At 71.3% G+C, this 57,098-nt stretch carries 47 protein-coding genes, 1 tRNA gene, 1 pseudogene and 1 riboswitch (1 of these 50 running past the window's edge); of the genes and pseudogenes, 32 read left to right on the top strand and 17 right to left on the bottom strand.

Going from position 1 to position 57,098, the window contains the following annotated elements:
* A protein-coding gene (locus tag ABZU52_RS07670; protein ID WP_354970270.1) for an FAD-dependent oxidoreductase crosses the window boundary here: on the top strand, window positions 1-844 show its 3' portion. 314 nt of this gene lie to the left of the window's left edge; the window shows 844 of its 1,158 coding nt (coding positions 315-1,158); its start codon lies beyond the left edge, outside the window; it ends in the stop codon at window positions 842-844.
* On the opposite strand, the gene ABZU52_RS07665 is transcribed toward ABZU52_RS07670, so the two are convergent.
* Complete coding sequence (locus tag ABZU52_RS07665) at window positions 841-2,070, bottom strand: MFS transporter (RefSeq protein WP_354970269.1); 1,230 nt, start codon at window positions 2,068-2,070, stop codon at window positions 841-843. The genes ABZU52_RS07670 and ABZU52_RS07665 overlap by 4 nt on opposite strands.
* A 120-nt stretch (window positions 2,071-2,190) precedes the next feature.
* Between ABZU52_RS07665 and ABZU52_RS07660 the strand changes: the two are divergent.
* The 4 genes and pseudogenes from ABZU52_RS07660 to ABZU52_RS07645 all read left to right on the top strand — a co-directional run bounded on the left by ABZU52_RS07660 (window position 2,191) and on the right by ABZU52_RS07645 (window position 8,973).
* Window positions 2,191-3,973, top strand: a pseudogene (locus tag ABZU52_RS07660) (HSP90 family protein).
* 2 nt (window positions 3,974-3,975) lie between these two features.
* The gene (locus tag ABZU52_RS07655) at window positions 3,976-6,861 is read left to right on the top strand and encodes a hypothetical protein (protein WP_354970268.1); all 2,886 of its coding nucleotides are present in this window, start codon (window positions 3,976-3,978) and stop codon (window positions 6,859-6,861) included.
* Between the two features lie 101 nt (window positions 6,862-6,962).
* Entirely contained in the window at window positions 6,963-7,562 is a 600-nt protein-coding gene (locus ABZU52_RS07650) for a TetR/AcrR family transcriptional regulator (RefSeq protein ID WP_007454080.1), read from the top strand.
* Window positions 7,563-7,635: 73 nt separating this feature from the next.
* Window positions 7,636-8,973 (top strand): biotin carboxylase N-terminal domain-containing protein, encoded by a 1,338-nt coding sequence (locus tag ABZU52_RS07645; protein WP_354970267.1) that lies wholly within the window; start codon window positions 7,636-7,638, stop codon window positions 8,971-8,973.
* An 89-nt stretch (window positions 8,974-9,062) separates the two neighbouring features.
* On the opposite strand, the gene ABZU52_RS07640 is transcribed toward ABZU52_RS07645, so the two are convergent.
* The gene (locus tag ABZU52_RS07640) at window positions 9,063-9,854 is read right to left on the bottom strand and encodes a hypothetical protein (protein WP_354970266.1); all 792 of its coding nucleotides are present in this window, start codon (window positions 9,852-9,854) and stop codon (window positions 9,063-9,065) included.
* Window positions 9,855-10,737: 883 nt separating this feature from the next.
* On the opposite strand from ABZU52_RS07640, the gene ABZU52_RS07635 reads away from it, so the two are divergent.
* Window positions 10,738-11,658, top strand: coding sequence for a hydroxymethylglutaryl-CoA lyase (locus tag ABZU52_RS07635; protein WP_354970265.1), 921 nt, complete (start codon window positions 10,738-10,740; stop codon window positions 11,656-11,658).
* 53 nt (window positions 11,659-11,711) lie between these two features.
* Here ABZU52_RS07635 and ABZU52_RS07630 read toward each other — a convergent pair whose 3' ends face one another.
* Window positions 11,712-12,272: a snapalysin family zinc-dependent metalloprotease gene (locus ABZU52_RS07630; RefSeq protein ID WP_354970264.1), complete on the bottom strand. Its 561-nt coding sequence runs from the start codon at window positions 12,270-12,272 to the stop codon at window positions 11,712-11,714.
* Between the two features lie 161 nt (window positions 12,273-12,433).
* On the opposite strand from ABZU52_RS07630, the gene ABZU52_RS07625 reads away from it, so the two are divergent.
* The 3 genes from ABZU52_RS07625 to ABZU52_RS07615 all read left to right on the top strand — a co-directional run bounded on the left by ABZU52_RS07625 (window position 12,434) and on the right by ABZU52_RS07615 (window position 17,952).
* Window positions 12,434-13,966, top strand: a complete 1,533-nt coding sequence (locus ABZU52_RS07625; RefSeq protein WP_354970263.1) for an acyl-CoA carboxylase subunit beta — start codon at window positions 12,434-12,436, stop codon at window positions 13,964-13,966.
* 64 nt (window positions 13,967-14,030) lie between these two features.
* Window positions 14,031-15,179: an acyl-CoA dehydrogenase family protein gene (locus tag ABZU52_RS07620; protein ID WP_354970262.1), complete on the top strand. Its 1,149-nt coding sequence runs from the start codon at window positions 14,031-14,033 to the stop codon at window positions 15,177-15,179.
* A gap of 133 nt (window positions 15,180-15,312) precedes the next feature.
* Entirely contained in the window at window positions 15,313-17,952 is a 2,640-nt protein-coding gene (locus tag ABZU52_RS07615) for a helix-turn-helix domain-containing protein (RefSeq protein ID WP_354970261.1), read from the top strand.
* Between the two features lie 251 nt (window positions 17,953-18,203).
* Here the strand turns inward: ABZU52_RS07615 and ABZU52_RS07610 are convergent, their stop codons facing one another.
* Entirely contained in the window at window positions 18,204-18,722 is a 519-nt protein-coding gene (locus ABZU52_RS07610) for a MarR family transcriptional regulator (protein WP_354970260.1), read from the bottom strand.
* Between the two features lie 99 nt (window positions 18,723-18,821).
* Here ABZU52_RS07610 and ABZU52_RS07605 point away from each other — a divergent pair, with 99 nt between their 5' ends.
* Both ABZU52_RS07605 and ABZU52_RS07600 read left to right on the top strand, forming a co-directional pair.
* Window positions 18,822-19,403 (top strand): YceI family protein, encoded by a 582-nt coding sequence (locus ABZU52_RS07605; protein WP_354970259.1) that lies wholly within the window; start codon window positions 18,822-18,824, stop codon window positions 19,401-19,403.
* A gap of 313 nt (window positions 19,404-19,716) precedes the next feature.
* Window positions 19,717-21,195 carry a glutamate--cysteine ligase gene (locus tag ABZU52_RS07600; RefSeq protein ID WP_354970258.1) on the top strand — a complete coding sequence of 493 codons (1,479 nt, stop codon included), beginning with the start codon at window positions 19,717-19,719 and terminating at the stop codon, window positions 21,193-21,195.
* A gap of 147 nt (window positions 21,196-21,342) precedes the next feature.
* Here ABZU52_RS07600 and ABZU52_RS07595 read toward each other — a convergent pair whose 3' ends face one another.
* The gene (locus ABZU52_RS07595) at window positions 21,343-22,740 is read right to left on the bottom strand and encodes a hypothetical protein (protein ID WP_354970257.1); all 1,398 of its coding nucleotides are present in this window, start codon (window positions 22,738-22,740) and stop codon (window positions 21,343-21,345) included.
* A 122-nt stretch (window positions 22,741-22,862) separates the two neighbouring features.
* Here ABZU52_RS07595 and ABZU52_RS07590 point away from each other — a divergent pair, with 122 nt between their 5' ends.
* Window positions 22,863-23,531 (top strand): PASTA domain-containing protein, encoded by a 669-nt coding sequence (locus ABZU52_RS07590; RefSeq protein WP_354970256.1) that lies wholly within the window; start codon window positions 22,863-22,865, stop codon window positions 23,529-23,531.
* An 80-nt stretch (window positions 23,532-23,611) separates the two neighbouring features.
* Window positions 23,612-24,613, top strand: a complete 1,002-nt coding sequence (locus ABZU52_RS07585) for a PASTA domain-containing protein (protein WP_354970255.1) — start codon at window positions 23,612-23,614, stop codon at window positions 24,611-24,613.
* A 7-nt stretch (window positions 24,614-24,620) separates the two neighbouring features.
* Here the strand turns inward: ABZU52_RS07585 and ABZU52_RS07580 are convergent, their stop codons facing one another.
* On the bottom strand, window positions 24,621-25,079 hold the full coding sequence (locus tag ABZU52_RS07580; protein ID WP_354970254.1) for a hypothetical protein: 459 nt from the start codon (window positions 25,077-25,079) through the stop codon (window positions 24,621-24,623).
* Window positions 25,080-25,184: 105 nt separating this feature from the next.
* On the bottom strand, window positions 25,185-25,469 hold the full coding sequence (locus ABZU52_RS07575) for a hypothetical protein (protein ID WP_354970253.1): 285 nt from the start codon (window positions 25,467-25,469) through the stop codon (window positions 25,185-25,187).
* A gap of 627 nt (window positions 25,470-26,096) precedes the next feature.
* Between ABZU52_RS07575 and ABZU52_RS07570 the strand changes: the two genes are divergently transcribed.
* The 3 genes from ABZU52_RS07570 (at window position 26,097) to ABZU52_RS07560 (ending at window position 27,787) form a co-directional block, all read left to right on the top strand.
* A complete protein-coding gene (locus ABZU52_RS07570) occupies window positions 26,097-26,978 on the top strand; it encodes a helix-turn-helix transcriptional regulator (protein WP_091396372.1) in 882 nt (293 codons plus the stop codon).
* A complete protein-coding gene (locus ABZU52_RS07565; protein WP_354970252.1) occupies window positions 26,948-27,169 on the top strand; it encodes a DUF397 domain-containing protein in 222 nt (73 codons plus the stop codon). The genes ABZU52_RS07570 and ABZU52_RS07565 overlap by 31 nt, the downstream gene beginning before the upstream one ends.
* Window positions 27,170-27,388: 219 nt before the next feature.
* On the top strand, window positions 27,389-27,787 hold the full coding sequence (locus ABZU52_RS07560) for a hypothetical protein (RefSeq protein WP_354970251.1): 399 nt from the start codon (window positions 27,389-27,391) through the stop codon (window positions 27,785-27,787).
* Here the strand turns inward: ABZU52_RS07560 and ABZU52_RS07555 are convergent.
* Window positions 27,755-28,354 (bottom strand): hypothetical protein, encoded by a 600-nt coding sequence (locus tag ABZU52_RS07555; protein WP_354970250.1) that lies wholly within the window; start codon window positions 28,352-28,354, stop codon window positions 27,755-27,757. The two genes, ABZU52_RS07560 and ABZU52_RS07555, sit on opposite strands and share 33 nt — an antisense overlap.
* A 217-nt stretch (window positions 28,355-28,571) precedes the next feature.
* Between ABZU52_RS07555 and ABZU52_RS07550 the strand changes: the two genes are divergently transcribed.
* A complete protein-coding gene (locus ABZU52_RS07550; RefSeq protein WP_354970249.1) occupies window positions 28,572-30,131 on the top strand; it encodes a S8 family serine peptidase in 1,560 nt (519 codons plus the stop codon).
* Between the two features lie 135 nt (window positions 30,132-30,266).
* On the opposite strand, the gene ABZU52_RS07545 is transcribed toward ABZU52_RS07550, so the two are convergent.
* The 3 genes from ABZU52_RS07545 to ABZU52_RS07535 form a co-directional block, all read right to left on the bottom strand.
* Complete coding sequence (locus ABZU52_RS07545) at window positions 30,267-31,073, bottom strand: WecB/TagA/CpsF family glycosyltransferase (RefSeq protein WP_354970248.1); 807 nt, start codon at window positions 31,071-31,073, stop codon at window positions 30,267-30,269.
* A complete protein-coding gene (locus tag ABZU52_RS07540) occupies window positions 31,070-32,185 on the bottom strand; it encodes an NAD-dependent epimerase/dehydratase family protein (RefSeq protein WP_354970247.1) in 1,116 nt (371 codons plus the stop codon). Before ABZU52_RS07540 ends, ABZU52_RS07545 begins: the two co-directional genes overlap by 4 nt.
* 64 nt (window positions 32,186-32,249) lie before the next feature.
* A tRNA-Leu gene (locus ABZU52_RS07535) sits at window positions 32,250-32,335 on the bottom strand.
* 207 nt (window positions 32,336-32,542) lie between these two features.
* Here ABZU52_RS07535 and ABZU52_RS07530 point away from each other — a divergent pair.
* The 8 genes from ABZU52_RS07530 to ABZU52_RS07495 are packed head-to-tail and all read left to right on the top strand — an operon-like array spanning window position 32,543 to window position 42,252.
* Window positions 32,543-33,331 carry a DUF3662 and FHA domain-containing protein gene (locus ABZU52_RS07530; RefSeq protein WP_007454122.1) on the top strand — a complete coding sequence of 263 codons (789 nt, stop codon included), beginning with the start codon at window positions 32,543-32,545 and terminating at the stop codon, window positions 33,329-33,331.
* Between the two features lie 6 nt (window positions 33,332-33,337).
* Window positions 33,338-33,823: an FHA domain-containing protein gene (locus tag ABZU52_RS07525; RefSeq protein WP_030331975.1), complete on the top strand. Its 486-nt coding sequence runs from the start codon at window positions 33,338-33,340 to the stop codon at window positions 33,821-33,823.
* Complete coding sequence (locus ABZU52_RS07520; RefSeq protein ID WP_354970246.1) at window positions 33,820-35,292, top strand: protein phosphatase 2C domain-containing protein; 1,473 nt, start codon at window positions 33,820-33,822, stop codon at window positions 35,290-35,292. Before ABZU52_RS07525 ends, ABZU52_RS07520 begins: the two co-directional genes overlap by 4 nt.
* A 30-nt stretch (window positions 35,293-35,322) precedes the next feature.
* Complete coding sequence (locus ABZU52_RS07515; protein ID WP_354970245.1) at window positions 35,323-36,816, top strand: FtsW/RodA/SpoVE family cell cycle protein; 1,494 nt, start codon at window positions 35,323-35,325, stop codon at window positions 36,814-36,816.
* Window positions 36,813-38,318 carry a penicillin-binding protein 2 gene (locus tag ABZU52_RS07510; RefSeq protein ID WP_354970244.1) on the top strand — a complete coding sequence of 502 codons (1,506 nt, stop codon included), beginning with the start codon at window positions 36,813-36,815 and terminating at the stop codon, window positions 38,316-38,318. The genes ABZU52_RS07515 and ABZU52_RS07510 overlap by 4 nt, the downstream gene beginning before the upstream one ends.
* Window position 38,319: 1 nt before the next feature.
* The gene (locus tag ABZU52_RS07505; RefSeq protein ID WP_354970243.1) at window positions 38,320-39,729 is read left to right on the top strand and encodes a protein kinase; all 1,410 of its coding nucleotides are present in this window, start codon (window positions 38,320-38,322) and stop codon (window positions 39,727-39,729) included.
* A complete protein-coding gene (gene pknB / locus ABZU52_RS07500) occupies window positions 39,726-41,543 on the top strand; it encodes a Stk1 family PASTA domain-containing Ser/Thr kinase (protein WP_354970242.1) in 1,818 nt (605 codons plus the stop codon). Before ABZU52_RS07505 ends, pknB begins: the two co-directional genes overlap by 4 nt.
* Before the next feature lie 19 nt (window positions 41,544-41,562).
* The gene (locus ABZU52_RS07495) at window positions 41,563-42,252 is read left to right on the top strand and encodes an ElyC/SanA/YdcF family protein (protein WP_354970241.1); all 690 of its coding nucleotides are present in this window, start codon (window positions 41,563-41,565) and stop codon (window positions 42,250-42,252) included.
* A 46-nt stretch (window positions 42,253-42,298) separates the two neighbouring features.
* On the opposite strand, the gene ABZU52_RS07490 is transcribed toward ABZU52_RS07495, so the two are convergent.
* From ABZU52_RS07490 to ABZU52_RS07475, 4 genes are read right to left on the bottom strand one after another with little or no spacing between them, the layout of a single operon-like run.
* Window positions 42,299-42,949 carry an aminodeoxychorismate/anthranilate synthase component II gene (locus tag ABZU52_RS07490; protein ID WP_354970240.1) on the bottom strand — a complete coding sequence of 217 codons (651 nt, stop codon included), beginning with the start codon at window positions 42,947-42,949 and terminating at the stop codon, window positions 42,299-42,301.
* Between the two features lie 2 nt (window positions 42,950-42,951).
* The gene (locus tag ABZU52_RS07485; protein ID WP_354970239.1) at window positions 42,952-43,230 is read right to left on the bottom strand and encodes a hypothetical protein; all 279 of its coding nucleotides are present in this window, start codon (window positions 43,228-43,230) and stop codon (window positions 42,952-42,954) included.
* Between the two features lie 4 nt (window positions 43,231-43,234).
* Window positions 43,235-44,959, bottom strand: coding sequence for a class E sortase (locus tag ABZU52_RS07480; RefSeq protein ID WP_354970238.1), 1,725 nt, complete (start codon window positions 44,957-44,959; stop codon window positions 43,235-43,237).
* A complete protein-coding gene (locus ABZU52_RS07475) occupies window positions 44,956-45,756 on the bottom strand; it encodes a DUF881 domain-containing protein (protein ID WP_354970237.1) in 801 nt (266 codons plus the stop codon). The genes ABZU52_RS07480 and ABZU52_RS07475 overlap by 4 nt, the downstream gene beginning before the upstream one ends.
* Window positions 45,757-45,976: 220 nt before the next feature.
* On the opposite strand from ABZU52_RS07475, the gene ABZU52_RS07470 reads away from it, so the two are divergent.
* The 5 genes from ABZU52_RS07470 to ABZU52_RS07450 all read left to right on the top strand — a co-directional run bounded on the left by ABZU52_RS07470 (window position 45,977) and on the right by ABZU52_RS07450 (window position 52,249).
* Entirely contained in the window at window positions 45,977-46,240 is a 264-nt protein-coding gene (locus ABZU52_RS07470; protein ID WP_030331997.1) for a cell division protein CrgA, read from the top strand.
* A 206-nt stretch (window positions 46,241-46,446) separates the two neighbouring features.
* On the top strand, window positions 46,447-48,645 hold the full coding sequence (locus ABZU52_RS07465; protein WP_354970326.1) for a (Fe-S)-binding protein: 2,199 nt from the start codon (window positions 46,447-46,449) through the stop codon (window positions 48,643-48,645).
* A 115-nt stretch (window positions 48,646-48,760) separates the two neighbouring features.
* The gene (locus ABZU52_RS07460) at window positions 48,761-50,074 is read left to right on the top strand and encodes a hemolysin family protein (RefSeq protein WP_354970325.1); all 1,314 of its coding nucleotides are present in this window, start codon (window positions 48,761-48,763) and stop codon (window positions 50,072-50,074) included.
* Entirely contained in the window at window positions 50,067-51,068 is a 1,002-nt protein-coding gene (locus tag ABZU52_RS07455; RefSeq protein WP_354970236.1) for a hemolysin family protein, read from the top strand. The genes ABZU52_RS07460 and ABZU52_RS07455 overlap by 8 nt, the downstream gene beginning before the upstream one ends.
* Window positions 51,069-51,235: 167 nt before the next feature.
* Complete coding sequence (locus ABZU52_RS07450) at window positions 51,236-52,249, top strand: NlpC/P60 family protein (RefSeq protein WP_354970235.1); 1,014 nt, start codon at window positions 51,236-51,238, stop codon at window positions 52,247-52,249.
* A 55-nt stretch (window positions 52,250-52,304) separates the two neighbouring features.
* Here ABZU52_RS07450 and ABZU52_RS07445 read toward each other — a convergent pair whose 3' ends face one another.
* Entirely contained in the window at window positions 52,305-54,287 is a 1,983-nt protein-coding gene (locus tag ABZU52_RS07445; RefSeq protein WP_354970234.1) for a peptidoglycan recognition family protein, read from the bottom strand.
* Window positions 54,288-54,522: 235 nt separating this feature from the next.
* Window positions 54,523-54,658: riboswitch (cyclic di-AMP (ydaO/yuaA leader) on the top strand.
* A 13-nt stretch (window positions 54,659-54,671) separates the two neighbouring features.
* On the opposite strand from ABZU52_RS07445, the gene ABZU52_RS07440 reads away from it, so the two are divergent.
* Window positions 54,672-55,712, top strand: a complete 1,041-nt coding sequence (locus ABZU52_RS07440) for an NlpC/P60 family protein (RefSeq protein ID WP_354970233.1) — start codon at window positions 54,672-54,674, stop codon at window positions 55,710-55,712.
* A gap of 67 nt (window positions 55,713-55,779) precedes the next feature.
* Here the strand turns inward: ABZU52_RS07440 and dcd are convergent, their stop codons facing one another.
* The gene (gene dcd, locus ABZU52_RS07435; RefSeq protein WP_089018323.1) at window positions 55,780-56,358 is read right to left on the bottom strand and encodes a dCTP deaminase; all 579 of its coding nucleotides are present in this window, start codon (window positions 56,356-56,358) and stop codon (window positions 55,780-55,782) included.
* Between the two features lie 99 nt (window positions 56,359-56,457).
* Between dcd and ABZU52_RS07430 the strand changes: the two genes are divergently transcribed.
* On the top strand, window positions 56,458-57,015 hold the full coding sequence (locus ABZU52_RS07430; RefSeq protein WP_354970232.1) for a pyridoxamine 5'-phosphate oxidase family protein: 558 nt from the start codon (window positions 56,458-56,460) through the stop codon (window positions 57,013-57,015).
* Window positions 57,016-57,098: the final 83 nt, after the last annotated feature.

The raw sequence follows: 57,098 nt of genomic DNA, 5'->3' as shown, positions 1-57,098 counted from the left end.
GGCGGTCACCGAGGCCGTGCTCACCGAGAAGTTGACCGAACTCGGTGTCCAGATAAGACGGTCGCGCCAGCTCACCGGGCTGAGCCGCGCCGGAGACGGCCTGCTCGCGCAGGTCGACGGGGAGGCGCTGCGCGCCCGGTTCGTGGTCGGCGCGGACGGCCTGCACAGCACCGTCCGGCAGTTGGCCGGCATCGGCTTCACTGGGAGCACCGACGAGGAGTCCTTCGTCCTCGCCGACGTGCGGGTGCGCAGCGTGCTGCCCCGCGACGAGGCGGCTCTCTTCCTCGCCCGCCCCGGGCCGCTGGTCTGGGCGCCACTCCCCGGCGGGGTGGTCCGGTTGGTCGCTGCCGTGGAGAACGCCCCGGCCGAACCGGACGCGGCCTACCTGCAAGCGCTGCTCGACGAGCGCGGCCCAGCGCGACGACCCGACCGGTTGACCGACGTGGTCTGGGGCTCCCGTTTCCGGGTGCACCACCGGATCGCCGACACCTTCCGAGCCGGGCCGGTGCTGCTGGCCGGCGACGCCGGGCACGTGCACAGCCCGGCCGGTGGGCAGGGCATGAACCTCGGCATCTGCGACGCGGTCGCGCTCGGCACCGCCGTCGCGGACGTGCTCGACGGTGGCCCGGAGACGCTGCTCGACGACTACAACACCCGGCAACGGCCGATGGCCGAGGACGTGATGAGCTTCGCCGCCGGGCTGACCAGGTTGGCCGGCACCTCCCCCGCCGGTCGGCCCGCTCGAGACGTGCTGCTCCGGCTGCTCGGTGCCGTCCCACCGGCCCGTCGGCGGATCGCGCTGCGCCTGTCCGGGCTGTCCCACCGGGAGCGAACGCCCAGCTAGACCGCGCCGCTGCGGCTCAGCACGCCGGGCGCGGCCGGCCGCAGTGCCCGCCATGCCACGAGCGTGACCAACGCGAACGTGCCCGCCGCCGCGCCCGTCACCGGCACCGTGCCGTACGCCGCGGCGGCCAGCCCGGCGAGCGCCGCCCCGAGCGGCGCGGTGAGCAGACCGACCATCCGCTGGGCCGCACCGACCCGGCCGAGCAGCTCGCTCGGCACGTGCCGCTGCCCGTACGACGCGCAGAGGCTGTTCCACACCACGGTGCCGGCGGCGAAGACGGCCAGCGCGATCCCACCCGCCACCGGATGCCGGGCCAGCGCGAAGCCGGTCAGCGCCACGGTCTCCACGGCCAGCACCACCCGTAGCGCCGGCACCGTGCCGAGCCAGGTGGCCAGCCGCCCCGCCCCGAGCGCCCCGGCCACGCCCCCGACGATGGCGGCGGCGGCGAACAGCCCGTACCCGGCCGGCGGCACCCGCAGCACGTCCAGCGCGTAGAGCACCAGCACCGCCATGATTCCGCTGATCGCCAGGTTGCTCGCGGCGGCGAGCACTGTGACCCGCCACAGAGTCCGGTGCGCCCGCAGCCAGCGCAGTCCTTCGACGATCTCGCTCCACACCGAGCCGCGCCGCCGGGCCGCCCCCGGACTGATGGCGGGAGCCGGATTGAGGGCCAGCACCAGCAGGGCGGCCGCCGCGAAGGTGACGGCGTCGAGGGCGAACGGGAGGGCCGGGGCGACAGCGAACAGGACACCGGCGGCGGGCGCCCCGAGGAAGCCACCGGCCACTGCGGACCCCGCCTGGAGCCGGCCGTTCGCCCGGGGCAGCGCGTCCGGCGGCACCAGCGCCGGGAGCAGCGCGAACGAGGCGGAGTCGAAGAGGGTGCCCAACGCGGCGAGCAGAAACGCCGCCACCAGCAACACCACGACGCTGACCCGGTTGAGCGCGACCACCACGGCCAGCGCCGCCACCACGGCCGCGCGTACCCCGTCGACCACTGCCATCGTCCGCCGCCGGTCCCAACGGTCCGCGTACACGCCGCCGAGCAGGCCGAAGAGCAGCGGCGGCAACTGTCCGGCCACTGTGACCGCCGCGATGACCCGAGGATCGCGGGTCACGGTCGCGGCCAGCAGGGCCAGCGCAGGGGTACGCAGCGCGTCCCCGAACCGCGACGAGACGGCGGCGGACCACAGCAGTCGGAAGTCCCGGCCCAGAGCGGAGGAAGTCATGCCGGCGACCGTGCCGGTTCGACCGGGTCGAGGGTCAAGTCGCTGCCAAAAGGGGGACCGCGCCTGTCGGTGATCATGGGTACGGTGGGCGCCGGCATCGGGACCGGGGAGAAATCAGGCGTGGATCACACTTTCCAGGTCGACCTGCGTGGCGTGGTTGATCTGCTCAGTCATCACCTCTACGGCAGCCCGCGGGTCTACGTCCGCGAGCTGCTCCAGAACGCGGTGGACGCGATCACCGCCCGGCGCAGGGTCGAGCCGGACGCGCCGGCGCTGGTCCGCATCGAACCCCCGGACAGCACCGGCGACGGCACGCTACGGGTGCACGACACCGGCATCGGCCTGACCGAGGCGCAGGTGCACGAGCTGTTGGCCACCATCGGTCGCAGCTCGAAGCGCGACGAGCTGGGCTTCTCCCGGCACGAATTCCTCGGTCAGTTCGGCATCGGACTGCTCTCCTGCTTCCTGGTGGCCGACGAGATCCAGGTGCTCACCCGGCACGGCGACAACCCCACGGTGCGCTGGACCGGGTACGCCGACGGCCGTTACGCGGTGACGGTGGCCCCGCCGGAGGCCGCCCGCGCCGAGCCGGGCACCACCGTCACGCTGGTGCCCCGCCGCGACGCGGACCAGTGGTTCACCACCCCGACCGTCACCGACCTGGCCCGGCTCTTCGGTGCGCTGCTGCCGGTCACCGTCCGCGTCGGCGACGTCGTCACCACCACCGGGGAACCGCCCTGGCCGACCACGGCGGGTGCGCCGCTGGACCGCGCGGCGTTGATCCGGTACGCCCGGGAAACCCTCGGCGTGGACCCGTTCGACGTACTGCCGCTGGCCGTGCCGGAGGCCGGGCTGACCGGCGTCGCCGTCATCCTGTCGACCCCGGTGAACCCGGCGGCGCGGGCCGGGCACCGCGTCTACCTCAAGCGGATGCTGCTCACCGAGAACGCCGACGGGCTGCTGCCGGAGTGGGCGTTCTTCGCGCACTGCGTGGTGGACGCGACCGAACTGCGCCCGACCGCCAGCCGGGAGGCCCTCTACGAGGACACCCTGCTGACCGCGACCCGGGAGGCCCTCGGCGACCAGGTACGCGGCTGGCTGGTCCGGCTGGCGCGGCACGACCCGCACCGGCTGGCCGAGTTCCTCCAGGTGCACCACCTCGGCGTGAAGGCACTGGCGCTGCACGACGACGAGATGCTCCGGCTGGTCGACAGGTGGTGGCCGATGGACACCAACGTCGGCACGCTCACCCTCGCCGAGTTCCGCGAACGCTACGGCGTGGTCCGCTACGCGGCGAGCCTCGACGAGTTCCGTCAGCTCGCCGCGGTGGCCGCCGCGCAGGACCTGGCGGTGGTCAACGCCGGCTACACGTACCGAGCTGATCGAGCGGCTGCCGGCGGTGGATCGCTCGGTGCTGATCGAGCGGTTGGAGCCGAGCGACCTCACCACCCGGTTCGACGCGCTCGACCCGCAGGTGGAGTTGGCGCTGCGACCGTTCCTCGCGGCGGCGCAGCGGGCCGTCGAGCGTTCCGGCTGCGAGGTGATCATCCGGGCGTACGACCCGGTGTCGCTGCCCGCGCTCTACCTGGTCAGCCGGTCGGCTGCGTTCAACGACCAGCTCGCGGCCAGCCGGGACCGGGCCGACGAGCTGTGGGGTGGGGTGCTCGACGCGCTCGCCGCCACCGCCCCGCCGGACCGTCCGCAGTTGGTGCTCAACCACCGCAACCCGCTGGTACGACGGGTTTCCCTGCTGAGCGACCCGGAGCTGATCGGTCTCGCCATCGAGGCGCTGTACGGGCAGGCGTTGCTGCTCGGCCACCATCCGATCCGCGCGGCCGACGCCGCGCTGCTGAACGATTCCTTCCTCGGCCTGCTCGGCCGGGCTGTTCCGGGACGGGAGTGAGCATGAGTGACGAGGATCTGTGGCGGGTGCTGCACGGCATCGCCGACATGCCGTACGGGGCGGGGCAGATCGCCGCGCTGGAGCAGCTGCTGCGCCGGGTGGACGCCGCCGACGACAGACACCTCGCGTTCGTCACCCGGATGCAGGCCACCACCGGCTACATCTACGGCGGTGAGCCGGCGAAGTCCTTCGTGACCTTCTCCTGGTGCCTCTCCGAGTTCGACCGGGACCCGCAGCCCTACCATCAGCGCCACCTGCACCAGTTGCTGTGGCACTTCAAGTACATGGTGTCCGGCCTGCTGAAGTTCCCCGAGGTGCCGTTGGACCGCACGTACGCGGTGCTGGACGACATGGAGCGGCGCTACCGGGCCGGCGGGCACAGCCTGCAGACCGTGCACAAGCACCGGTTCCGGGTCGCCGAGCACGTGGGTGACGCCGAGGCCGCCGCGCACTGGTACCGGCTCTGGCAGACCACCCCGCGTGACGAACTCTCCGACTGCGCCGGCTGTGATCCGACGAGCCAGGTGGGCTACCTCGCCGACACCGGGCGGGACGCCGAGGCGGTGGCGCTGGCCGAGCCGGTGCTGGCCGGTCGGCTCACCTGCACCGAACAGCCGCAGGCGATCCTCACCGCGCTGCTGCTGCCGTACCTGCGCACCGGGCGGGGTGACCAGGCGCGGGACGCACACCGGGAGGCGTACCGCCGGCTGCGCGGCAACCTCGCGGACCTGTGGGACATCGGGGACCACATCGAGTTCTGCACGCTCACCGGCAACGAGGCACGGGCGGTCGAGCTGGTCGAGCGGCACCTGGACTGGCTGGACCGGGCGCCGTCGCCGGCCGCCGCGATGCATTTCGCGGCGGCCTCCGCGGCCGCGCTGCGCCAGGTCGGCACGTCGGTCGTCTACCGCCGGGCCGCCGACGGCCGGCCGGCCGCCGAGGTGTCGGCGGCGACGTTGGCGGACGAGCTGGCCGAGACCGCGACCGGTCTGGCCGCCCGCTTCGACGCTCGTAACGGCACCACCCACCAGTCGGAGTGGATCGCCCGTCGGCTGGCCGTGCGGGCCAGCGGTGAGCATGTGCCGCTGTCGGCGAGCGTCCGCCGCCGCCCGAACCGCCCGACCGGGGACGAGCCGATCGTCGGGCCGGGCACACCAGCGTCGTCCGCCGACCGGGCCGAGCGGGTGCGAACGGACAAGACGGAACGGTCTGCGGTGACCCTGCCTGACGACGCCGGCCCGGACGATCTGCTGGACCTCGCCGAGCAGAGCTGGGGCCGGCACGACCGGGCCACCTTCCGGGCGGCGCTGATCGCCTTCGACGACCGGTTCGGCTCCGCCGAGCTGCCCGCGCGCACGTCCGCACACCGGCTGGCGCTGCGCGCGTCGGAGCGCGGCGACGAGGACGACATCGAGGGTGCGATCACGCTGAATCGGGCGGCGTTGGAGCTGTACCGGGAGGCGGGCGACGAGGTGGCCGGCCAGACGGTCGCCGGGCGGCTCGGTGTGCTGTTGACCCGGTCCGACGAGGACGGCGAGGAGGGGCTGCGGCTGGTCAGCGAGGCGGCCGAGGTCCTCGACCGGCTCGGCGACGCCCGGCAGCGGGCGGCCGGACACCACCGGGTGGCGTTGGCGCTGCTGCACCGCGAGCGTTGGGTGGACGCGCTCGCCGCACTCGACGGAATACCGGCCGACGCGGGCGACGACCGGCACCTGGCGGCCCGGATCGCGCTGCACCGGGGGCACCTGCTGGAGCAGTTGGACCGCGTCGACGAGGCCCGCGCCGCCGTCGACGAGGCGCGCCGGATCGGCCGGGAGTTGGGCGTCGGCGAGGTGGTCACGGGTGCCTGCCTGGCGTACGCGCGGCTGGTCGACGATCCGGCGGACGCCGTGGCCGCCTGCGACGAGGCGTTGGAGTCGGCACCGGCGGACGCGGAACTGCCGGTCCGGGTCGCCCGCGCCCGGGCGTTGTTGTCGGCCGGCCGGGCCGTCGACGCGGTGGACGACTTCGTCGAGGCGGTGACGCTGTGCGTGGAGCGGGGCGCCGAGGGGGACGCGTTCCTGCGGTGGGAGCTGGCGAACGCGTACCGGATGGTGGGCCGGCTCGCCGAGGCCGCCGAGGTGGCCGAGGAGGCCGTGCTCGGTCTGGACCGGCTGGGCGCCCAGGCGGAGGCCGACCGCTGCCGGCATCTGCTGGCCGGCGTCTACGCGGGGCTCGGTGAGACCGACCCGGCGTTGGCGTTGCTGGCGCAGTTGGCCAGCAACCTGGATGGACCGGACAACCTTCCGTACCGGGCGCAGGTGCTGGAGGAGGCCGGCGGGGTCCTCTACGACGCCGACCGGGACGCGGCGGCGGGCGAGCGGTTCGCCGCCGCGGCTGAGGCGTACCGGCTCGGTGACCTGCCGCTGGACGAGCTGCGCGCCCGTCGGCGGGAGGCGTACGCCTGGTTCTGGGCCGACGACCGGGATGCGGCGTTGCGCGCCGTCGAGGTGGTGGACGGGTTGGCGGCGAAGCTGGCCGGGCAGGACGAACCGGCGGTGCTGTACGAGCTGGCGATGGCGGCCGAGGCCGGGGCGCGGGTGCTCACCCGGGAGGATCGACTGGACGAGGCGTTGGGCCGGCTTACCGGGGTGCCGGACCGGTTGCGGTCGATCGAGGCGTTCGGTGAGGCCGCCCAGGTGGAGGCCCTCATCGGTGAGCTGCTGCTGCGTCTGGAACGGCCGGCCGAGGCGGAGCCGCTGCTGCGCCGCGTACTCGGTGGGCTGCCGGCCGGATCGCGGCAGGTCCGCCAGACGGCCTGGCTGCTGGCTCGGGTGCTTGATCTGCTCGATCGGCCCACGGAGGCGGCCGCGCTGCGCACGGAGCACGACCTGGACCAGGACGACTGATCCGGGCTGGCCGCCCCTGGCCGGGTCAGGGGCGGCCGGACCCGGAGTGGGCGGAACTGACCGGTAACCATCGCGGGCATCTTGCGGTCTAGGCTTGCCCGGTGACGGTGGAGCAGCAGGCACGGGGTGCGGCGGGTGCGGGCCGGCGCAGGTCCCGCAAGGACGAGATTCTGGAGATCGCGGTAGGTCTGTTCGCGGCGCGTGGCTATCACGGCGTCTCGATGGACGACATCGGCGCGGCCGCCGGGGTCACCGGTCCGGCGCTCTATCACCACTTCGCCGGCAAGGAGGCGATGCTGGCCGCCGCGCTGATCCCGGTCAGCGAGGGGCTGCTGGCCGGCGGGCGGGAACGCGCCGCCGGGCACCCGGACGACCCGCGCGGCGTGCTGGAGTCGCTGATCGACTTTCACGTCGAGTTCGCGCTGGCCAACCCGGCGGTGATCGCGTTGCACCTGCACGAGCTGGACCGCCTGCCGGAGGAGCCGCGCCGGCGGATCCGCCGCCTGCAGCGGATGTACGTCGAGGAGTGGGTGACTGTCCTCACCGCCCTGCACCCGGGGATGCCCGACGGTGAGGCGCGGGTGTTGGCGCACGCCGCGTTCGGCCTGATGAACTCCACCCCGTTCCTCGGTGGCGAGGTGGACCGGCGACGCCGCGCCGAGCTGCTGCGCGGAGCGACCCTGGCCGCGCTGCTCGCCTGAGCCCCGGCTCGTCAGGAGTGGGCCGGTCATGATTCCCTGGCATCGTCCCAACATCCGGACGCCGGGAGGAAACATGATCGAGTCACTGCTGGTCGCCAATCGGGGCGAGATCGCCCGCCGGATCATCCGGACCGCCAAGCGGTTGGGCATCCGCGCGATCGCGGTGTACTCGGAGGCCGACGCCGATCTGCCCTTCGTCGCCGAGGCCGACGAGGCGGTCCTGATCGGCCCACCGAACCCGGCGCAGAGCTACCGCAACGCCGAGGCGATCCTCGCCGCCGCGAAGGCGACCGGCGCCCAGGCCATCCACCCCGGCTACGGGTTCCTGTCGGAGAACGCCGACTTCGCCCGTACCGTCGAGGCCAGCGGACTGATCTGGGTCGGACCCGGCGCGGACGCGATCAGCGCGATGGGCGACAAGATCAATGCTCGGAACCTGATGGCGGCGGCCGGCGTGCCGGTCGCGCCCGGCACCACCGACCCGGCCGCCGACCTGGACGCGGCGGTGACGGCCGCCGCCGAGATCGGTTACCCGGTGATGGTCAAGGCCGCCGCCGGCGGTGGCGGCATGGGCATGGGCGTGGCCGTCGACGAGGCCGCGCTGCGCACCGAGTACGACAAGGTGCGCGCGTTCGCCGAGCGGATGTTCGGCGACGGCTCGGTGTTGATCGAGCGGTACTTTCCCCGGGTACGGCACGTCGAGGTGCAGATCCTCGGGCTGGCCGACGGCCGGGTGGTGGCGCTCGGCGAGCGGGAGTGCTCGGTGCAGCGGCGCAACCAGAAGCTGGTCGAGGAGTCCCCGTCGCCGGCGGTCGCACCGCAGTTGCGGTCCCGTCTCCTGGCAGCGGCGGTACGCGCCGGCGAGGCGGTCGACTACCGCAACGCGGGCACGGTGGAATGTCTGCTCGACCCTACTTCCGGTGACTTCTTCTTCCTGGAGATGAACACGCGCCTTCAGGTGGAGCACCCGGTGACCGAGTACGTCTACGGCGTCGACCTGGTCGAGGAGCAGTTGCGGGTGGCCGCCGGGCTGGCCCCGACGTTCGACCCGGACGCGCTCGCGCCGAGCGGGCACGCCATCGAGATGCGGATCAACGCCGAGGACCCGAAGCGGTTCCTGCCCGGCCCCGGCGTGATCAGGACGTGGGTGGAGCCGACCGGCGAGGGGGTCCGGGTGGACTCCGGCTACACCGGGGGCAACACGGTCACCCCGTTCTACGACAGCCTGCTGGCCAAGCTGATCGTCACCGGCGCGACCCGCGAAGAGGTGCTGGAGCGCGCGCGGAACGCGGTCGCGGCGTTCCAGATCGAGGGCCCGAAGAACAACGTCCCCTTCTTCGCCGAGCTGCTGGAGAACGAGGAGTTCCTGTCCGGCGCCTACGACACAGCGATCGTCACCCGCATGCGCTGACCCCACCGTTCCCGGTGATCAAGAGGTTTGCGTCATCCGTGGCCGGAATTCTGACGCAAACCTCTTGATCAACGTTGGCGCGGGGCCCGTCAGCGGTACCTGGGTAGGTTGTGCGGGTCGTCGACCTTGTGCCAGGGCTGGTCGGTCAGGTGGGGAGGCTCCCCTCGACTCTGCCCGGGTAGGCCGGGGAAGCCGGTGTCCAGCCGCGATGCCCGGTAGTGGCCCGGCGCCGAACCGCCGGCCCGGAAGTGTCGGGCGTTGGGTGCGCCGGTGGACGGATCGCGCTGTCTCGGTACGTTTTCCGACGTCGGGCCGGCGTCCAGGTGCCGAGCCGCGATGGCGGTCCGCAGCTCGCTGACCTCCACCATGCAGGCCACCAGTCGCTCCTTCAACTCGTCGACCTCCTGGCGCAGCGACCGTGCGGTAGCCGGATCGTCGAGCGTCCCGGTGCCATCCTCGGCCTCGGGGCGGTCTCCGGTCGGTGGTTTCTCGCCGCGGGCCAGCTCGTACAGCTCGGCGAAGTACGCCAGCCGCTGCCGTTGGAGCTCCTCCGGTACCGCGTGCTTCACCACCAGCATCACCGTCTGCCAGGGCGGCCCCTTGCTCTCGGCGGTGAAGTGCCGCGACAGCTTCTTGCGCAGCAGGCGGGACTGCTTTCTGGCCCGGCTGGCCCGGTCGGGACCGGAGGTCGGCGGGTGGATCCGGTCCGCCAGCCTCTGCCAGGTGTCGACCTGCCCGATCTCGGCCTCCACGGCTTCGCGGACCGCCAGCGTGTACGTCGCGACGGCGGGGTTGCGATAGCGCTGCGCGTGTTGCGCTTCGAGTTTCGATCGTGAGGCGAGTCGGCGTCTCTGGGTGGGTTCCTCTGCTCCGTTGCTCATGTCTCTCCTTTTTATCCCGGTGGTCATCTCGGTCCCCGCAATGGGCTGGTCATGTGGGTCCTTCCAAGAGCGCACATGACTCGGACCAGTATTTGTACCGCCTCCGATCAACAGAGCGGGTATTGCGGGCTGTGTCGCCAGTCAGATTCTGGCCGGGTTGCTGGCCGGGGCGCAGCCCTTGTGCCGGAAGCGTTCCGGCTCGGTCCTGGTTGGACTTTCGCTGCTCCATCGGTTTGGCCGGGGTGGCCGGTCGAGAACCCGGTCAGAAGATCGTCCGGTCCGCCGGATCGCGTCGTTGTCGTAGTCGATGGGAGACAACATTGTTCGTTGATCGCGGGATCAATCGTGGAAGTTCCACCGAACGACAATCCCACGACAATTGTCAACCGACGCTGGAGAGGAAGGCAGATGAACGGTAATTCGGTGCGACCGCCGAACACGGGACGACGTATTGTCCGAACTCTGCGGAAAATGTCGCTCAGCACCGAGGGTGCTGCCGTGCTGGCCCTGTTCGTGGGTCGGGAGGACGCCGCCGCGTGCGCCGGCGCCCTCTCGACCGCACTCCGATGCGCTGCGGAGCTCTTGGAAGGACCGTCGCAGCGCTGACCACCGGAGGCGTCCGGACGGTGGGGTCGAGCCGATGGCCGACCCCGCCGTCCCGCCGGATCCAACGTAGCCACCCGGCCGCCCGCAGTTCCATGGCGCTGCCGGTGATGGCATCCTTCTGGCCTGATTCATCCGCCGAAGGGTGGTCCGGCGCTGGCTGAAAGGGCCACCCCGACGGGCGGCCATCGCACATCGTGTCCGTACCACCCTCGACGCTGGCGGTTATGCGGGCCGGTGTCGCTACCGTTGCCCACCAGAGCAGACAGTGAGGTGACCCATGGCGGAACTGCCAGACTCCGTGTCGATCCGCGAAGTCGGACCGCGCGACGGGCTCCAGAACGAGGAGCCGATCCCGACCGACGCCAAGGTGCGGCTGCTCGACGCGCTCTCCGGCACCGGCGTACGCCGGATCGAGGCGGTGTCGTTCGTGCACCCGAAGGCGATCCCGCAGATGGCCGACGCCGACGAGGTGTGGCAGCGGGCCACGAAGGTCGACGGGGTGCGCTACTCGGCGCTGGTGCCGAACACTCGCGGCGCACAGCGGGCCCTGGCCGCCGGTTTCGCCGAGATCGAGGTGGTGGTGTCGGCCAGCGACACACACAACCGGCGCAACGTCAACCGCTCCACCGACGAGTCGCTGGACGACATCGCCGAGCTGATCGACCTGCTGCACGGCGCGTCCGCGCAGGTCGAGGTGATCGTGGCGACCAGCTTCGGATGCCCGTACGAGGGGGACGTCGACCCGTTGCGCGTCGCCGGCATCGTGGACCGGGTGGTCCGCGACGGCGCCGACCGGGTGGCGTTCGGCGACACGACCGGCATGGGCACGCCGCGCCGGGTCCGTGAGCTGCTGACCGCGGTACGCGACCGCAACGCGCACGTGCCGGTGCTGCTGCACTTCCACAACACCAGGGGTACGGCGCTGGCCAACCTGCTGACCGCGCTGGAGCTGGGGGTGACCGAGTTCGACGCCAGCGTCGGCGGCCTGGGCGGCTGCCCGTACGCGCCGGGGGCCAGCGGCAACCTGGCCACCGAGGAGGCGGTGCACATGCTGCACGACATGGGCATCGACACCGGCATCGACCTGGCGGCGCTGATCGAGGCGGCCGAGCTGGCCGAGGACCTGCTCGGCAAGACGCTGCCCTCCGGCGTGCTGCGGGCGGGCCCGCGTACGCGACTGACGCCGATGCCGAGCTGAAAACGCGCCGGAGGGGCCGGCGCGACGCCGGCCCCTCCCACGAACCAGTTCGGTCAGCCCACCGTGGTGAGCGCCGCCGGCCAGCTGTCGCGGAAGATGTCCGCGCTGCGGTCGGTGGCGCTGAACGTGCCGGCGAACAGGCTGCTCACCCGGTTCGCCTCGGCGGTGCTCGGGTACGGGTTGGTGCAGCTGGTGCCGGCGCTGCCGCCGGACATCAGGATCGCGCAGTTGCCGTTGTAGTTGTCCGGCAGGCCGAGGATGTGCCCGATCTCGTGGGTCATGATCCGCAGCGGGCTGTACTGCGCCGCCTGCTGGGTGTCGATGTAGACCCGGCCGTTGCCGAGGCTGGTCCGCACGGCGTAGGAGCCGCCGCCGGTGATCTGGTAGATCCGCAGGTTGGAGCCGCAGTTCGCGGTGAGCGTCAGGTTCGTGGTGGCGTTGTTCCAGATCGAGGCGGCCTGGTTGGCGGTGCCGGCGTAGGCGCCTGCCTGGCTGGTGTTGTAGCAGATGGTCATGGCGGCGGACGCGGGCGCGGGGTTGGCGACCGTGACGCCGAGGGTGGCAACTGCCGTCGCGACGAACGCGACAGCGAGCCGACTGAGTCGTGAGGTCATCGCTGACTCCTATCCGAGAGGGGTGCCAGGAGCCTAGCCGTAGAGATTAATAGATTTCAATGCCTCAATCGGAGGGGCGCTGATTGGTCGTGGGTCGCCGAGGGGCGCGCGAATGCGATAGCCTAACGATCGTTCAGGTCAACACGGGCGAGGGAGTCAGCGTGACGCTCGACGGTGAGGCGCTGGAGCAACTGCGCAAGCGGGCCCGATCCGGCGGCGCGGACAAGTACCACGCGGCCAACGCGGCCAAGGGCAAGCTCTTCGCCCGTGAGCGGGTCGCGCTCCTGGTCGACGAGGGCTCGTTCGTCGAGGACGGGCTCTACGCCAACGCACTCGCCGACGGGTTGCCCGCCGACGGCGTGGTCACCGGCACCGCCACCATCGACGGCCGACAGGTCTGCCTGATGGCCAACGACTCCACAGTCAAGGCCGGCAGTTGGGGCGCCCGTACCGTCGAGAAGATCATCCGGATCATCGAGCGGGCCTACGGCGCCGGAGTCCCGATGGTCTACCTGGTCGACTCGGCCGGTGCCCGGATCACCGACCAGGTCGATCTCTTCCCCGGCCGACGCGGCGCCGGCAAGATCTTCTGGAACCAGGTCCGCGCCTCCGGCTCGATCCCGCAGGTCTGCGCGCTGTTCGGTCCGAGCGCCGCCGGTGGGGCGTACATCCCGGCGTTCTGCGACGTGGTGGCGCTGGTCGACGGCAACGCGAGCATGTATCTCGGCTCCGACCGGATGGTCGAGATGGTCACCGGGGAGAAGACCACGCTGGAGGCGATGGGCGGGGCCAAGGTGCACACCGCCGAATCCGGCGTCGGGCACTTCCTCTGCAAGACCGAGGCCGACGCGCTCGACGTGGTGAAGACCTACCTGTCGTACCTGCCGGCGAACTGGACGCAGGCGCCGCCGGCCGCCCAGGCGGTCGCCGCGCCCGCGAAGGCCGACCTGGCCGCGCTGGTGCCGGCCAGCGAGCGGCAGGCGTTCGACATGCGACGGTACGTCAAGGGCCTGCTCGACGAGGGTTCCTTCTTCGAGATCCAGGCGCTCTGGGCCAAGGAGCTGACCATCGGCTTCGGCCGTCTCGACGGGCAGGTCGTCGGCGTGGTCGGCAACAACTCGATGTTCAAGGGCGGCGTGCTCTTCGTCGACTCGGCCGACAAGGCGACCCGGTTCGTGCAGCTCTGCGACGCGTTCAACGTGCCCCTGCTCTTCCTCAGCGACGTTCCCGGCTTCATGGTCGGCAGCGCGGTGGAGAAGCAGGGCATCATCCGGCACGGCGCCAAGATGATCACCGCGATCTCCGAGGCGACCGTCCCGAAGATCTGCGTGGTGGTCCGCAAGGCGTACGGCGCGGGCCTGTACGCGATGGCCGGCCCCGGTTTCGAGCCGGACGCGACGATCGCGCTGCCGACCGCGAAGATCGCCGTGATGGGCGCCGAGGCCGCCGTGAACGCCGTCTACGCCAACAAGATCGCGGCCATCGAGAACGAGGACGAGCGGGCCGCCTTCGTGGCCGCCAAGCGGGCCGAGTACGAGCAGGACATCGACGTCGTCCGGCTCGCCAGCGAGCTGGTGGTGGACGCCATCGTCGAGCCGCACGACCTGCGCACCGAGCTGGTCCGTCGATTCGCGGCGGCGCGTACCAAGGACCGCACCTTCTCCCGCCGCCGGCACGGCGTCACCCCGGTCTGACCCGCACAGCCACCCCTTTCGGCGTCACGAGCGTCGAGGGCACCGTCCCCACCAGGAGGATGAGATGGACTTCCGGCTCACCGACGAACAAGCGGCGCTGCGGGAGAGCGTGCGGGACTTCGCCCGCGAGGTGGTCGCCCCGGTGATCGCCGAGCACTACGAGCGGCACACCTTCCCGTACGAGGTGATCCGGCAGATGGGCAAGATGGGCCTGTTCGGCCTGCCCTTTGACGAGGAGCACGGCGGGATGGGCGGCGACTACTTCGCCCTGTGCCTGGCCCTGGAGGAGCTGGCCCGGGTCGACTCCAGCGTGGCGATCACGTTGGAGGCGGCTGTCTCGCTCGGCGCGATGCCGATCTACCGCTTCGGCACCGAGGAGCAGAAGGCCACCTGGCTGCCCCGGCTGCTCAGCGGCGAGGCCCTGGCGGGCTTCGGGCTCACCGAGCCGGGCACCGGTTCCGACGCCGGTGGCACCCAGACGCGGGCGGTGCTGGACGGCGACGAGTGGGTGATCAACGGGTCGAAGGCGTTCATCACCAACTCGGGCACCGACATCACGGCCATGGTCACTGTCACTGCGGTGACCGGCACCAACCCGGACGGCTCCAAGGAGTTGTCGACGATCATCGTGCCCACCGGCACGCCCGGATTCACTGTGGCGCCCGGGTATTCCAAGGTCGGGTGGACCGCCTCGGACACCCACGAGCTGACCTTCGACGACTGCCGGGTGCCGGCCGCCAACCTGCTCGGCGCCCGGGGCCGGGGTTTCGCGCAGTTCCTGCGGATCCTCGACGAGGGCCGGATCGCCATCGCCGCGCTGGCTGTCGGCCTCGCCCAGGGCTGCGTCGACGAGTCCATCAAGTACGCGAAGGAGCGGCACGCCTTCGGCCGGCCGATCGGCGACAACCAGGCCATCCAGTTCAAGATCGCGGACATGGAGCTGAAGGCGCACACCGCCCGGCTGGCCTACTACGACGCCGCCACCCGGATGCTGGTTGGCGAGCCGTTCAAGCGGCAGGCCGCCATCGCGAAGCTGCACGCCAGCACGATCGCGGTGGACAACGCCCGCGACGCCACCCAGATCCACGGCGGGTACGGCTTCATGAACGAGTACCCGGTGGCCCGGTTCTGGCGGGACTCCAAGATCCTGGAGATCGGCGAGGGCACCAGCGAGGTGCAGCGCATGATCATCGCTCGGGATCTGGGTCTCTGAGTGATCCACCCGAATTGATCGGCCAGTCGTTCCGGACGGTCTGTCCGGACGGCTGTCGGGTTTCGGCGAGCGGGCGTCAGTAGCCCGACGTTCGACTGCCGATGGTCGGAGTCGATCCGTACTCTTCGTGCCCATGACTCCGGATCATGACCGGTCACGGAGCCCGGCTGGCCGTACCACTCTGCCGGAGCTGCTCCGCGGGCATCGACGCGCAGCCGGCCTGACCCAGGCCGAGCTGGCGTCGCAGGCCGGGGTGGGTGTGCGGACGGTGCGTGACCTGGAGCGCGGCCGGTCGATTCGGCCCCAACGCACCACGATCGAGCTGCTCGCCGGGGCGTTGGCGCTGACCGGTGCCAGCCGGGCGGCGTTCCTGGCCGCCGCCCGCGGCGCCGGTGCCGAACCGGCCCCGCCGGACGCCGCCCCGACGGCGTTCACGGTCAGCGGCAGCGCCGCGTCGGCGGCCGCACCCGCCGACCCGCCGGTCGCGCTCCCGCCGCCGGTCGCGTTGATCGGCCGGGAGCGGGATCTCACCGAGCTGGCCGGGATGCTGACCGCGGAGCAGGGCCCCCGGTTGGTGAGCCTCGTCGGGTTGGCCGGCGTAGGCAAGACCGCTCTGGCGACGTCGGTGGCGCACCTGGTGGCCTCCGCCCACCCGGCCGGCGTTGCCGGGGTGCTGGTCGGCGAGGGCTCGGACGGTCCGGACGTGCTCGCCGCCTCGATGTCCGTGCTCGGTGTGGCGCGCCTGTCCGAGCTCGTGGCCCTGCTCGCCGGGCGGCCGGCGCTGCTGGTGATGGACGCGGTGGAGCACGCCCCGGGACCGGTGGCCGCGACAGTGCACCGGTTGATCGGCGCGCTGCCCTCGCTGCGGGTGCTGGTCACCGGGCGGCACCCGGTCGGGTTGCCCGGTGAGCGGGTCTGGCCGGTCGCGCCGCTCGACGTGCCACCACCGGAAGCCGAGCACTCCGGACTCGAGTCGTGGCCGGCGGTCGCGTTGTTCACCGCCCGGCTCGGTCAGGTTCGCCGGGAGCCGCCCACCCCCGCTGAGCTGCCGGCGCTCGCCGCGTTGGTACGCCGGTTGGGAGGGCTGCCGTTGGCCATCGAGCTGATGGCCGCCCGGGGCCGACTTCTCGACCTCACCGAACTGCTCGACCGGTACGGCGACCGGGTGCTCGACCTGGCCACTCCGGCCGACACGTCCGCTCACCCGGGCTGGGACGCGCCGGACGCGCTGACCAGCCGCACCAGCGGACCCGACACCCGTGCGGCGGTCGCGGTCACCTTGCGGGACGCGGTGGCGTTCAGCTACCGCCTGTTGGCGTCGGACGAGCGGGCCGCGCTGCGGCAGCTGGCCGTCTTCGGTAACCGCTGGTCGGTGGAGCTGGCCGAGGAGATGCTCGCCGACAAGGCCGACCGGGACGGCACGGTGGCGATCGACCCGGTGCCGCTGTTGGACCGCTTCGTCGAGCTGGGGCTGCTGAGCGTACGCGGAACCGGATCGTTCCGGTTCCGGCTGCTCGACGCGGTCCGTGAGTACGCCGTCGAGCAGGCGGCCGGTGCGGGTGAGCTGACCTGCGTCCGGCGTCGCCATGCGGAGGTCATCGCGCGCCTGGTGGCACGGACCGCCACCGACCTGATCGGCCCGCGGTTACCCGACGCGGTGCACCGGCTGGATGAGATGAGCAGTGACATCAGCTCGTCGTTGGCCCACGCGGCTACCGACGACCCGGTGACCGCGCTGCGGCTGGCGGCCTGCCTGACCCGCTGGTGGCGGTTCCGTGGACGCGATGTCGCCGGGCGGCAGTGGCTGCGGCGGCTGCTGGCGGACCCGCGAACCGCCGACGCCGATCCTCTCCTGCGTGGCTGGGCCGCCCTCGGGGTCGCCCGGCTCGCGGCCGAGCACGGCGCGGGCGCCGAGGAGTTGTCAACGGCCCGCGCGGCGTTGGACACCTTCCGGCAGGCCGGCGACGTCACTGGAGAGTTGGAGGCGCGGAACGTGCTCGGCACCCTGCTGACCTCCGTCGGGCGGCAGGCCGAGGCTCGCGAGCAGGCCGAGGCGCTGCTGCGGTTGGCCGCCCGCAACGGTCGGACCCGGGACCTGGCGGTGGCCCAGAACAGCCTCGCCTGGCATGAGATCCGCGTGGGCGACCTGGCGGCGGCTCGCCGCCGGCTCGCCGCGGTGGACCGACTTGCCGCCGAGAGTGGGGAGCAGCTACTGCGGGTGCTGGGCTGGGCCAGTCGCGCCGAGGTCGCCCGTCTGGAGGGCTGGTACGCGGACGCCATCGATCGTGGCCGGAGGGCGATCGCGGCCCTGTCCGAGCTGGGTGATCCCGGGCGCCGTCGTCGGGTGCTCGGGACCGTCGGGCTGGCGCTCGCCCAGGACGGGCGGGTCGTGGAGGCGACCGAGGTGTTGACCGAGTTGCGCGCCGGGGGCGTGGAGGTGCTGCCGACCGTGCCGCGACCGCGCTCGGACGACGGGGCGCAGTCCTGGGGTGGGCCGGAGGCCGGGCTCTGTGCGTTGATCGAGGGGAACCTGGCGCTGCACCGGGGTGACCGGGAGTTGGCTGCCGAGTGGTTCGCGGCCGCCGCCGACCAGGCGGGGCAGGATCGCCGCGACGTGGTGGAGGCGCTGGTGGGACTGGCCGCCAGCACGGCGGACCCGGCGGTGCTGGATCGACTGGACCGGGTCTGTGTGCAGAGCGGCATCCGGCTGTTGCCACAGGAGTCGGGCCTGCTCTACGCGCTGATCGCTGCCCGGGGTGGACCGGCTCAGTAGGCGCGACGCCTCGGGGCCGTGGGGGGCGGGTGCCCCGCAAGGCTCGCAACGGGAGAGTGGCGCGGGCGAAGAGCCCCCTTGGTGCTACCCCTCGCTGATCGCCCGCGCCGTCACCCCCCGGTGGATCCCCGGTGCAGGAAGCCTGCCACCGGCGCGGCGGCAGAAAGTCGGCTTGGACCGAATCCTCCAGCTTGGCTGGGTCAGTTCTGCCGGTCTTTCTGCCGCTGCCGCCGCCCGGCAGCGGGTGCTTCTCAGTGCCGTCGGGTGGCGCTGTCGGTGGGGGCGACCTGCTCCGGGCTGACATCGTCGCTGCCGGCGGTGGCGCACGGGTGCGCGGCGTCGCGGACCCGCCGCAACCCGTCGAGGAGGCCCGCCAGCGTCTCGGGGTCGAGTTGCCCGGTGAACCACTGCTCGATCATCTGCAGGTGCCCGGGCAGCGTCTCGTTCAGGCGCTGCATCCCGGCGGCGGTGACCACCGCGTACGAGCTGCGTCGGTCATTCGGGCAGGCCCGGCGGGTGAGCAACCCGTCGCGCTCCATCCGGTCCACCACCCGGGTCACTCCGCTGGTCGACAGCGAGGTCTGTGCGGCGAGATCGGTCATGCGTAGTTGGTTGCCCGGCGAGCGGGCCAGTCGGGTGATGACCTCGAACTCGACCGCGGAGAGGCCGTGCTCCTCGAGTTGGGCGTTGAACCGGGCTGACAGCCCGGCGTGTGCCTCGAAGAGCAGGCCGACGGCGGTGATCCGGGGATCGTCGAAGACGTTGGTCACCCGTTCATCGTACCAGTGCTTGACACAGGGAATATTGCTGCGGCTATAGTTGCTCAAGCAGTCGTTGGCCTATTAAACAATCCTCTGGAGGACAGCAGCATGACCAGCAGCATCGATGCGGTTACCCGCGACTGGGACGGCCTCACCATCCCGGCGGCCGGCACCTACGCGCTCGACGTGGCGCACAAGCGGGTCGGCTTCGTTGCCCGGCACATGATGGTGAGCAAGGTTCGCGGTGAGTTCAACGAGGCGACCGCCACCATCACCGTTGCCGAGGACCCGCTGCAGTCGTCGGTCGTCGCCACCATTCAGGCCGCCAGCGTCGACACCACCCAGGCCGACCGGGACGCGCACCTGCGCAGCCCCGAGTTCCTGGACGTCGAGAAGTTCCCGACGCTCGAGTTCCGCAGCACCGGGGTCAAGTCCCGTCGCGGCGGGGAGTTCGTGCTCACCGGTGAGCTGACCATCAAGGACGTCACCCGTCCGGTCGAGCTGGAGGTGGAGTTCGAGGGTGTTGGCCGCAGCCCCTTCGGCCAGGACATCTTCGGCTTCTCCGCGAGCACCGAGATCGACCGCGAGGAGTTCGGTCTGACCTGGAACGTCGCCCTGGAGACCGGGGGCGTGCTGGTCAGCCGCAAGATCAAGATTGAGATCGAGGGCGAGGCCGTCCGTCAGGCCTGATCCCTCGGGGCAGCCGGAAGGGCTAGGTGGATCCTCCCGGCGATCCGGTACGCAGGGCCCGCGCCGCACGTCGGCGCGGGCCCTGCGCCGTCTCCGCTGGTGGTAATTGTCACGAGTTGTTCGCGCCGCCATCGGGTCCAGCCGGTCGACGGCGGGGTACAGATGGCGCCACGAGCGCGTCCGCGCCGGTCGGCGTTGGATCACCGGCGCCGGGGGCTCTGGCCCCGGTCAGGTGGGCGCTCTTACCGTGGATGCTTCACAAAGCGCTTCCGGGACGGCAGGATCCCGACCGCGCCGGCCGTCGGGAGGACACATGGGCAGGGACGTCTCAGAGGGCGCCTTCACCCGGGAGGATCGCGTCCGATATCGGCAGAAGGTGCGGCGTTGCCTGGACGTCTTCGCCCTGATGCTGGACGACTTCGGCTTCGACGCCGACCGTCCGATGACCGGCCTGGAGATCGAGCTCAACCTGGTCGACTCGGCCGCCGAGCCGGCGATGCGCAACGAGGAGATCCTCGCCGACATCGCGGACCCCCTCTTCCAGACCGAGTTGGGGCAGTTCAACCTGGAACTCAACGCCGAACCCCGACTGATCGAGGGCACCGGCTTCGCCGACTACGAGCACGACCTGCGGGGCAGCCTCTCCCGGGCCGACGAGCGTGCCGCCAGATCCGACGTGAAGATCGTCCTGGTCGGCATTCTGCCCACCCTCACCGAGGGGCACCTGGTCGAGGACAATCTCTCCACCAACGAGCGCTACCGGGTGCTCAACGACCAGATCGTCGGCGCCCGGGGCGAGGACATCGAGCTGGACATTCGCGGCGTCGAGCAGTTGCGGACGCACACCGACTCGATCGCCCCCGAGGCCGCCTGCACGAGCCTCCAGTTTCACCTCCAGGTCGCCCCGGACAGCTTCGCCGACTACTGGAACGCCTCCCAGGCCGTCGCCGGTGTGCAGGTGGCGGTCGGAGCGAACAGCCCCTTCCTGTACGGCCGCCAACTGTGGGCCGAAACGCGGATCGCCCTGTTCCAGCAGGCCACCGACACCCGCCCGGACGAACTCAAGGCCCAGGGCGTACGGCCGCGGGTGTGGTTCGGCGAACGGTGGATCACCTCGATCTTCGACCTGTTCGAGGAGAACGTCCGGTACTTCCCGCCGCTGCTGCCGATCTGCGAGGACGAGGATCCGGTGGAGGTCCTGCACGCTGGCGGTGTGCCACAGCTCGGGGAGCTGCGGCTGCACAACGGGACGGTCTACCGGTGGAACCGTCCGGTCTACGACATCATGAACGGCCGCCCCCATCTGCGGGTGGAGAACCGCGTGCTGCCGGCCGGTCCGACGGTGGTGGACATGCTGGCCAACGCGGCCTTCTACTTCGGGCTGGTGCGGGGTCTGGCCGAGGCCGACCGTCCGATCTGGAGTCAGCTCACCTTCAGCTCGGCCGAGGAGAACTTCCACGCCGCCGCCCGACGTGGCCTCGACGCCGTGCTGCACTGGCCCGGGCTCGGCGACGTGCCGGTCACCAAGCTGGTCCTGGAGCAGTTGCTGCCCACCGCCGCCGCCGGTCTGGACGGGTTCGGTGTCGCCCCGGCCCAGCGGGACCGGCTGCTCGGCATCATCGAGCAGCGCTGCCGTACCGGCCGCAACGGTGCCGTCTGGCAGACCGAGGCGGTCTGGGCGGCGGAGCGGCAGCACGGCATGGACCGGACGACCGCGCTGCACCACATGGTCCAGCGCTACGCCGAACTCCAGCGCACCAACCAACCCGTCCACACCTGGCCAGTCCCCTAACCCACCCCACCCCACCCCACCCACCCGCCGGACGGCGGACGGCGGGTTGATCATGAAGTTATTGCCAAGACACGCCGAGCGAAATGGCAATAACTTCATGATCAACAGGATGGATCGGTCCTGGGGTGGGTGGGGGTGGGGGTGGGGTTAGTTGGTGGTGGGGCGGCGGGATGGGCGGGCGCGCCGGGTGCCCGGGGTTGGGTCCGCTGCCGCTGTTGCCGCGGTGGGACCGGCCGGATCCGTGCGGTCCGGGTCGGTACGCGGGGCGGGAACCTGCGGTGCGGCGGTCGCCTCGCCCGACAGAGAGACCGTCCTGGGCGTCTGCGCTAGGGCGTCGGCCCTTCTGCGCCGCCCAGCGGTTCGGGCCGTCGAGCCTGTGGTTCCGCCGGACGCCGGCGGGGCGGGGTCGGCCTCGGTGACCGGGGCCGGGTCGGCAACCGTGTCCCGAGCAACCGAACTCCGGTCGGCCGGACGTTTCGGCTCAGCCGAGTGGCTCCGCTCGGCTCGCTCGGCGAGGCGGGCGGCCAGCACCGAGCCGCCGATACCAGCGATGACCGCGTACGGGGCGACCAGTTGGGTGGACAGCTGCGCGGGGCCCAGCGTCGACCAGTGCGGCAGGGTGGTCAGGTAGGCGAGCGCGACGAGCATCGGGCCAGCCGCGCCGGAGGCCGCCGCGCCCACGCGGTGCCCGCCCCAGCGGGCCGACCGCCGGGCGGCCAGTACGCCGATCAGTAGCGCGGGCACCAGCGCCAGCAGGGCGCCGGGCCAGTAGAGCTGGCCCCCGATCCAGTACCGGGAGTGGTCCGGGGCGAACTGCCAGGTGCCCAGTTGCGCGCCGGTCAGCCCTCGTCCGACGCGTACCCCATCGAGCACCGAGACCACCGCGAGCAGCCAGAGCCAGGCGGCCGTGGCGGTCACGTTGACCGCTGCGGCTCGGGAGCGAAGCGCCCAGATCGCGACGAGGACGCCGATCAGGATGCCCAGCGTCGCCTGTACGGCGGCCGTCCGTTGCGGTGCGCCGGTGTCCGCGCCGGTCGCGACCCGCGCGGGTACGGCGATCAACAGCACCGTGACCAGCCCGCCCAACCCGGCGCCAAGCGACAGGGCCACCCGCCGCAGCAGGCTGCCACCGTCGTGGACCGGCGGCTCGGCCACCGGTGGTGGTGTCGCCGTCACCCCCGGCGCGGCGGCGGTCGGTGGACGCCCGTCAACCGGGGGCTCGTGCTCCGGCGCTCGGTCGCCGAGCTGCGTGCCCTCGTGGCGCGCACCAGCGTCGGTCGCGGTCTGCGGAGAGATCGCGGTCTTCGCCGGGGCGTTGCGTTGGTGGAGCCGCTGCGCGCAGACCGCGCCGAGGACCGTCGAGCTGGCGGCGAGCCAGGTGGCCCAGGCGAGGCCGTCCGCCCAGGCTGTGTCGGTCGCCCCGGCCTCGGTCGGCGTCCAGGTGATCACGCCGAGCCCGTAGCCGAAGCCCAGTTGTGCGGCACCCGCGCCGGCCGCGACCCCGACCGCCGTCGCGATCGACACTCCCCAGCCCTGTCTGGCCATGCCGGGCAGCGTAACGTCCCGTCGTCGGCGCGGCGAGTCGCAACGACCCGCCGGGGTGGACCGCCGGTGCGGCGGATTGGGCGGCGGGCGGTACGGTCGCCGGTGATGAGGCGGTGGGCGTTATGACGGACACGAACACGGGCCAGCAGAGCGGTGCGGGCCGCGCCAGCGTCGTGCTCGGTGGTGGGTTGGCGGCGGTGCTGCTCGCCGCCGTGGGCGCGACCGGTGGTTGGTTACTGGCTGGCGAGGACGACACACCCTCTGGTGCTCCGCTGGCCGTCGCGACCACGACCGGCGCGCCGACCGTCCGGACCACCGCACCCCGACCGAGCAGCGGACGGCCGACACCGTCGGCGGTCCAGACCTCCGCCACCTCGACCAAGGGGGCCGGCCTGACCGTGCCGCCGGTGATCGGCACCGACTTCGAGCAGGCTCGGGAGACGCTGCGCAAGCAGCGGCTGGGTTGGCGGCTGGTCTTCGGCGGCGGCGTCGGTCGTACGGTCGAGAGCACCACACCGGACGTGGGCACCGAGGTCGCCCGGGGGACGACGGTGCAGCTACAGGTCGCCGGGCCGGCACCGGCCGCCGAGGTGCCGGACGTGGTCGGCAAGAGTTGCGCCGACGCCGCCGACGAGTTGGTCGACGAGGGCCTCTACCCGCGCTACGTCAGCGGACGCAGTGGAAAGGTCAGCCGGCAGGAGCCCGCCGAGGACGGCCCGGCCCGGTGGAACGACCAGGTCAGCATCTGGTGTGGCGCCGACGACCAGCCGACCGCGAAACCGACGTCCTGATCCCCGCCGATGGTGGTGTGGGCGACTAGGTTGGCGGTCGAGGGCCATGACGCCCGCCCGGGTTCGGGAAAGGACGTGCGATGAGCGACGACCGCCAGGAGCCTCCCGCCGGCGAGCACGACGACGACCTGACCCGCCCCCTACCCGCCCCCGACCGGCCAGGGTCGACCGGATCCGCCGCCGACCGGCCGGAGCCGGCGCCAGCCGGCACCGATCCGGACGAGACGGCACCGGTCGACCGGACGGTCCCGGCTCGTCCCGACCTGTCGCCCGACCAGACCATGCCGATCGATCGGTCCGCCGGTACCCGGTCGGGACCGCCAGCCGACCAGACCATGCCGATCGATCGGTCCGCCGGTGCCCGGTCGGGACCGCCAGCCGACCAGACCATGCCGATCGATCGGTCCGCCGGCGCCCGGTCGGGACCGCCAGCCGACCAGACCACGCCGATCGATCGGTCCGCCGGTACCTGGGCGGGCCCGCCGGCCGATCGGACGGCGCCGATCCCGCCGTCGTGGTCCGGTCGGGCCGAGGTGCGCTCGCCGCGACCGGATGACCCCGCCGGCGAGTGGTACGTCGAGGAGCAGGGTGCCCGGCGGTGGTGGTTGCCGATCCTCTGGGGCGTACTGGCGCTGCTGCTCGCCGGCCTGCTCGGGGGCGCGCTGTGGTTGGTGCTCGCTCAGCAGGATGACGACCGGGACGATCCGGGGTCCACCCCGTCACCTCCGCCGACCAGCGCCCCCAGTGCCCGGCCGACCAGCGCAGCCCCCACGTCGGCGGCGCCCACCAGCGAGTCGCCGAGCAGTTCGGCGACGACGGAAACGCCGGACGAGGTGCCGGTGCCACCGCTCGCCGGCCTGCCGCAGGCCACCGCCGAGGGGCTGTTGGCTCGGCTCGGCCTGAGCTACCGGGTGGTGAACCGCCCGTCCGAGCTGCCACCGGGGACCGTGGTGGGCACCGAGCCGGGGGCGGGCACGTCGGTGTCGACCGACGACGAGGTGTTGTTGATCGTCTCTGCGGCCGAGCCCTCGACCGGGGCGAGCCCGACCACCCCGAGCCCCACGGTGACGGGTACGCCGTGACCGCTGGTCACCACATCCGGCGGCGGGTGCCGACGAGGCCGATGCCGGCCAGCGAGATGGCGAGGCCGAAGATGCCGGACCAGAACAGGGAGCGGCGGATGTCCGTGGCGCTGTGCTCGGCCGGAGCTGCTTCGGTGAGTTCCCGACGGCCGTCGGACTGGCCGCCGGCACCCAGGCCGGACACCGGCCCGGTCGGTCCTGCCTCACTGGCGTGGTCGGCCGCGGCATCGGCGTCGATCCAGCCGGGCTGCTGGTAGACCGACTGGCCGTCGCTCGTCGGTGGGTCGGAGGAGTCCAGCACGGTGATCTCCGGCGCGGGCACCGGTGTGGTCAGCCGGGTGGACGACATCGCCGGGTCGTGGACGAGGACCAGGAGTGTCGCCATCGCCCCGAGGAGGGCGAGGAGTCCGAAGGAATAGGCGATACGGGAGCGGTGGTGCCGCCGCAGGGCGGGCTGATTGACCATGACCATCCCAGGGTCAGGGTCCTGGACGAGCGGGTGGAACGGTGCCGGGGTGGGCGTACCTGATTCTATGGCGACGGCACGCCCACCGGCGGCGGATCGGGTCGGTCAGCCCACCCGGACCGGGGTACGCGCGACCGGGCGGCGCGCCCGTACGGTGTGCGGGCGGGGTTCGGGGGCGGCCTGCAGTCGCTGCAGCCCTTCCCGCTGTACGAAGATCGACCGTCGGGTGACCGCGTCGCCCGCGGCGTTCAACTCGTAGCCGTCGAGCCAGAGCCAGCCGTCATAGGTCGGCCAGTCGAGCACCCGGATCACCCGGAACTTGATCGGCCTGAGGAACTGGACACTCGCCGCGCGTGTCACGTGCAGTACGTCACCGGTGCGGGGAAGCACATGGGCTCCTGGGGAGGATCGGCCGGCGGTCGCGCCGGCGGTGCCTGAACGGGGGACGTCTCGGCCGGTGACGGGGTCGTGCCTCGTGGGACCGGTGGTGCGGATGGCGGTGGTCGGGCCGTACCCCGCTGGTGACGTGCCGTCACCCGACCACCACCCGGTTGCTTCCGGGAACCGCGCCCGCCGCCGCAGCTTGCCGGCTTGCAGCGGCGGGGTCCTTACCCCGGAGCAGGTCTCGTTGTCGTCGGCCGGGCCCGTGTCGTGCCCGGCTTCCCCGAAGCGGTGGGGTCACCACTCCGAGGGACCGAACGGAGACGCTGAGTGATCCGTGCCATACGGACAGAGTGCATCAGGGACGTGCTTCATGCAAGTTGCACGTCGACTTTTGCCGATACGTGAGCGTGTCCCGCAAAAGGCCTATTGAAGCCGTCCGCGTCCGGGCGGCACACTGAGGGCCGGTTTCGCCCGTCGCGGCCGGCCGAGGACCGGGACCACACCCTTCGTCGCGAGCGCTCGCCGGTCGACGGTCGCGCCCCCGGCGGGTGTCACCCAGTGGCGCGTTACCGGAGGTAGCCCGAGTGGGGTCGAGCAGCCAGCGGCGGGGACCAGTGACTCACAGGTTGCGCGATGAGTGAGCGACGCAGCCCGACCATAAGACGGCGGCGGCTCGGGGCCGAGCTGCGCCGGCAGCGGGAGTCCGCCGGGATCACCATCGAGGTGGTCGCCGAACAGTTGGAGTGCTCGGCGTCGAAGGTCTCCCGGATCGAGACCGGGCACACCACGGCCACCCCCCGCGACGTGCGGGACATGCTGCGGATCTACGGCGTGGTCGGCGCCGAGAGCGACGAACTCGTACAGATCGCCCGGGAGGCCCGGCAGAAGGGCTGGTGGCATCCGTACAGCACGGTGCTGGTCGGCGCGTACGTCGGGCTGGAGGCGGCGGCGAGTTCGATCCGGGCGTACGAACAGCAGGTCGTTCCGGGCCTTCTGGAGACCGAGGAGTACGCCGGGGCCATGATCCGCGCCGCTCGGCCGGACTTCACCGCCGATCAGGTTCATCAAAGGGTGCGTGTCCGTCTGGGCCGTCAGTCGTTACTGACCCAGGACGATCCGGTCGATCTGTGGGTGGTGCTCGATGAGGCGGTGGTGAGTCGGCCGGTGGGCGGGGACGAGGTGATGCGCGGCCAACTCAAGCGGTTGGTAGAGGTGGCCGAGTTGCCGAACGTGACGCTGCAGATCCTGCCCTTCGAGGTGGGTGCGCACGCCGGCATGGACGGCACGTTCACGATCCTCAGTTTCCCTGAGCCCGGTGATCCGGATGTTGTGTACGCGGAGAACGCCACGGGTGGGCTTTTCCTCGAGAAGAGCGACGAACTACAGAAGTACAGTTTCATCTTCGATCACATCCGCGCTGCGGCCATACGTCCGGAGGAGTCCGTCGCACACATCGCAAAACTGGCAGAGGAGCCGTTGTGGAAATGGCGACCAAAAGGTTCCCCGTGGACCTGACGCAGGCAGCATGGTTCAAGAGCTCGAAGAGCGGGCCGAACTGTGACAACTGTGTGGAGGTGGCGTACGTGACGGGGGCGGTCGGAGTGCGGGATTCGAAGGACAAGGCGGGCCCCGCCCTGGTCTTCGAACCGGGTGACTGGCACGCCTTCGTCGCCGGCACCCGGGGTGGTGTGTTCGGCGCGGTCTGACCGACTGGTCAATGGAGTCCCCGTCCGGTTCGCCGGACGGGGACTTCGCCGTCTCCGTGTCCCCAGGAGACACGGTGAACGGCCGCGCAGTGGCGGTGGTCAGCGAGGTTCCGTCGGGATTCCCGTCGCCACAGCGCCCCCGTCTCGTTGAACCGGTCGGTACGGCGCTGGTCGACGACCCGCCGCACCGGCCCGCAACCGAGCGAGTAGGCGAGACGGATGACGACGATCGGTTCAGACAATCTCACCAATGGTCCGGCAAAGCCGGAGCGGTTCGGCGGCAAGTACCGCGGCGCTCGTCGGGACACGGTTCTGACCGAGGTGGTCTCGACCGACCAGGAGTTGAGTGGGCGGGAGGGCGCCTCGGAGGCGACGGATCCGCCACTCTCGCTGCCCTCGCTGGACCCGAATCCGCTGATCGAGCCGTCGTTCCCGCCGTCGGGCTGGCCGATGGAGCCGCCTCAGTCCCTGGCTGACCACCCGTTGCTGCGTGGTCTGCTGATGGAGTTGCCGCCGAAGGGCACCGTGCCCTCGCAGGACTGGCTGGACCGCTGGTTCGAGGCGACCAGGTCGATCCTGGAGTTGCTATACGTGCAGAGCGCCAGCCGCCCGCGTTGACCGGGCGGCGGCGGGCCGGGCCCGCTCGGCGAAGCGGTTGTGGCGCAGTGCGTGCCGGACGCCGATGGCGATCACCGCGAGCGCGCCCACGGTGATCGCCGGCCCGGTGACGCCAGGGTCGGCTCCGAGGTCGGTGCCGGCCGCCGCGATCAACGCCGGCACCGTGGCCAGGGCGGTGACCTGTAGTGGCAGCCCGACGAGCGGGTGGGCCGCGGCGGCGCGCAGCCCGTGCGGCGCGGGGGTGGCGGGGGCACTGGCGAACGCGCCCGCGCCGGCCCGCAGCCGGCGGATCCGTCGTACCGAACAGACCGTCGCCACGAGCGCCGGGCCGGCGGCCAGGGTGAGCCCGGCGGCGGCCCGGTCGACCGGCTCTGCGCCGGCGTTGAGCAGCCCGCCGCCGAGCACGGCCGCGGTGAGCGCCACGCCGGTGAGGGCCAGCACCAGCAACCATCCGGTACGCCGACGCAGCATGCGGGTGTTGCGCAGCCGGGGAAGACCGTCGGCAACGACGCCGGCGACCAGCCAGACGGCGGCGACCGGGAGCAGGATGGTGAGCTGACTCTCCATGTTCGAGAGTCTTTCCCGGATCCCGGCGAGGCGAATCCGGGCCCGTCCCCCGTTCGCCCCGGACCGCCGGCCCGTAGGGGGTCATCACTCGAAGGTTATGGCCGTTTCGACATGTCCAACTACCCGACGCCTGACTTACCCTCAGCTTGATCGGCGAGTGTCGATTGATGTTGGGACCGGCGGTCACGTTCCACCGCCGGTCAGAGGGAGGTAGGAGATGGGTCTTCCACGAAGGTCCCTGCTGATCGGGGTGGCCGCGGCGACCGTGCTGGCCGTCGGTACCCCGGCCCTGGCCGCCGAACCCGTGGGTGTGGTTCGGGCCGCCGGTGGAGCCACCGCAGTGCCGGGCAGCTACATCGTCGTACTCAAGGACAGCGCCGTGGCCCGGGACCGGGTCGGCGACACCGCGAAGCGGCTCTCCGGCCGACACGGCGGCACGGTGGCCCGCACCTACGGCGCGGCGCTGCGTGGCTTCGAGGCCAAGGTGAGCGCCAGCGCGGCGGCGCGGATCGCGGCCGACCCGGCGGTGGCGTACGTCGAGCAGAACCACACCGTCTCGATCTCCGGCACGCAGGCCAACCCGCCCTCCTGGGGCCTCGACCGGATCGACCAGCGCAACCTGCCGTTGGACAGCTCCTACACCTACCCCAACACGGCGAGCAACGTGCACGCCTACATCATCGACACCGGCATCCGGTTCTCCCACAGCGACTTCGGCGGTCGGGCCACCTCCGGCTACGACGCGGTGGACGGCGGGTCGGCCGACGACTGCAACGGGCACGGCACGCACGTGGCCGGCACTGTCGGTGGGTCCGCGTACGGGGTGGCCAAGGGCGTCCAGCTCGTCGGCGTACGAGTGCTGAACTGCTCCGGCAGCGGCACCAACGCCGGTGTGATCGGCGGCGTCGACTGGGTCACCGCGAACGCGATCAAGCCGGCGGTGGCGAACATGAGCCTCGGCGGCGGCGCGAACACCTCACTCGACAACGCCGTCCGCAACTCGATCGCCTCCGGCGTCACGTTCGGCCTGGCGGCCGGCAACGACAGCGGCGCGAACGCCTGCAACACCTCGCCGGCGCGTACCACCGAGGCCATCACGGTCGGCTCGACGACCAGCTCGGACGCCCGCTCGTCGTTCTCCAACATCGGCACCTGCCTGGACATCTTCGCGCCCGGCTCGTCGATCACCTCGGCCTGGTACACGTCCGACACCGCTACCAACACGATCAGCGGCACCTCGATGGCCACGCCGCACGTGGTCGGTGCTGCGGCCCTGGTGGCCAGCGCCAACCCGAGCTGGACCCCGGCGCAGGTCCGCAACCAGCTGGTGGCCAACGCGACCCCCAACGTGGTGGGCAACCCCGGCTCGGGCTCGCCGAACCTGCTGCTCTACGTGGGCGACGGCGGCACCACTCCGCCGCCGCCGACCGGCTGCACCGGCACCAACGGCACCGACGTGTCGATCCCGGACGCCGGCTCGGCGGTGACCAGCTCGATCACCATCTCCGGCTGCGGTCGCAACGCCTCCTCGGCCTCCACCGTGGCGGTGAACATCGTGCACACCTACCGCGGTGACCTGGTCATCGACCTGCTCGCCCCGGACGGCAGCGCGTACCGGCTGAAGAACAGCAGCAGCTCGGACAGCGCCGACAACGTGAACACCACGTACACGGTCAACGTGTCCGGTGAGGCCGCCGACGGCATCTGGCGCCTCCAGGTGCGGGACGTCTACTCGGCCGACACCGGCTACATCAACACCTGGACCCTGACCGTCTGACCGAAGCCGTTGTGCGGGGCCCTCTCCGGCTGCCGGAGAGGGCCCCGCATCCCCGTTCACGGGGCCTGTCCGGACGGTGGAGTGCGAGCGCTTCTCGCCTGAGTCCGCTTCCTCAGGGCACCGGCTGGGAGCCGGTCAGACCGAGAAGGTGGCCGGCCGCTCGGTGGCCGGCGCCGGCGGGTGGGCCTTCCACAGACCGATCTTCTGCGCTGCGAGCCGGCTCAGGTAGGCCGGATTGAGGATGACGTAGCGGCGCCAGAGCCTCTTCGGCTCCAGACCGAGGCGCCAGAACCACTCCAGGCCGGCCCGCTGCATCCACGGCGGGGGCTGGCGCAACAGCCCGGCGTGGTAGTCGAAGGCCGCGCCGACCGCCATCAGCGGCATGTCGAGCAGCGGCCGCATGGCGTACGCGAAGACCTCCTGGCGCGGGCAGCCGAGCCCGACCAGCACCAGCCGGGCACCGCTGGACCGGATCCGGTCGGCGATCTCGGCGTCCTCGCCGGGCTGGACGGCACGGAACTTGGACGGCTCCACCCCGGCGATCTTCAGGGCGGGGAACATCCGCTCCAGGGCCGGGATCAACCGGGCGAGGGTCTCCTCGGTCGAGCCGTACAGGTAGACCGGCAGGCCCTCGTCGGCGAAACGGGAGAGCACGTGCAGGGTCAGGGTCGGCCCGTACACCCGGTCGCTCAGCCCGGCGTGGTGCAGCAGGTTGAGCGCCCACCGCACCGGCTGCCCGTCCGGCGTGACCACGTCGAACGAGTTGAGCCGCGCGTTGTGCGCCGGGTCGAGCACCCCGGTCATCACACCGTGCACGGCCAGCGCGGTCAGCGCGAGGGGACGCCGCTCGTGCGCCGCGGTCACCACCGCGTCGGTCGCCGTGGCGTAGTCGGTCGCGTCGACCAGGACACCGAGCACGTTGCGCTTGGTCCGGCTGCTCATGGCTGGGCCACCCACTTGTCCACGTTGGCCTCGTAGATTTCCCGCAGGATCATCGGCACGTCGTAAGTGATCTTCCAGTCCGGATACTGCGCCTCGAACCGGGCCATGCCGCTGACGTACCACTGGTGGTCGCCGGTGCGGTTCTGCTCGACGTAGTTGATCCGCGCCTCGCGGCCGGTGATCTCCTCCGCGATCCGGAACGCCTCGATGTGGGAGGTGTTGGAGTGCCGGCCGCCGCCGAGGTTGTAGACCTCCGCCGATCGCGGGGCCCGGAAGAACGCCTCGAACGCGGTCAGCACGTCATGCGAGTGGATCGCGTCCCGGACCATCTTGCCCTTGTAGCCGAACAGGTTGTACGTCCGGCCCTCCATGACGCAGCGCATCAGATAGGCCAGGAACCCGTGCAGCTCGGCCGCGGAGTGCGCCGGGCCGGTCAGTGTGCCGCCCCGGAAGCAGGCGGTCTTCATGTCGAAGTAACGCCCGTACTCCTGAACCATCACGTCCGCGGCGACCTTGGAGGCGCCGAAGATCGAGTGCAGCGAGTGGTCGATCGACATCTCTTCGGTGATGCCCTGGTACCAGCGGTGGTCCTCGGGCAGCTCGTACCGGGTCTCCAGCTCGATGAGCGGCAGGCTGTTGGGCCGGTCGCCGTACACCTTGTTTGTCGAGCAGTGGATGAACGGCGCGTCGATCGCGTGCCGGCGGGTGTTCTCCAGGATGTTGAGCGTGCCGCCGGCGTTCACGTCGAAGTCCGTGTACGGCTCCTTGGCCGCCCAGTCGTGGCTCGGCTGGGCGGCGCTGTGGATCACCACGGCGATGTCCGAGCCGTACTTCTTGAACACCTGCTCCAGGCCGTCGCGGTCCCGGATGTCCACCGCGAAGTGGGTGTACGCGTTACCCAGGTCACGGCCGAGCCGTTCCAGGCTCCAGGAGGTGGAGCCGTCCTCGCCGAAGAAGTACCGGCGCATGTCGTTGTCGATACCGACGACATCCAGACCGAGGCCGGCGAAATGCCGGACCGCCTCGGAGCCGATCAGACCGCCCGACCCTGTCACCAACGCGACACTCACACGCCACTCCTGGTCCATCGGAGGCAGAATCCATCGGAGCATAGCGTGACCTACAGCACGCCCCGATATGACGGAAGGGCCCCGCATCAAGCGGAGCCCTCGTCGGTGGTGGGGATGGGGGGAGTTGAACCCCCACGCCCTTTCGGGCACACGGACCTGAACCGTGCGCGTCTGCCATTCCGCCACATCCCCGTGGCACGACCCGGGACACTGTAGCCGCCCCGGCCCCGCTGTCTCCAGCGGGCCTCGGGAATACTACGCTGTCCCTGGCGCTCGCCACGAGCGATTACCGTTCGTGGCGGACGAAAGATTAGCACGACAGTCCCGGCCCTTCCGAATGGGCCGAGAGCAGCCGGCCGAGCGGCGTGTGAGCTGCGCGCGCGCCGGCCGGATACCATCATGTCCTCGGGACCCGAGGAGGAGCCGGTGAGCGTGCTGCAACGCTTCGAGAAGCGTCTGGAAGGCCTGGTCGAAGGGGCCTTCGCCAAGGTCTTCAAAGGGGTGGTCCACCCCGTGGAGATCCTCAACGCCATGCAGCGGGAGGCCGAGGCGCACAAGGCGATCCTGGCCGGTGGGCGCACGTTGGTGCCCAACCGCTACGTGATCGATCTCTCGCCGTTCGACCACAGTCGGCTGGCGCCGTACGCCGCCGCGCTGGCCCAGGAGTTGGCCCAGTCGCAGGCGGAGTTCATCGGCGAGCAGGCGTGGACGGTCTACGGCGACGTGATCGTCGAGATCGAGCGAGGCGAGGGTCTGGACACGGGCATGTTCCGTGTCACGGCCGAGGTCTACACCGGCGGCGAGGTCGCTCCGGTGTCGGCGCCCGGCTACGACGCCGGCCCGCCCGCCTACCCCGCGTACGACCAGGGCGGTGGCTACGGCCCGCCGCCCGGGCACGGTGGCGGTCGCAACGTGCGGCTGGTCTCCGGCGACGGTCGCACCTACCCCCTCCAGATGGGGTCGACGGTGATCGGTCGCGGCGACCAGGCCAACCTGCGTCTGCCCGACGTCGGCATCTCCCGGCGACACGCCCGGCTGGATTTCGACGGCGGCCAGGTCGTGCTGACCGATCTGGGTTCGACCAACGGCACCATGGTGAACGGGCAGCGGGTCTCCGCCGTCGCGCTCAACCCCGGTGACATGGTCCAGCTCGGCACGACGACGCTGACCTTCCGCGTGGACGGCTGACCCGCCTTGCCGGAACTGGTCATCACCGTCGCCCGGTTCGGGTTCCTGATCCTGCTGTGGATCTTCGTGTTCACGGTGGTCGGCGTGATCCGCCGGGACCTCTTCGCGGGCGCCCGGTCGGGTCGTCTGGTGGCCGCGCCGCGCGCGGTGGGCGCCTCGACGGGGCAGGCGGCCAAGCCAGCGAAGGTGAAGCGGGGCAGAGCGGCGCATCAGCTGGTGGTGACCGCCGGTCAGCTGGCCGGCACCAGGATCACCCTCGGTGAAGCGCAGATCACCATCGGTCGGGCGGAGGACTCCACCCTGGTCATCACCGACGACTACGCCTCCGCGCGACACGCCCGGCTCGTGCCGCGTGACGGGCAGTGGTACGTCGAGGACCTCGGCTCGACTAACGGCACGTACCTCGATCGCGCTAAGGTCTCCGGACCAACCCCCGTCCCCCTCGGCGTGCCGATCCGGATCGGCCGCACTTCCCTCGAATTACGGCCATGACTCTGACCCTGCGCTATGCGGCCCACAGCGACCGCGGTCTGATCCGAGACGGCAATCAAGATTCCGTCTACGCCGGGCCGCGGTTACTCGCCGTTGCCGACGGCATGGGCGGTATGGCCGCCGGTGACGTCGCCAGCAACATCGTCATCGGTGCCATGGCGCCGCTCGACGAGGACGTCCCGGGGGACGCTCTCGTCGATGCGTTGCGTTCGGCCGTGGGCACCGCCAACCAACAACTCCGCGACACGGTGGACGCCAACCCACAGCTGGAGGGGATGGGCACCACGCTGACGGCGACCCTCTTCACCGGCAGCAAGCTGGGAATGGTCCACATTGGCGACTCGCGGGCCTATCTGCTGCGCAACGGCGAGTTCGCGCAGATCACCAAGGACGACACCTACGTCCAGATGCTCGTCGACGAAGGCCGGATCAGCGCCGAGGAGGCGAGCAGCCACCCGCAGCGGTCGCTGCTCACCCGCGCCCTCGACGGTCGGGACATCGACCCGGAGTACTCGGTCCGCCAGGTCATGCCCGGCGACCGGTACCTGATCTGCAGTGACGGCCTCTCGGGCGTGGTCAGCGCCGAAACCATCGGCGAGACCCTGCGGGAGTACGCCGACCCGCAGCAGTGCGTCGAGCGGCTGGTGCAGCTCGCGCTGCGCGGCGGTGGGCCGGACAACATCACGGTGATCATCGCCGACGCCACGGATCAGGACATCGTCGAGGCGACCCCGATCGTGGGTGGCGCCGCCGCCCGGGACCGGGGCATGGCGACCTCCGCCGACGACTCGACTCCGGCCGCCCGAGCCTCGGCGCTCTCCGCCCCCCGGCCGGCCGCGCCCGAGGAGCCGGCGGCCTCCGACGACGACGACCGGCCGAAACGACGTCCGGTCCGGACCGCCGCGATGGCGCTGGCCCTACTGGTGATCGTCGGCGGTGCCGCGTTCGGCGGTTGGACGTACATCCAGCGGCAGTACTACGTGGGCGCCACCGAAGAGGGCCAGGTCGCCGTCTTCCGCGGTGTCCAGGGTCAGATCGCCGGGATGGACCTGTCCAGCGTGCACCGCCGCAGCGGCACCCGCCTGGACGACCTCACGGTCGCCGCACAGGACACCGTCAAGGTCGGCATCCGGGCCAAGAGTGAGCCGGACGCCGAGCGGCAGCTCGCCGAGCTGACCAGCGACACCCCGAGCAACCCCAACCTGAAGCCGCTCTGCCCGCTCGACCCGACCGCCGCCGGGGGCAACACGCCCACCCCCACACCGACGCCGATCGGTTCGACACCGACCCCGAACGGCAGCCCGAGCGCCAACCCGTCGTCAACCCCCAACGGGGTTGTCAGCGCAAGCCCGACGGTCGGTGCCACCACCGCTCTCGGTGCGGCCGGCGCGACCACCACACCCGACGTCACGCCCTCCGACTCGGCCACGCCGGCGCTCGACCCGGCCGGCTGCCGGTCTCCTGAGTGAGCGTCGGCTGAGATCCTGAGGACCCCACCCGTGACCGTAGCGGCCACACCGGCATCCTCGCCCGCCACCGCGGGCGAGCAATCCGGCGTACGCCTGGCGCGGTCGCGCCGCAACGCCGAACTGTCCCTACTGCTGCTAGCGATGGTGTTGGTGGCCGCGTACGGGGCGACCGTCGAGGCGAACCTGCTGGACACGGTCACCCCGGACTTCTGGATGCCGGCCGCCGCGCTCGGCGCGGTCTTCCTCGGCCTGCACCTGGTCATCCGGTTCCTCGCCCCGTTCGCCGACCCGGCGCTGCTGCCGGCGGTGGCCCTGCTCAACGGGCTCGGGGTGGGCTTCCTCCGCCGGATCGACCTGGGCGACGCCCCGGTGGCCGAGCGGGAGAGCCTGGCCGTCTTCGCCGGGCAGGGCGGGCGCCAGCTGGCCTGGACGCTCGGTGCGGTGATCCTCGCCGCCGGCCTGCTCGCCATCATGCGCGACCACCGGTCGATCTCGCGGTACGCGTACACCCTGGGGTTGGCCGGCATCGTGCTGGTGATGATCCCGGCGGTGCTGCCGTCGAGCATCTCCGAGATCAACGGTGCGAAGCTGTGGATCCGGGTGGGTAGCTTCTCCATCCAGCCGGGTGAGTTCGCCAAGCTGGCGCTGCTGGTCTTCTTCGCCTACTACCTGGTGCGCAAGCGTGAGGTGCTGTCGCTGGCCAGCCGGCGCTTCCTCGGCATCGATTTCCCGCGTGGCCGAGACCTCGGCCCGGTGGTCGGCGTCTGGCTGATCAGCGTCCTGGTGCTGGTGTTCGAGAAAGACCTGGGCACCTCGCTGCTCTACTTCGGCATGTTCGTGGTGACGCTCTACATCGCCACCGAACGGGTCAGCTGGCTGCTGATCGGCCTTGTCCTCTTCTTCGGCGGCGCGTACCTCGCCTACGTCCTCGGCTCGACGGTCGGTGGGCCGTTCGCCAACTTCTACCTGCGGGCGGAGATCTGGCTCGACCCGTTCGCCGACCCGACCAACAAGGGCTACCAACTCGTACAGGGCCTGCTGGCCCTGGGCACGGGCGGGCTCTTCGGTGCCGGGCCGGGCGGCGGCCAGCCGGAGATCCTGCCCGAGGTGCAGAACGACTTCATCTTCGCCGGCATCGGTGAGGAGATCGGCCTCTTCGGCCTCTCCGCGCTGCTTGTCGTCTACCTGCTGATCGTGGAGCGCGGGCTGCGCGCCGCGCTCGCGGTCCGGGACTCGTTCGGCAAGCTGCTCGCCGGCGGTCTGGCGTTCACCCTCGGCCTCCAGGTTTTCGTGATCGTCGGCGGGATCAGCAAGCTCATCCCGCTGACCGGTCAGACCACCCCGTTCCTGTCCGCCGGTGGGTCGTCGCTGATGGCCAACTGGCTGCTCATCGCGGTGCTGCTGCGGGTCTCCGACGGCGCCCGCCGACCGGTGACCGGAGGGGGCGGCGGCAAGGCGGCCCGTCCCAGCGGTGGCCCGCCCGAGCAGTTGCACGGTGCTCCCACGGAGGTGATCAAGCCGTGAACGCACCCCTGCGCCGCGTTGGCGTCGTCGTCATGGTCCTGTTCGGTCTGCTCTTCGCCAACCTCAACTGGATCCAGGCCTACAAGGCGGATGAATACCGCACCAGCGACTACAACGGTCGGGTCCAGGTCGCCGAGTACGACCGTAAGCGCGGCAACATCGAGGCCGGCGGCACGGCCCTTGCCACCAGCAAGGAAACCACCGGCAACCTCAAGTTCCTGCGCACCTATCCGAGCGGGGCAAAGTACGCCCATGTGCTCGGCTACAAGCCGGTCAACCTGGCCGACCAGGGCATCGAGAAGGTGGAGAACGACTTCCTGGCCGGCACCAGCGACCAGCTGATCGGCGACCGGTTGAAGGACATGTTCACCGGCGACGACACCGGCGGCGGCAACGTGCTGCTCACGCTCTCCAAGCGGGCCCAGGACACGGCGTACGACCAGCTGCGCAACAACGAGGTGGGCGCGAAGCGGGGCGCGGCGATCGCCATCGACCCGCGTACCGGTGCCATCCAGGCGCTGGTCTCCATGCCGAGCTTCGACCCGAACCCGCTGGCCAGCCATGACACCAACGAGGCGGCGGCGGCGTACAACAAGCTGGAACAGGACCCGGAAGGCCCGCTGAAGAACCGCGCGCTCTCCGAGACGTTGCCGCCCGGCTCCACTTTCAAGATCGTGGTTGCCGCGGCTGCGCTGGAGAACGGCGTCACCACGACCACCCAGATCCCGGCCGGTCCCAGCTACACCGCGCCCACCTCGGGCACCTCGATCCGCAACGCCGATCCGTCGATCTGCCCGGATCGGCAGGTGACCCTGCTGAATGCTGTCACCTACTCGTGCAACACCGGTTTCGCCCAACTCGGCGTGCGGCTCGGCGCTGACACCGTCAAGGAGAAGGCCCGCCAGTTCGGCTTCGAGCAAGAGGACCTGACCGTCGGCCAGCTCGGCGAGGGCGGTCTGCGTACCGAGGCGAGCCGGACCGGGGACATGCAGAACCCGGACGGCAGCACCGACCCGGCCGCGCTCGCCCAGTCCTCGATCGGCCAGAACAACGTCCGGATGACGCCCCTTGAAGGCGCGATGATCGCCGGCGCGATCGCCAACAACGGCAGTCAGATGCGGCCGTACCTGGTGCGACAACTGCTCGCTCCGGACCGGACCACCAGCTACTACACCGCGAAGGCGCGGGAACTGCGCCAGCCCGTCCAGCCGCAGGTCGCCACCGACCTGCGCGACATGATGGTCAGCGTGGTCCAAAAGGGCACCGGGCGGCAGGCCGCGATCAACGGCTACACGGTCGGCGGCAAGACCGGCACCGCCCAGTCCGCCCCGGACCGGCCCGACCACGGCTGGTTCATCGGCTTCGCCCTGGACAAGAACGGCAACCCGGTCTCCGCGGTCTGCGTGATGCTGGAGCAGGCCGGCCGCGGCGGCAGCGGTGAGGCCGCTCGGATCGCCGGTCAGATCATGCGGGCCGCCATCAACGACCCAGGGGGTCGCTGACATGCTCAGCCCCGGTGTGCAGCTCGGCAACCGCTACCGTCTCGACGAGCGGATCGCCAGCGGCGGCATGGGCGACGTCTGGCGCGGCACCGACCAGGTGCTCGGCCGGACGGTCGCGGTGAAGAGCCTGCTGCCCGCGCTGCTCGACGACCCGGACTTCGGTGAGCGGTTCCGGGGCGAGGCCCGCACCATGGCCACCATCAACCATCCCGGCGTGGTGGACGTCTACGACTTCGGCAACGACCAGCAGATCGCCTTCCTGGTCATGGAATACGTCGAGGGCGACGCCCTGTCGTCGACGTTGAGCCGGGTCGGCCGGCTCACTCCGGCCCGGACGATGGCCCTCGTCGCGCAGGCCGCCGACGCGCTGCACGCCGCGCACGAGAAGGGCATCGTGCACCGCGACGTGAAGCCGGGCAACCTGCTGGTCCGGCCGAACGGCACGCTGGTGCTGACCGACTTCGGCATCGCCCGCTCCGACCTGGTCGGCCAGCTCACCGCCGCCGGTTCGGTGCTCGGCACCGCCTCGTACATCTCGCCGGAGCAGGCCACCGGCGGCGTGGCCACCCCGGCCTCCGACGTGTACGCCCTCGGCGTGGTCGCCTACCAGTGCCTGGCCGGTCGGCGGCCGTTCGAGGGCGACAACCCCCTCGACATCGCGATGCGGCACGTCCGGGAGACGCCCCGGCCGCTGCCGGCCGACATCCCTCCGCAGGTGCGCGCCCTCGTGGAACGGGCGTTGGCCAAGGACCCGGCCGCCCGATGGCCCAGCGCGGCAGCGCTCGCCGGGGCCGCCCGTCAGCTCAAGGCTGCGCTCTCCCAGCAGGCCCGGGCCGGTGGCAACTCCGGGCCGATCTCCGCCGCGCCCTCCTCACCCGCCGCCCCCGGCCGGGCCCAGGTGCCGCAGGCGCACCAGATGCGTCCGCCGGCGGCCCGCCAACCGACGGCCGGCCCGAGGCCGACCACGATCGCGCCCGCCCAACAGCCACGGCCCACCACCGTCGCGCCGGCCGTCCAGGCCGCCCGGCCACAGGGCGCACCGAACGGCTACCCCCGTGGTGCCGCCGCGGTGCCGTCCGGGCCGCCCCGACAGGACCACCCCCCGGCGTACGCCCGGCAGGCCGGCCCGGCGGTGCCGTCACCCGAGCCCCAGCGGTCCCGGCCCGGAATGGTGCTTCTCGCCATCCTGCTGGCCGTGCTGGTCCTGCTCTGCTCCGGCGTGATTTCCTACAACCTACGGAAGCAGTCGCAGGCCGCTGAATTCGCCGGGCTGGCGCCGCGCACCGTGGCGTCCGGCGCGCTACGACTCGACGGACGCGACGATCCGACCCGGACGTCGTACCGTCGGGAGGTACGACTCCAGCCGGGCGGCGGCGGGACGACGACGAGCGAAGGACGACAGACGCGATGACAGCGCAGGCCCGCCTGCTCGGTGGCAGGTACCAGGTCGGCGAGCTGCTCGGCTATGGCGGCATGGCCGAGGTGCACCGTGGTCGCGACCTCCGGCTCGGTCGGGACGTCGCGATCAAGATGCTCCGCACCGACCTCGCGCGGGACGCGACGTTCCAGATGCGGTTCCGCCGGGAGGCGCAGAACGCCGCCTCGCTGAACCACCCGGCGATCGTGGCGGTCTACGACACCGGCGAGGAGACCGCGCCGACCGGCGAGACGCTGCCGTTCATCGTCATGGAGTTCGTCAACGGGCGGACCTTGAAGGAGGTCCTCGGCGCCGAGGGGCGACTGCAGCCGCGCCGGGCGCTGGAGATCTGTGCCGACATGTGCGCCGCGCTGGAGTTCAGCCACCGGCACGGCATCATCCACCGGGACATCAAGCCCGGCAACGTGATGCTCACCCAGACCGGTCAGGTCAAGGTGATGGACTTCGGCATCGCCCGCGCGCTGGCCAGCGGTGCGACCACCATGACGCAGACCAGCGCGGTGATCGGCACGGCGCAGTATCTCTCGCCGGAGCAGGCCCGCGGTGAGGCCGTCGACGCGCGCTCCGACGTGTACGCGGCCGGCTGCGTGCTGTTCGAGCTGGTCTGCGGGCACCCGCCGTTCGTCGGGGACAGCCCGGTCAGCGTCGCGTACCAGCATGTGCGGGAGACGCCACCGACGCCGAGCGACATCAACCCGGACGTCACCCCGGCCGTCGACGCGATCGTGCTCAAGGCGCTGTCGAAGAACCCGCTCAACCGCTACCAGAGCGCCGGGGAGATGCGGGCCGACCTGCTCCGCGCCGCCGCCGGCCGGCCCGTGCTGGCCACCCCGGTGCTGCGCGAGGCGGAGACGGTGGCGATGGCCCCGGCCGGCGGTGGGGGCGGCTATCCGCCTGCCGGCCGTGGGCCGCAGACCGGGCAGATCCCCGCTCGTGTCGGCGACCCGCGTCAGCGCAAGGCGTCCTCCTGGCTGATCGCGATGTTCAGCGCGGTCGGCGTGCTGGCGGTGATCGCGCTGGTCGCCGCCCTGCTCTGGAGCCAGCAGCAGGACAAGGACCTGAAGTCGGTACCCACCCTCACCGGCAAGAGCCAGGCCGTCGCGGTCGCCGAGATTCGCAACGCCGGGCTCTCCCCGCAGGTGGGTGACCCGGTGCTGGACAGCGACTGCACGAAGGGCAACGTCGTCAACCAGGATCCGGCGCCAGCCAGCCGGCTGAAGCAGAGCGAAACGGTCACCATTCAGGTCTGTGGGGGCGTGCCCGAGGTACGCGTTCCGGCCGGGCTCAAGGGCAGCAAGCGGGAGAGCGCCATCGCCCGGCTCACCGAGGCGAAGCTCAAGTACGAGGTCAAGACAATCAACGCCGAGGCGAGCCAGGACGAGGTTCTCAACGTCGACCCGCCCGAGGGCGAGAGCGTTCCCGAGGGCACGAAGATCACGCTCACCGTCTCGAGAGGCAACGTCCGTGAGGTGCCGGACGTCGTGGGGTTGAGCCAGGCGGAGGCCACCCGCGTCCTCCAGAACTTCGGCTTCACTGTCGCCGTACAGAAGGGGCCCGAGGTGCCGGCCGCCAATGCGGGCGAGGTCACCGACCAGAGCCCGAACGGCAAGGAGAAGAAGCCGACCGGCACGAAGGTGACCATCAAGGTGAGTCAGCCGGAGCCGGAGGCCGACCCGACGCCCACTGCGACGCCGACGGGTACGCCGACGGGCACGCCCACCACTCCCGGCGCCGGAGGCGGCATCGGTCTGCCGTTCCCGCCCCCGCCGAACCAGCCGCAGGATTAGGCCCCCCGCGGGCATCGGCATGGCCGAGGCGTCCCCGGTCGGGGCGGTGCGGCGGTGGCCCCGACGCCTCCGCTGGCTGGCCGTCGCGGGGCTTGTCGTGCTGGTGCTCGCCAGCTGCCCGTGGCTGTGGACGACGCTCGCCGCACGCGGCCACCTGTACGCCGCCGCCGACGCGCCGGCCGCCGACGTGGTGATCGTGCTCGGCACCGAGGTGGCCGCCGATCGGCAGCGGCCCGGGGACCGTCTCGCCGGTCGCCTGGACACCGCCGCCGAGTTGGTGACCAGTGGGCGGGCCACTGTCGTCCTCGTGTCCGGCGACGGCGGTGGCGCGTCCGGCGACGAGCCGGCGGTGATGACGACGTACCTCTCCGAGCGCGGTGTCGACAGGCGCCGGGTGGTGGCCGACCCGTACGGCCTGGACACCTACGACAGTTGCGCGAGGGCACGCGAGGTGTACGGCGTCGAGCGGGCGCTGATCGTCACCCAGTCGTACCACCTGTCCCGGGCGGTGACGCTGTGCCGGCAGCTCGGCCTCGACGTCGACGGGGTGACCGCCAGCTGCGACGGTTGCGGCGCCGCACTGCTCGCCGAGAAGTCGGTACGGGACTACTTCGCCAGTGGCAAGGCGGCGTGGGACGCGGTGCGCGACCGACCGCCGGCGGTGCGTTCGCCCGCGGACCCCGCGATCCAGCAGGCGCTGCGCGGCTGACCCGGCCGCCGGGTGCTCTCAGACCCGGGCCCTGACGGTCGGGCGCTCAGGTGGTGGCGAAGGCCGCCAGGCGGCGGGCGTCGACCTCGGCGGCCAGGGCGGGTGCCCGCTCCAGCGCCTCGGGGTGGCCGCAGCTGGCCAGCCAGTTGGCCAGCATCAGGTGACCGCCCTCGGTGAGCACCGACTCCGGGTGGAACTGGACGCCCTCGATGGGCAACGTCCGGTGCCGCATCGCCATCACCACGCCGGAGCCGGTCCAGCCGGTGACCTCCAGCTCGTCCGGAAGCGTCTCGGGCAGCACCGCGAGGGAGTGGTACCGGGTGGCGGTGAACGGGTCGGGCAGGCCGGCGAGTACGCCGACCGAGTTGTGCCGCACCTCGGAGGTCTTTCCATGCAGCAGCTCGGGCGCGCGCGTCACGGTCGCCCCGAACGCCTCGCCGATCGCCTGGTGACCGAGGCAGACCCCGAAGATCGGCAGCTTGCCCGCGTACTCCCGGATGACGTCCAGGCAGATGCCGGCCCGGTCCGGGCTGCCCGGCCCGGGGGACAGCAGGATGCCGTCCGCGCCAACCCTGCCCACCTCAGCGACGTCGATCTCGTCGTTGCGGCGAACCTCGCAGTCCACGCCGAGCTGGCCCAGATATTGGACCAGGTTGAAGACGAAGGAGTCGTAGTTGTCGATCACCAGGACTCGCATGGTCACCTGCTCGGGGAGGGGGGCGCGGGGTTGTTCTGGTCGGTGTCGTACGGCAGTTCGTGCTCGTCGCCGGCCGGGGTCTCCACGGTCACCGGGTCGCCGCCACCCGTCTCCGCGGGTACGCCGGACTCGACCTGCACGTCGTCGAAGGGCAGCAGGGGCTCGGCCCAGGGGAAGGCGACATACCACAGCAGGGCCACCGTGGCGGCCACCAGCAGCACCGAGCCGGTCACCTTTCCTACCACGCCGAACGGCAGCTTGCGCCAGATGAACGCGTACATCGGGTCAGCCTCCCAGCTCCACCGGGCGGCCCGCGGACTTGGGTTGGGTGCGGTCCAGTTCGGCGTGGATGATCAGGCGCTGGTAGTTGTCGAACTTCGGGTTGCACGTGGTGAGGGTGAGCATCCGCTTGGTCGGCTTCTTGTCCGGCTCGCCAGGCACCGGCGCCACCACCTCGACCTGGGTCGGCCGGACGATGCGGGACTGCGACACCCGGTAGACGTACCAGTCGTTCTTGCTCTCGACCACGATCGCGTCGCCCTCGTCCAGTTCGTCCAGCCGCCAGAAGGTGGCCCGGTTGCGGTGGCCGGCGACGGAGAAGTTGCCCACCTGGCCGGGCAGCGCGCTGGCCGGGTAGTGGCCCGGGGCGAAGCGGATGTCCTGCTGGGTGACGCCCTCGACGACGACCCAGTTCTTGTCGAGCTTCGGGATGTAGAGGCCGGCGAGCGGCTTGCCGCGTACCGGTGGGGATGGTTTGACGCTCGGGCCCACCGACGGGGCGACCGTCGGATCGTCGGTCGGACCCCAGGCCTGGGCCAACTCGTTGTTGAGGTCGTTCTGGTGGGCGTCGACGATGGCCGACTTGCCCCAGACTTCGTAGCCGGCGAAGAGCAGGACCACCAGGCCGAAGGTGATCAGGATTTCGCCGGTGACGCGGACACCGGTGCGCAGCCGCGAGCCGAACGAGGGGCGGGTGAGCTCGGAGTAGACGCTCTTGTAGCCCTCGCCGGTCTGGTGCGGCCGGAGTTGGACCACCCGCTCGCCGCGTCGAGGTTGGGGCGGGTCGGTGGGGTTGTCGCCGGCCGGCTCCTCGGGGACGGCCGTGCGGGGTACGGCACCCATCAACGCGGTCGAGTCCATGGTCGGCGGTCTGCTGGCGGGTGCGCCGGTCACGGCCGGAATCAGCGCGGTGGCGCCCGGGTCCGCGTTGCGATCCGCTCCAGCGCTCGGTGGGACCCGGCCCGGCCCGGTCGACGGCGCGAAGCCGTCGTGCCCGGCCGCTGCCACCCGGTTGGGGGCGGCCGGTGAGACCGGGGTGGCCGGGGCGCCGGTGGGCCGTGCCGGCCGGGCGGTGACCTGCGGAATGGGCGCGGTCGGCGAGTCGGCCAGCGGCGGGATCGAGGGGCCGGAGGAAACGGGCCGGCTCGGAGCGCCCGAGGGGTCGGAGGAGGCGGGCCGGCTCGGGGCGCCCGAGGTGGTCGGTCGGGTCGGCATCGGCAGCCCGCCAGGCGTGGCCGGTCGGGTCGGGGCGGCACCCGGCGGCACTCCCGCACCCGGTGGATTGCCGGCGGTCGGCGGTCGCGTCGGCGCGGCGCTGGGTGGGGTGGGTCGGGTGGACGCGGCACTGGGCGCGGGGGGCCGGGTCGGGGCGTTGCCGGGGACGGCGGGCCGAACCGGGCCCTGGTTGCCAGCGGTCGGACGGTCGGGGGTGGTCGCCGGGGGAACCCCGGCACCGCCGTGCGGGCCGGGCGTGTGCGCCGCGGTGCCAGGCCAGGGCGGTGGGGCTTCGACGCCTGGGCTCCCCGGGGTCTCGGTCGGCCCGGGTGGGCTGGCGTTCGGCCGCGTCGGTTGCTCGGCTCGCGGAGGGTGCAGCACCGGCTCGGGCCAGTTGCCGGCCGTGGTCGGTCGGCCGGGTGCCGGATCGGGGCGGTCGAACTTGGGTAGGAAGGCGGTCGGCTCGTCCGTCTGGTCCCGGTGTCGCCCGTCGCGTCGTTCGTCCGGCCCGCTCATTTGGGCACCGTAGCCGAGCGCAGGGCGGTGGAATCCTCGAATGCGGGAACTCGCACCGTGGAGGTCGTCTCCTTGTAGCCGAGCTGGTAGTCGTCGACCGCGTCCTTGAACAACCGGACTCCCTGGGAGCTGGCGAGGGCCTGCTGGAGGGCAGCGGGATCGCCGATTGCTACGATCTTGAACGGTGGAGAATACACCCGACCATGAAGTAGCAGGGTGTTACCGACGCAGCGTACCGCGCTGGTGGTGAGCACGCGGACATTCATGATTGACATGGCCTCGGCCCCGCCGGCCCACAGCGCGTTGACCACCGCCTGCACGTCTCCCTGATGCACCACCAGGTCGTCGTTGCTGGCGTCTGACTGGGTCTGGTCGTGCTGTGGCGCGTCGTTCAGCTCGACGGTGACCCCGGGCCCGGTGAGCGCGGTGAACCCGGCGTCCTGGAGGCTGCCCTGGGCACGGTTCTGCTGCTTCTTGATCGGGGCGTCCGAGCCGGCCAGCGTGTCGGTCCGTTGCTCCACCTCACCGCGTAGCTCGGCGGCGCGGCGTTCGCTGGCCGCCACCTGTTCGCGTCGGTCCTCGATGAGCTGGTTGAGCTGGGGTCGCCGGTCCTCCCGGAGAGCGGTGCCGCCTGCGGTGGTCGCGGTGGTGGTGAAGAGCAACCCGGCCGCCGCGGCGATCAGGGGCACCCCGATCGACCAGCCCGGACGGCGTTGACGCGGTCGCCGGGGCAGCAGCCCGGCCGCGGCCCGTCGGAGGACCTTCTGCCAGGAGGTTGCGCCGGATGTGTACTCCACCGAGCGTTCCTTCCGCGTGTCGGGGATCGTCCGTGCCGGCCGGGCCGGCGGTTCGAACGGTCCCGCCTCTTTCGGTCACTCCGTGCACCGGCCTGACCCCATTCGTGGTCCGGCCGGCCAATCGGGACTACGCTAGCTCTCGAACATTATTGGCCATGGACCGTCGCCCTCGCGCCCGGTTGTCAGGCCGGACGAGGTCGTCACCCCTCTGGAGAGCGCCGTGCCCAAGTCTCAGGTCCGTAAGAAGAAGGTGTACACCCCGCCGACGGACGTCCGTCCGACGACGACGGCGTCGTCGCGCAAGCCTAGCCCGGTGTGGTTGCCGGTCACCGCGGTCGCCTTGATCGTCGTCGGGATCGGCTGGCTGGTGCTCTACTACCTGTCCGAGCAGGAGTACCCGGTCATGGCGTGGGGTTACTGGAACCTCGCCGTCGGCTTCGGTGCGATGGTCGCCTCGCTGGCGTTGCTCTCCCGCTGGCGCTGATTCGAGCCGACCGTCGCGTCGGCGGTCTCACATCACCCCGTCGAGCCCCTGCCCAGCAGGATCGGGTGGGGGCCCCTAAGGTGTGCGCAGGCAGCGCAGCCTACTGCGAGATGACTCACGTTACCGCCGGGTAACTTTCGCGTAGGCTGCACTGTATGACCGAGCAGGGCGAGGTCATCAGGCAGCAGACCGGGGAGGCCAACTCGATGGGCAGCGTCCAGATCGTCACCACGATCCTCGCGGCCGCCATCACCGCCGTGGCGGTGTGGCTTGCGGTGCGTGCGGTGCTGAAGATGGTGGCAGTCATCCGGCTCGGGCAACCCGCGCCGGACCGGTTCTCCGACAAGGTCGCCCGCGCCAGGACGATGCTGGTGGAGACGGCCGGTCACACCCGGATGCTCAAGTGGGGCGTGGTGGGCGCCGCGCACTGGTTCGTGATGGTCGGCTTCATCGTGCTGTCGCTGCTGGTGCTCGAGGCGTACTTCGAGGTGGTCACCCCGACCGGCGGGCTGCCCCTGATCGGGCATTGGACGATCTTCGGGTTGGCCACCGAGATCATCACCGTGCTGGGCCTGGTCGGCATCCTGGTGCTGATGGCGATCCGGCTGCGCAACCGGCCGACGCGGCTGGGCGGGCGGTCCCGGTTCACCGGCTCGACCATGTGGCAGGGCTACTTCGTCGAGTGGATCGTGCTGCTGGTCCTGATCTTCGGCCTGCTGATCCGCGGCTTCAAGGTCGCCACCGACCACTTCGAGTACCCGGTCTGGGCCACCCCCGTCAGTCACGCGGTCGGCGCGGTGCTGCCCGACTGGTCGGACGGCGCGAGCGTCGCCGCGCTCATCAAGATCGCCATCTCGATGACCTGGCTGATCGTCATCTCCCTGAACGTCACCATGGGTGTCGCCTGGCACCGCTTCCTGGCGTTCCCCAACATCTTCTTCAAGCGGGAACCGGCCAAGCCGGCCGGCTCCGGTCTCGGCGCGCTGCGCCCGATGACCAGCCAGGGCAAGCCGCTCGACTTCGAGGAGGCGGACCCGGAGAAGGACCAGTTCGGCGTCGCCCACGTCGAGCAGTTCAGCTGGAAGGGCCTCCTCGACTTCAGCACCTGCACCGAGTGCGGTCGCTGCCAGTCGCAGTGCCCGGCCTGGAACACCGGCAAGCCGCTGTCTCCCAAGCTGCTGGTGCTGAGCCTGCGCGACCACGCGTACGCGAAGGCGCCCTACCTGCTGGCCGGCGGCGGCAAGGACCTGACCGGCGAGGAGAAGGCCACCCAGGCGCAGCTCGCCCACCTGGACGTGCTGGCCCTCGCCGAGGCCGACAAGCCGTTGATCGGCACCGCCGAGGAGGGCGGTGTCATCGACCCGGACGTGCTCTGGTCCTGCACCACCTGCGGCGCCTGCGTCGAGCAGTGCCCGGTGGACATCGAGCACGTGGACCACATCGTCGACATGCGCCGCTACCAGGTGCTGATCGAGTCGAGCTTCCCCTCCGAGGCCGGGGTGATGCTGCGCAACCTGGAGAACAAGGGCAACCCGTGGGGCGCCCCGCAGAACACCCGCGAAGACTGGACCAAGGGCCTGGACTTCGAGGTGCCCCGGGTCGGCGAGGTGGACGACTTCGAGTACCTGTTCTGGGTCGGTTGCGCCGGCGCGTTCGAGGACCGGGCCAAGAAGACCACCCGTGCGGTGGCCACGCTGCTCAACGAGGCGGGCGTGAAGTTCGCGATCCTGGGCGAGGGTGAGACCTGCTCCGGCGACCCGGCGCGACGGATCGGCAACGAGTTCGTCTTCCAGATGCTCGCCCAGCAGAACGTGGAGACGCTGAACGAGGCGTTCGAGGGTCGGGACAAGGCCAAGCGCAAGATCGTCGCGACCTGCCCGCACTGCTTCAACACCCTGGGCAACGAGTACGGGCAGCTCGGCGGCGAGTTCGAGGTGGTCCACCACACCCAACTGCTCGCGCACCTGGTCGCCACCGGCAAGCTCACGCCGGTGCAGCCGGTCGACGGCGGCGTCACCTACCACGACCCCTGCTACCTGGGTCGACACAACCGGATCTTCGCAGCCCCCCGGGAGGTCCTCGGCGACGCCATCGCGGGCGACCTGACCGAGATGCCGCGCAACAGCGAGCGCTCCTTCTGCTGTGGTGCTGGCGGTGCCCGGATGTGGATGGAAGAGAAGATCGGCAAGCGGATCAACGTGGACCGGGTCGAGGAGGCCATGGCCACCGGGGCGAAGACGGTCGCGGTCGGTTGCCCGTTCTGCTCGACAATGCTCAACGACGGGGTCAACGGCAAGGGCGCCGGCGAACAGGTCGAGGTGATCGACGTGGCGAGCGTGCTGCTCCGTTCGGTCAAGCCCGAGCAGCAGCAGGGCGGCAAGGAGACCGCGCCGGTCGCCGGCTGAGACGCGTACCCCCGGGATCTGTTCATCGACGGCCGCGGCCCCTGCGGGCCGCCGCCGTCGTGCAAGAATCTCGCCGAGGTGAGGCGACATCGACGGCCTACTCTGGACGACGCTGCTGCCCCTGGTCGGCTTCGTAGCCCTGACCGCGGGCAACGCGTTCTTCGTCGCGGCCGAGTTCGCCCTGGTCACGGTCGACCGGGCGGAGATCGACCGGCGGGCCGCGGCGGGCGACCAGGCCGCCCTGACGGTACGCACAGCGTTGCGCGAACTCTCCTTCCAGCTCTCCGGGGCGCAGCTCGGCATCACCATCACCGCGCTGCTCACCGGCTACCTGGCCGAGCCGGCCCTGGCTCGGCTCTTCACCCCGCTGTTGCGCCCGCTGGCCGGCGGCAGCACCGAGCGACTCACCCCGTTCCTCGCGTTGGCCCTGGCCACCCTGATCTCCATGCTCTTCGGCGAGTTGGTGCCGAAGAACGCGGCGCTGGCCCGGCCCATGCCGGCGGCGCTGGCCACGGCCGGCCCGATGCACACCTTCTCCCGGACGTTCGGCTGGGTGATCCGAGGGTTGAACGGCTCGGCGAACCGACTGGTCCGGGCGCTCGGCGTGGAGCCGCAGGAGGAGTTGGCCAGCGCCCGCTCACCGGAGGAGCTGGGCCTGCTGGCGGGCATCTCGGCGCGTGCCGGCGCGCTGCCGACGGACACCGCGATGTTGCTGCGCCGCACCATCCGTTTCGGCGACAAGCGGGCCGCCGAGGCGATGACTCCCAGGGTGGACGTGGTCGCGCTGCGCGTCACGGCCACCGTGGCCGAGTTGCTGGAGGAGTCGCGGCGGACCGGGCGAACCCGGTTCCCGGTGTACGAGGAGACAGTGGACCTGGTTACCGGCGTCGCCGGGGTGCCGGACGCGCTGGGCGTGCCGCTGGCCGACCGGGCGTCGACGACTGTCGGCTCGGTGGCCCGCGAGCCGGTGTACGTGCCGGAGAGCCTCAACCTGGACGGTGTGCTGGCCGCGCTGAAGGCGGCCGGGGCCGACCTGGCCATCGTGGTCGACGAGTACGGCGGCACCGACGGTGTGGTGACCGTCGAGGACCTCGTCGAGGAGTTGGTCGGCGAGATCGCCGACGAGTTCGACCCTGCGAGCGTGGACGACGACGGGTCGGTCGAGCTGACCGTGCCGGGTGGCGAGCGCACCGTGCTGGTCGACGGTGTGCTCCGCTCCGACGAGTTGGCCGAGCAGACCGGCTTCCGACTGCCCGAGGGGCCGTACGAGACCCTGGCCGGGTTCCTGATGGCCCAGCTCGGGCACATCCCGCTCGCCGGCGAGACGGTCGAGGCGGACGGCTGGGAGTTCACAGTGGTCGAGGTGGAGCGGCACCGGATCGAGCAGGTTCGGGTGCTGCGCCCGGCGGATCCGGACGACGATGAGTGAGCTGCTGGTGACCGTGCTGTTGCTGCTCGGCAACGGGTTCTTCGTGGGCAGCGAGTTCGCGCTCATCGCGTCCCGCCGGACGGTGATCGAGCCGCTGGCCGCCGGGTCGAAACGCGCCCGCTGGGCGTTGTCGGCGATGAATCAGATTCCGCTGATGATCGCTGGCGCGCAACTCGGCATCACGGTGTGCTCGTTGGGTCTGGGCGCGATCGCCGAACCGGCGTTGGCCCACCTGCTGGAGCCGCCGTTCCACGCGGCCGGCCTGCCGGAGCGGGCGGTGCACCCGGTGGCGTTCGTGCTGGCACTGGGCGTGGTGGTCTTTCTGCACACGGTCGTCGGCGAGATGGTGCCGAAGAACATCACGCTGGCCGGTCCGGAGGTGTCCGCCCTCTGGCTCGGCCCGGCGATGCTGGCGTTCTGTGTGGCCACCAAACCGTTGTTGCTCGCGATGAAGTGGGCGGCGCGACGGGTGCTCGCGTTCTGGCGGATCGAGGCGTCCGAGGCGGTGAAGACGGTGTTCACCGCCGAGGAGTTGGCCGGCCTGGTCTCCCAGGCGCGTACCGAGGGTCTGCTCGACGCGGAGCAGCACGCGCGGATCACCGGCGCGCTGGCCCTGCACGCCCGGACGGCGGCGGACGCGCTGCAACCGTGGTCGACGGTGGTGACGGTGGCCGAGGACGTCTCGCCGGCGTCGCTGGAGGTGCTGGCGACCCGGACCGGCCGGTCCCGGTTCCCGGTGGTGCAGCGGTCGACCCGTCGGGTGCTCGGCTTTGTGCACGTCAAGGACGTGCTCGGGTACGCCGGGCAGGGTCGCCGCTCCCCGGTGCCGGCCGACGTCTATCGGCCGCTCGCGGTGGTGCCGCCGGAGCGTACGCTGGCCGATCTTCTGCTGGCCATGCGTCGCGAGCGGCGGCACATGGTGCTGGTCAGCGACGGGCGCCGACCGCTCGGTGTGGTCACGCTCGACGATGTATTGACCGCAATCGTTGGGTGATGGACCAATACCCTTGGTGTGCAAGCGGTTGCGCGACAGTGATGGTTATCCCGCTCGCCTTGATTACCGCCCCGAGCTTCCCTAATGTGATGCACCGACCGCTGTGGGTCGTCTGCCTCGGCCCTTCCCTCACGCGAGGCGCCCGGCGGTCGGTTGCAAAGGAGTCGGTGCCGGTGGCAACCATGCCCCCTCATCGTCACGACCTGAATGCGTCTGCTCGCTCTGCTGGCCTGCGCCGCGCCGCCCACCGGGTCCTGGTCCTGGTCGCCGCCGCGGCGGTCGGCGCCGGTCTGTTGACCGCGCCGGCACATGCCGCGCCCACGGTCGACGAGATCGAGGCGCAGATCGACAAGAAGTGGGAGCAGTTGGAGCCCACCATCGAGCAGTACAACAAGGTTCGGGCGCAGCTGAAGGTCAACCGGCAGAAGTCGGCGGACCTGCAGAAGAAGATCGAGCCGCTGGCGCTGCAGAGCGAGATGGCGTTCAACCGGGTCGGTGATCTCGCCTCCCGCTACTACATCTCGGGCCCGTCGCACGACATCGGCGCGCTGCTGGTCAGCGCCAAGCCGGACACGCTCACCGAGCAGCTCACCATCCTCGACCGGCTCGCCTCGCAGGAGCGCAAGGAGGTCGAGGGTGTGCTGGCCGTGCGGGCCAAGTACGACGGCGAGAAGCAGAAGCTGGACGCGCTGATCGTCACCCAGACCAAGCAGCAGAACGAGCTGGCGGCCAAGAAGAAGCAGATCGACACCGAGATCAAGCAGCTCGAGGCGTCGATGCCCAAGACCACTGTGGTGACCGCGGCCTGCCCGACCATCAACGGAGTGGTCAGCGCGGCGGCCCGCACCGCGATCCGGACCGCGTGCGGCAAGGTCGGCAAGCCGTACGTCTGGGGCGCCACCGGCCCGAACTCGTTCGACTGCTCGGGGCTGACCCAGTACGCCTACAAGGCGGCCGGGATCTACCTCACCCACCACACCGGTGACCAGTGGAACGAGGGCAAGGCCGTCTCGCGCGCCGACGCCCGCCCCGGTGACCTGGTCTTCTTCTTCTCCGGCCTGAGTCATGTCGGGTTGTATCTGGGCAACAACCAGATGGTGCACGCGCCACGCGCCGGCAAACCGGTGCAGGTGTCCAGCATCACCACCATGCCCATCGCCGGGTTCCGCAGACCCGGCTGATCCACCTCGCGCGACACGACGGCCCCCGGTCACCGACCGGGGGCCGTCGTGGTTCTCAGCGAGGCGCGTCCACCGGGGACGGCAACAGCTGCACGTCGGCGAGGTCGACGTACATGATCCGGTGGCCGAACTGGATCTGCGCGTAGCGGTTTTTGCCGCGAATCACCGTCCAGTCACCGGGCGAGGAACCGTCGAACGTGCTGGCCCGGTAGTACTCGCCGGCCAGCACCGCGCCGACGGCGTACCGCTGCCCGGCGGCCAGGGTGTACTGCAACGGCGAGATCGCCTGGTAGGGCACCCCGTCCGGGTACGCCGACTGCTCCGGGTACGCCCGTCCGTAGACCGGGATGGTGGCCCGGCCGGGCTTCGGTGTGGCCACGACCCCGACGGTCCAGCTGGCGGTCGGCGCGGACGCCGGGTTGTGGAACCAGGCCCGCTGCCCGAGATACCAGATCGCCGTCCAGTCGCCCTGCCGCCCGGCCAGCGCGTATGTCTGCCCGGCGGATGCCCGGGCCCCGTGGTCCGACACGGCCATCGTGTTCGGGGTGCCGTCCGGGCGCAGCGCGATGTCGTTGACCAGCGGCGCGTCCGCGGCCGGTGCGCTCCGCAGCACCACCGCCGAGGAGCCGCGCGGCGCGCACGGCACGCCCACGGTGACGCAGTCGGTGAACGCCGGCCGGTTGGTGGCATAGGCCGGGTCGATCCGGACCAGCCCGGTGGCCGGGGTGCCGGTGTCCAGTCGGGGTGCGTGCAGCAGGTCGAAGTAGTGCGACCAGTCCCAGTACGGGCCCGGATCCCAGTGCATCCCCCGCACGGTCGAGGCTACGGTGCCGGGCACGTTGTCGTGGCCGATGATGTGCTGGCGGTCCAGTGGGATGCCCAGCCGCAGCGCCAGGTGCCGGACCAGCTTCGCCGAGGTCCGGTACATCGCCTCGGTGTACCAGGTGCCCTGCGCCGCGAAGCCCTCGTGCTCCAGCCCGATCGACTTCGCGTTGACGTACCAGTTGCCGGCGTGCCAGCCGACGTCAGTGGTCTTCACGTGCTGGGCGATGTGCCCGTCGACCGAACGCAGCGAGTAGTGCCAGCTCACGTAGGTCGGGTCCTGGACGAGTTGCAGGGTGGTCGCCCAACTCGCCTCGGTGTCGTGGATGACGATGTACTCGATCTTCTGCCGGGCGGGCCGGTCGGAGAGGTCGTGGTTGCCGTAGTCGCCGTCGCCGAACGCCTCGTAGGGGGCCGGGATCCACTCGCAGGAGATGGTGCGCGGGCACTCGACCCCGTCCGGGCGGGCCAGCCGGCGCAGGCCCAGCCGGTCCAACCAGGAACGCTCGGGCCGTACCGCACGGGCCGGCAGGGTTATCCGCTGACCGTCGTCGGTCATCCGGGACTGGTCCGCGCCGATGGTGGTGAAGACCTCCTCGGCGAAGGCCGCAGCGGCGTCGGCGCTGTCCGCGCCGGAGTAGCGGGCCACCGCGCCGTACCAGGCGGCCGGGTCGGTGTCCGCGCCCACCGGCGCGCCCAGATCCCGTTGGTACGCGCTCAGCAGCGCGGCCCCACCCCGGATGTTGAGGCCCGCGTCGGTGCGTAGCGCCTCGGGGGTGGCGCCGGTCAGCGTGGCGGCGGCGTCCACGGTCTGCAACGCGGCGGTGGGCGGGGCGGGGGCCTCGACCGGCCGGGGCGCGGGCAGCCGGGCGGGACGGGAGTCGTCGCCGCGTGGGTCCTCGACACCGGCGTCGTGGTGACCGCGCCCGGGTAGGGCGGCCACGTGCCGCGCGTCGGTCAGGTGCATCGGGCCGTAGCCGCCACTGGTGCTCGGTGTGCCGGCGTTGGTGTCCCAGCGCGACTCCAGGTAGGAGACGCCGAGCAGCACGACGGTCGGTACGCCGTACTCGGTGGCCGCGGCGGCGTACTGCTGCTGGCGGTCGGTGGTTGGCGCGGCGGCGGCCGGGCCGACGGAGAGTGGCGCCGTGGTCGCGGCGGCGACCACGGTGGCGGCGAGCAGGGCGCGCCAGCCGGCCGACAGGGTTGGATGGTGCATCGAACCCCCTAGATTCTCGCGGAGTGCGGTCAGGTCACCATCGCGCCGCCCGGGAGGTCAGGTCAATACCTTTCCATCTATCGAAGTCAGTGGAAAGAATTCTTCACACACTGTCGGTGACCTCGTCCAACCCGTACGGAGTGTCACGGCCGTTCGGGTTGCGGATCGGTAACAAGCGTCTCTACTCTGGTCATTTGTCGGCCCGACAGCAGCTCCGCCCAGCCCGGGCGGTAACGGACCGACACCGCCGAGTCGTTTCCGAGCGAACCGGGGACCCAGGTCCCTCGGGGTGAATCCGCAGCCACTGCGGTAGGGCGCCGACTTCCCGCCCGAACCCGTCAGCTAACCCGGTAGGCGGTCAGGAAGAAGGAGTACGGAACCCCGGTGGCACTCCATGCCCCGCGGCCGTCGTCCGACCGGTCGGCATCAGCCGGCCCGTCGTCGATCGTGCCGCGCCCACGCTGGTACCGCTTCACCACCGCACTCGCCGCGCTGGCCGGCGTCGCCGTCGTCCTGACCGGCAGTGCCACGGCGGCCCACGCCGACCCGTCGGTCACCGAGATCGAGCGCCAGATCGACGCCGACTGGAACAAGCTCGAACCGATCATCGAACGGCACAACGCCACCCGCACCGACCTCGCCGCGAAGCGCAAGCAGGCCGACGCGCTGGCCGCCCGCATCACCCCGCTGGAGCGCCAGGTCGACGCTGCGATGGACAAGGTCAGCGCGCTGGCCGTCCGCGCCTACATGGGTGAGAACGTCTCGACCGTCAACGCGGTGCTCGGCAGCCGATCGCCCAGCGAGGTGGTCGGCCAGCTGGAAATGCTCGACCGCTTCGCGCACAACCAGCAGAAGGACGTACGCCAGGTGGCCGACCTGCGCGACCAGTTGGCCGCGCAGAAGGCGCCGCTGGACGAGATGGTGGCCCAGCTGAGCCGCACCGAAGCCCAGTTGGCGGCGAAGAAGAAGCAGATCAACGAAGAGATCGACCGCCTGCAGAAGCTGCGCCTCAAGGTGTACGGCAGCGGTGGCGGTGGCCCGCTGCGCCCGGCGCCCTGCCCGGGTAGCTACCCCGGCGGCGCCGCGGGCACCGCTGTCAAGTTCGCCTGCGCGCAGATCGGCAAGCCCTACGTCTGGGGCGCCGAGGGTCCGAACTCGTACGACTGCTCCGGCCTCATGCTGGCCGCCTGGGCGAAGGCCGGCGTGTCGCTGCCGCACAACGCCGCCGCGCAGAGCCGCGTCACGAAGAACGTCAGCAGGGGCGACCTGCGCCCCGGCGACCTGGTCTTCTACTACAGCGACATCCACCACGTCGGCATGTACGTCGGTGGCGGCTGGGTGGTGCACGCCTCGCAGGCCGGTCAACCGGTCAAGATGAAAAAGGTCGACGACGGCCCGATCCACAGCTACGGCCGCCCGGGCTGACCCCGGGTGACGACAGGGCCCGCCGCGATCCGTCGCGGCGGGCCCTCGTCGTTCTCTGCGTCGTGCCTCAGCGGGTGGGCCAGGTGCGCCAGTGCTGCCAGGCGCGGCTCGGGGTCGGCCCCCGCTGGCCCTGGTAGCGCGAGCCGTAGACCACCGAGCCGTACGGGTGCTCGGCCGGCGAGGAGAGCCGGAAGATGCAGAGCTGCCCGATCTTCATGCCCGGCCACAGGGTGATCGGCAGGTTCGCCACGTTTGAGAGTTCCAGCGTCACGTGACCGGAGAAGCCCGGGTCGATGAAACCGGCGGTGGAGTGCGTGAGCAGCCCGAGCCGCCCCAGCGAACTCTTGCCCTCCAGGCGGCCGGCGAGTTGGTCACCCAGCGAGATGACCTCCAGCGTCGAGGCGAGCACGAACTCCCCCGGGTGCAGCACGAACGGCTCGCCATCGGGGACCTCGACCACCGAGGTCAGGTCGTCCTGCTGCATGGCGGGATCGATGTGGGTGTAGAGGTGGTTGTTGAAGACCCGGAACAGCCGGTCGAGTCGGACGTCGATGCTGGACGGTTGGACCAGGGTGGGCTCGAACGGCTCCAGGCCCAGCGTGCCGGCCTTGATCTCGGAGACCAGGTCGCGGTCGGAGAGCAGCATCGGACCACCATAGCCGCGTTGCCCAAAGTGGCCGGATTTGGTGCCGGTGACCAGCGCGTCGAGGTCGCTGCTCGTACATTTGTTCGATAGAATGCCCACATGGCTTCCTGGTCCGAATTCGCCGCCGACGAGCCCCGACTCGCCGACGGGATCCGCGTTCTCCTCCAGCAGTACGGGCCGGGCTTCGGCTATCTGGCCACGGTCCGTGCCGACGGCGGGCCCCGCGTCCATCCGGTCTCCCCGGTCATCACCGCCGAGGGGCTGTTCTGCTTCATCATCGACTCGCCCAAGCGCCGCGACCTGGAACGTGACGGCCGCTACGCGCTGCACTCGTTCCCGGCGGAAGAGAGCGACGACGAGGCTTACGTGGCGGGGCGCGCCCGTCCGGTGACCGATCCGGTCCGGGTGGCGCAACTGGCGCACAGCGCCCGCGCCGAGCCGCAGGTCGACTGGCGGCTCTTCGAGTTCACCGTCGACGTGGCGATGCTCACCCGCCGTGAGCAGCACATCGCGGGCGTTCCGGGCCTCGCGCCAGGTCGGCCGGCCGTTCGGGTCTGGCTCGACCCACACGCCCCGTCGGCGGTGGCCGCGCCACTCGCCGTCCCTTCGACCCGCCCGGCCCGCCGCAGCCGTGACGTCCAGTGCACGGCCGCCTGACCAGCGCCAAAAGATCATCGGTGCCGGCTCCGTCGTGACGGAGCCGGCACCGCGTATACGCCGCCTCCCGCCCGGCGTGCCGC

The sequence above is a fragment of the Micromonospora sp. NPDC005220 genome (assembly GCF_040607895.1).
In the GTDB taxonomy this organism is placed as follows: domain Bacteria; phylum Actinomycetota; class Actinomycetes; order Mycobacteriales; family Micromonosporaceae; genus Micromonospora.
The sequence above is the reverse complement of the archived record's forward strand: the minus strand, read 5'-3'. Positions and strand labels throughout refer to the sequence as shown.

Coding starts and splice junctions, on each gene's coding strand:
- ABZU52_RS07590 (WP_354970256.1), top strand. CDS start 22,863: ATGACGGACACGAACACGGGCCAGCAGAGCGGTGCGGGCCGCGCCAGC.
- dcd (WP_089018323.1), bottom strand. CDS start 56,358: ATGCTGCTCTCCGACCGCGACCTGGTCTCCGAGATCAAGGCCGGCACG.
- ABZU52_RS07630 (WP_354970264.1), bottom strand. CDS start 12,272: ATGACCTCACGACTCAGTCGGCTCGCTGTCGCGTTCGTCGCGACGGCA.
- ABZU52_RS07480 (WP_354970238.1), bottom strand. CDS start 44,959: ATGAGCGGGCCGGACGAACGACGCGACGGGCGACACCGGGACCAGACG.
- ABZU52_RS07530 (WP_007454122.1), top strand. CDS start 32,543: ATGTCCTCGGGACCCGAGGAGGAGCCGGTGAGCGTGCTGCAACGCTTC.
- ABZU52_RS07445 (WP_354970234.1), bottom strand. CDS start 54,287: ATGCACCATCCAACCCTGTCGGCCGGCTGGCGCGCCCTGCTCGCCGCC.
- pknB (WP_354970242.1), top strand. CDS start 39,726: ATGACAGCGCAGGCCCGCCTGCTCGGTGGCAGGTACCAGGTCGGCGAG.
- ABZU52_RS07520 (WP_354970246.1), top strand. CDS start 33,820: ATGACTCTGACCCTGCGCTATGCGGCCCACAGCGACCGCGGTCTGATC.
- ABZU52_RS07495 (WP_354970241.1), top strand. CDS start 41,563: ATGGCCGAGGCGTCCCCGGTCGGGGCGGTGCGGCGGTGGCCCCGACGC.
- ABZU52_RS07455 (WP_354970236.1), top strand. CDS start 50,067: ATGAGTGAGCTGCTGGTGACCGTGCTGTTGCTGCTCGGCAACGGGTTC.
- ABZU52_RS07465 (WP_354970326.1), top strand. CDS start 46,447: ATGGGCAGCGTCCAGATCGTCACCACGATCCTCGCGGCCGCCATCACC.
- ABZU52_RS07430 (WP_354970232.1), top strand. CDS start 56,458: ATGGCTTCCTGGTCCGAATTCGCCGCCGACGAGCCCCGACTCGCCGAC.
- ABZU52_RS07560 (WP_354970251.1), top strand. CDS start 27,389: ATGACGACGATCGGTTCAGACAATCTCACCAATGGTCCGGCAAAGCCG.
- ABZU52_RS07545 (WP_354970248.1), bottom strand. CDS start 31,073: ATGAGCAGCCGGACCAAGCGCAACGTGCTCGGTGTCCTGGTCGACGCG.
- ABZU52_RS07615 (WP_354970261.1), top strand. CDS start 15,313: ATGACTCCGGATCATGACCGGTCACGGAGCCCGGCTGGCCGTACCACT.
- ABZU52_RS07555 (WP_354970250.1), bottom strand. CDS start 28,354: ATGGAGAGTCAGCTCACCATCCTGCTCCCGGTCGCCGCCGTCTGGCTG.
- ABZU52_RS07655 (WP_354970268.1), top strand. CDS start 3,976: ATGAGTGACGAGGATCTGTGGCGGGTGCTGCACGGCATCGCCGACATG.
- ABZU52_RS07605 (WP_354970259.1), top strand. CDS start 18,822: ATGACCAGCAGCATCGATGCGGTTACCCGCGACTGGGACGGCCTCACC.
- ABZU52_RS07485 (WP_354970239.1), bottom strand. CDS start 43,230: ATGTACGCGTTCATCTGGCGCAAGCTGCCGTTCGGCGTGGTAGGAAAG.
- ABZU52_RS07585 (WP_354970255.1), top strand. CDS start 23,612: ATGAGCGACGACCGCCAGGAGCCTCCCGCCGGCGAGCACGACGACGAC.
- ABZU52_RS07620 (WP_354970262.1), top strand. CDS start 14,031: ATGGACTTCCGGCTCACCGACGAACAAGCGGCGCTGCGGGAGAGCGTG.
- ABZU52_RS07595 (WP_354970257.1), bottom strand. CDS start 22,740: ATGGCCAGACAGGGCTGGGGAGTGTCGATCGCGACGGCGGTCGGGGTC.
- ABZU52_RS07640 (WP_354970266.1), bottom strand. CDS start 9,854: ATGAGCAACGGAGCAGAGGAACCCACCCAGAGACGCCGACTCGCCTCA.
- ABZU52_RS07665 (WP_354970269.1), bottom strand. CDS start 2,070: ATGACTTCCTCCGCTCTGGGCCGGGACTTCCGACTGCTGTGGTCCGCC.
- ABZU52_RS07540 (WP_354970247.1), bottom strand. CDS start 32,185: ATGCTCCGATGGATTCTGCCTCCGATGGACCAGGAGTGGCGTGTGAGT.
- ABZU52_RS07580 (WP_354970254.1), bottom strand. CDS start 25,079: ATGGTCAATCAGCCCGCCCTGCGGCGGCACCACCGCTCCCGTATCGCC.
- ABZU52_RS07635 (WP_354970265.1), top strand. CDS start 10,738: ATGGCGGAACTGCCAGACTCCGTGTCGATCCGCGAAGTCGGACCGCGC.
- ABZU52_RS07570 (WP_091396372.1), top strand. CDS start 26,097: ATGAGTGAGCGACGCAGCCCGACCATAAGACGGCGGCGGCTCGGGGCC.
- ABZU52_RS07565 (WP_354970252.1), top strand. CDS start 26,948: ATGGCGACCAAAAGGTTCCCCGTGGACCTGACGCAGGCAGCATGGTTC.
- ABZU52_RS07600 (WP_354970258.1), top strand. CDS start 19,717: ATGGGCAGGGACGTCTCAGAGGGCGCCTTCACCCGGGAGGATCGCGTC.
- ABZU52_RS07645 (WP_354970267.1), top strand. CDS start 7,636: ATGATCGAGTCACTGCTGGTCGCCAATCGGGGCGAGATCGCCCGCCGG.
- ABZU52_RS07505 (WP_354970243.1), top strand. CDS start 38,320: ATGCTCAGCCCCGGTGTGCAGCTCGGCAACCGCTACCGTCTCGACGAG.
- ABZU52_RS07490 (WP_354970240.1), bottom strand. CDS start 42,949: ATGCGAGTCCTGGTGATCGACAACTACGACTCCTTCGTCTTCAACCTG.
- ABZU52_RS07550 (WP_354970249.1), top strand. CDS start 28,572: ATGGGTCTTCCACGAAGGTCCCTGCTGATCGGGGTGGCCGCGGCGACC.